Source organism: Mesorhizobium sp. B1-1-1 (assembly GCF_006442955.1).
In the GTDB taxonomy this organism is placed as follows: domain Bacteria; phylum Pseudomonadota; class Alphaproteobacteria; order Rhizobiales; family Rhizobiaceae; genus Mesorhizobium.
The window spans coordinates 113,958-171,628 of sequence record NZ_VFWW01000004.1 but is presented as its reverse complement, the minus strand read 5'-3'; the positions used below and the strand labels follow the sequence as shown (position 1 = coordinate 171,628).

Here is a 57,671-nt window from a genome sequence, read left to right as displayed (position 1 = left end):
AAAAAGAAGCCTCTCGTGGTCATCACGCGAAAACTGCCCGACCCTGTCGAGACCCGCATGCGCGAGCTGTTCGACGCAAGGCTGAACGTCGAGGACAGGCCGATGACGCAGCCGGAACTGGTCGCGGCGGTCAAGGAGGCCGACGTGCTGGTGCCGACGGTCACCGACCGCATCGACGCGGCATTGATCGCCCAGGCCGGCGAAAACCTCAAGCTGATCGCCAATTTCGGCAATGGCGTCGACAAGATCGACGTGGCGGCCGCGGCCAAGAAAGGCATCACCGTCACCAACACGCCCAACGTGCTGACCGAGGACACGGCCGACATGACGATGGCGCTGATGCTGGCGGTGCCGCGCCGGCTGGCGGAGGGCGCCAATGTACTCACCGGCGACAAGAAATGGGCTGGCTGGTCGCCGACATGGATGCTTGGCCGGCGCATCTGGGGCAAACGGCTCGGTATTGTCGGTATGGGGCGTATCGGCACCGCCGTTGCCAGGCGTGCCAAGGCCTTCGGCCTCTCCATCCACTATCACAACCGCCATCGCGTGCTGCAGGCGGTCGAGGACGGGCTGGAGGCGACCTATTGGGAAAGCCTCGATCAGATGCTGGCCCGCATGGACATCATCTCGGTCAACTGCCCCTCGACGCCGGCGACGTTCCATCTGCTTTCGGCGCGGCGGCTGGCGCTGCTTCAGCCCACCGCCTATATCGTCAACACCGCGCGCGGCGACATCATCGACGAGGAGGCGCTGGTCAAGCTGATTCAGGATGGCAGGATCGCCGGCGCCGGACTCGACGTCTACGAGCACGAGCCCGCATTGAACGGAAAACTGCTCAAGCTCGCGACCAAGGGCAAGGTCGTGCTTTTGCCGCATATGGGGTCGGCGACGCTCGAGGGCCGCATCGACATGGGCGAGAAGGTGATCATCAACATCCGCGCCTTCGTCGACGGCCACCGCCCGCCGGATCGCGTGCTGCCGCTCAGGACCTGAGCGGCTTCGCAACATAATGTAAGTGGAAACTTACGAAAAAGTCTTGCGCATGGTGACCGAAGTCGGTCGCGCATAACCTTCATGCGCCGTTCTCACGGTCTCGCGAAAACCGAGCCGGGCAAAGGCTGCCTGGTTCCCAGCCAGCTCGATTCGCGTCTGCAGCTCGATTGCGGCCTTGCCGCGGCTGCGGGCAAAATCCTGGACGGCTTGCATCAACAACCTGCCGATGCCCTGGCCCTGACAGTCCGGCGTGACGGCGAGCTTGCCGACATAGAGGTGGTCGGTTCGTTCCAGGGCGAAGATGCAGCCGACGATCCTGTTGCCGCTGAGCGCCAGCATGCCGGTCTCGCGGCGGGCTTTGTCGCGCAAGGTTTCCGCGGTGAGCAGGTGCGCCGAGGACGGCGGGTCGATGATGCCGTCCATGAAGGCGAATGCGCGCAGGATCAGGGCGAGCACTTCGTTCCAGCGGTCGAAATCGGCCGGAATCCGGGTGATGACGATATCGGCAGTGCGCGTCAACGTCAGTTTCGTCTCTTGTAGCGGATGGTCTCGAAACGCGCGGCTAGCGCGTCATAGAGCAGCAGTCGTCCGATCAGCGGCTCGCCAATGCCGGTGATCAGCTTGATGGCTTCCATCGCCTGCAACGTGCCGATGACCCCAGTCAGCACGCCAAGCACCCCGGCCTCGGCGCAGGACGGCACCAGACCCGGCGGCGGGGCCTCCGGGAAGAGGTCGCGGTAGCCGGGGTTGGAGGTGCCGTCCCTATCGGCTTGGAACGGCATCAGCACGGTCACGGAGCCATCGAAACGGCCCACGGCGGCGTGCACCAGCGGCTTTCCCTCCGCCGCGCAGGCATCGGCCACGACATAGCGCGTCTCGAAATTGTCGGACCCGTCGACGACCACGTCGTAACGGGCGACGAGGGCTTGGGCATTGTCCGCGGTCAGGCGCAATGTGTGGATTTCGACAGCGGTGTTGGGATTGATGCGGGCAATTGCCGCCTTGGCGCTGTGGGTTTTCAGCATGCCGACAGTGTTCGTGCCGTGAATCACCTGCCGCTGCAGGTTGGAGAGCGAAACCGTGTCGTCGTCGATCACGCCGAGCGTACCGACGCCGGCTGCGGCAAGATATTCAAGCACTGGTGCGCCCAATCCGCCGGCGCCGATGACCAGCACCCGCGCTCGCTTCAGGCGCTGCTGGCCGGCGCCGCCAATTTCGGGCAGCACGATGTGGCGGGCATAGCGTTCGAGTTCTTCGTCGGTGAGGGCGGTGGCGATCATGGCTCGATCATATAGCGGGAGAAAAACCTTGTCAGGTGCTCACACAGCCATCGGCGCGACCGTGCCGTGATCCACGATCAGGAACTGCGCCCGGCCCGCCAGGCTGGAAAACAGCGCAGCATCGGTTCCCGTCATGAAAGCCTGGCAGTTCAATTCCTCCAGGATCGAGAACAGCGCCGCACGCCGGCCACCATCGAGATGTGCCGCGATCTCGTCGAGCAGCAGGATTGGCGTCAAGCCGGACATCTCGCCGGTCAATCTGGCATGCGACAGGACAATGCCGACAAGCAACGCTTTCTGTTCGCCGGTCGAACACAGCGCCGCCGGCATCGCCTTGGGTCGGTGCCGGACCACGAGATCGGAGCGGTGCGGGCCCTCGAGCGTGCGCCCGGCGGCGCGGTCGCGGTCGCGGCCCCCGGCGAGCGTGCGGCGGAACCGCTCCTCGACGTCGACAGCCGGCGTGTTGGCGATCTCGGCTTCCAGATCGCCCGACAGGCCGATATCGGCCTGCGGAAACGGGCCGCTGTCGGGCAGCCTGTCGATCATGGCGGCCAGAAGGCGCACCATTTCGGCGCGCGCCGCGGCGATCGCCACGCCTGTCTCGGCCATCTGCGTCTCGATCGCCTCGAACCAGCTCAAATTCCGCGAACCTTCCGTCAGCAGCCGGTTGCGGCCGCGCATCGCCTTTTCATAGTCGAGGGCGCGCTGTCCGTGGCCTGGATCGATCGCCAGCACCAGCCGGTCGAGAAAGCGCCGGCGGTCCGCGGCCGGTCCGGTGAACAGAGCGTCCATGGACGGCGTCAGCCACACGACGCGCAGCCATTCCAGCATGTCCTCGGCCGATCGCGCCGTGGCGCCGTTGATACGCACCCGCCTGCCGCCCTCGCCAAGACTGTCGCCACTCGAAATGCCCGTCCCTATCTCGACTTGGCCGTCAGGTCCGTCGAGCCGTGCGTGCAGCGCAAAGCCGCCGTCACCGCCCTCACGCGCGACGTCCGCGTAAGGCGCGCGGCGCAGGCCGCGGCCCGGCGTCAACAGGGAAATCGCTTCCAGCAGATTGGTTTTGCCAGCGCCATTGTCACCGGAAAACACCACCGCGCCCGGCTCAAGCTCGACCGACAGCGCCGCATAGTTGCGGAAATTGGTAAGTGTAAGCTTACTTATATGGGTTTGTGCCGGCAACCGCTACTGCTCTACACCCGCATCGGCATCAGCACATAAAGCGCGGTTTCATCGGCCATGTCGTGGATCAGCGTTGGCGAACCGGCGTCGGCCAACATGAACCGGGCCTCTGAACCGGTCAATTGTGCGGCAACGTCGAGCAGGTACTTGGCGTTGAAGCCGATCTCGATCGGGTCGGCTGAATAGTCGGCGGCCAACTCCTCGGTGGCGCTGCCCGAATCCGGATTGTTGACCGCAAGCGTCACCTGGCCCTCACTGATCGAAAGCTTCACCGCGCGCCCGCGTTCGGAGGAGATGGTCGAGACGCGGTCGACGGCGGCCGCGAAGCTCTGGCGGTCGATGATCAGCTTCTTGTCGTTGCCGGTGGGAATGACCCGCTGATAATCGGGGAAGGTGCCGTCGATCAGCTTGGAAGTCAGGATGACGCTGCCGATGGTGAAGCGGATCTTGGTGTCCGACAACTCGGTGGTGACCGCCACGTCGGGATCATCGACCAGCTTCTGCAATTCGCTGACCGTCTTGCGCGGTATGATGATGCCCGGCATGCCTTCGGAACCCGCCGGCGCGTCGATCTCGGCGCGCGCCAGGCGATGGCCGTCGGTCGCCACCGAGCGCAGCTTCAGCTTGCCGCCGACCTCATGTGTGTGAAGATAGATGCCGTTGAGATAATAGCGCGTCTCCTCGGTGGAGATGGCGAACTGGGTCTTCTCGATCAGCCCCTTGAGCGCGACCGAGTCGAGCCGGAAGATATGCGAGAAGGATCCGGCCGAAAGCTCGGGGAAGTCCGATTGCGGCAGGCATTGCAGTCGGAAGCTCGAGCGGCCGGAGGTCACCGTCATGGCGTTGCCGTCCTCGTCCGTCTTCAGCATCACCTCGGCACCGTCGGAAAGCTTGCGCACGATGTCGTAGAGCAGATGCGCCGGAACCGTTGTCGCGCCACCCCGCTCGACCTTGGCCGGCGTCGCTTCCGTCACCTCCAGGTCGAGGTCGGTGGCCTTCATTTCCAGGCTGGCGCCTTCGGCGCTGAGCAGCACGTTGGACAGGATCGGTATGGTGTTGCGCCGCTCGACCACGCGGTGGACGTGGTTGAGCGACTTCAGGAGATTTGACCGTTCCAGGATAACACGCATGACGAACCAGGCTCGCTTGAATGAATGAGCGGGTCTCCGGCTGGCGGCGTCCCGCGAAAGGTCTGAACAGGCTTCAGAATCTGCGTAAACTGACAGGAAAAAACCAGCAAACGCAAGCCCGCGCGACCGGTTCGGGCCGGCTACGCGGGCTTTCTGGGGATAAAGGCGGCGAAGCACGCCGCCAGGCGTTTTCGAACGGCTCAGGCCTGGTCGTTGATCAACCGTCTCAACAGTTCCAGTTCCTGCGCCAGCGTGTTGTCGCCGCCGGAAAGATCCTCGATCTTGCGCACTGCGTGCAGCACCGTTGTGTGGTCGCGGCCGCCGAAGCGCCGCCCGATCTCGGGCAGCGAGCGCGGCGTCATCACCTTGGACAGATACATGGCGACCTGCCTCGGCTTGACGATGGTGCGCGTGCGCCTGTTGGACAGCAACTCGGTCTTCGACACATTGTAGTGCCGCGCGACGATGCGCTGAATATCCTCGATACGGACCCGCTTCGGCTCGCCGGTGCGGTAGATATGGCCGAGGATCTCGTCGATGCGATCGATGGTGATCTGCGGCTCGAAAGACTGGCGGAACAGGAGTTGATTGAAGGCGCCTTCCAGTTCGCGGCCGCTGCCGGTCACCGTGCGGGCGACGTGATTGAGGATCTCGTCGGAGATGTCGAGGGAAGCGTCGTCGTGCCTGGCGGTGGCGAGGCGCAGCTTGAGCATGCCCAGGCGCATGGCGAAATCGGGGGCCGACATTTCGAGCGCGACGCCGCCATTGAGGCGCGAGCGGACCCGCGGTTCGAGGGATTCCAGTTCCGACGGGGGCCGGTCGGCGGCGACGACGACCTGCTTGGCGCTGTCGAGCAGCATGTTGATCAGATGGCAGAATTCGTGCTGGATCGACTTGCCCTGCAGGAATTGCATGTCGTCGATGATGAGCAGGTCGATATCGCGAAGCTGTTCCTTGAGCGTCAAGGCATTGTTGTCGCGGATCGCGGTGGCGAAGCGCCACATGAAATATTCCGCCGTCAGGTAGACGACGCGCGATTTCGGGTTCTGCTTCAGCGATTCCGCGGCGATAGCCTGCAACAAATGGGTCTTGCCGAGGCCGACCGTCGCATGAAGGAAGAGCGGGTTGAAGCGCACCGCGCTCGACTGCGATTCCGCCACGGCCTTGGCCGCGGCGAAGGCCACCCGGTTCGACGGCCCTTCGATGAAAGAGGCGAACGTGTAACGCGGATCGAGCGGCGATCCCAGCACATTGTGGCGGAACTCGCTCTCGGCCGGCATGCCCGGGCGCGGCGCCGGAGCCCGCTCCAGCCTGCCGGGGCTTACGGTGCCGGCGGCCAGCGCCGTCTGCGTTTGTCGCGTCATCTTGCGCGCCGGCGCCAATTCCGGTTCGGCATGGCTGCGCCCCTGGCGGGTGGCTGTGCGCACGATGATCTCGATCTTGAGGATCTCGGGATCCTCGTGCTTCCAAAGCTCGCAGATAAGGTCGAGATAATGGCCGTTGATCCACGAGCGCAGGAAGGCAGTAGGCACCGAAATGCGAACGATGCCCTTTGAAGCCTCCGCGACCTTCATGCGCCCGAACCAGCTCGAATAGACTTCGGTTCCCAACCGCGCCTTCAACTGGGCCTTGACCCGGTCGAACTTCTGTTCCGCGTCGCTGGAAGCCGCCATCTCATCAGCTCCGATCAGATTTCCTGAAAATGGGATGTCATTGGTAAGCTCCCTTTCGACGCCGCTCTGCATGATCGAGTTCCTTGTCTCTGTACCTGTTTTTCCGCCGGGGATGCGCCTCCTGCATCCGTGTTCCAGCGACTGCGCTTTGCTACGACGCCCGCTGCCGCCGCCGGCAGATGAACGTCGCCCATTATCCAGGGAACCGGTGCCGGCCCATGGAAGCCAGTCCGTGTTGGGTATGTCAGAACAATGCAACACCGTCCGGCGAAAATCGCCGGCGCTGTCGACCTGCCATGTATAGTTACGCCAGTCCCCTACCGTATCGAAAAAGAGCAAACCAAACCTGTCCGCGGACTTGATCCGCGCCACAAACCCCGCCAATTTAAGCTGGCCCATTCAGGCTGGGTCAGGGCCACCCGGCCCATCCCTTTCGATGGACCGACATTACCGAAATCGCTGTGGATAGGGCAAGGCCACGTCTAACGGATTTTTAAGGAATCTGGTTAGGTCCGGCGCGCCGAAGCGCCATGCGGCAGCACTATAGTTTGACAAAGCCATTGTGATTCAAACCCTTTTCCGGCGAATATGAAAAAGCCGGGCTGGCGCGAAATTTTGTGAAATAAATCGCTTGACAGCCAGTTGTTCTCCTGGCGCTTCGCCGCGCTGTGGACAACGTGTGGATGACTATCTGTAACTAGCTGGGAAATATTGATTATTTCTGCGGAGGGGGAATTTTTTAGCCGACACTTTTCAAGTATCTGGACCATCAGCCGGCGCGCATATGCCGGCAAAGCATTTCGGACCGCAAACTCCGCTTTCGACGCCGTTTCCGAGTATTTTTTTTAAGTGCTTGCCGGCAAACGAAAAAACCCGGCACTATCGGCCGGGTTCTCAGAAGATCAGTCCGGAAAGGGACGTCAGGCCGACAGCACCTTGAGGCGCTGGGCCAGCCGCGAAACCTTGCGGGCCGCGGTGTTCTTGTGGATCACGCCCTTTGTCGCGGCGCGCATCAATTCCGGCTCAGCGGCCTTGAAAGCCGCCTGCGCGGCGGCCTTGTCGCCGGAGGCGAGCGCCTCCTCGACCTGGCGCACATAAGTGCGGACGCGCGAGCGGCGGTTTTTGTTGATCGCCGCGCGGCGGACGATCTTGCGCGTTGCCTTTTTGGCCGAGGATGTATTGGCCATGATGCCTCTCTTCTGATCTGGTCGGCGCATGCGGCATGCCGCAGGGCACAAAAAACAAACGGGCAGCCACAGGGCCGCCTCGGTTGGTGCGGCTTATAGTTCAGCTTTCCCGGCGCGTCAACGCTGGCTGGCGTTCTTTTTGGCTGTCGTCGCGCCGGAGCATTTTTTCAGCCACGCCGAAGCATTTCGCGCCCCGGAGGTGCGCTGTCAGCGATTGGTGAAATTCGGCTTGCGCTTCTCGGCGAAGGCCGCCATGCCTTCCTTCTGGTCGTCGAGCGCAAACAGCGAATGGAACAGTCGACGTTCGAACCGCAGCCCCTCGGCGAGCGTCGTTTCATAGGCTCGGTTGACGGCTTCCTTTGCCATCATCACCGACGGCAGCGAAAAATCGGCGATCTTGGCCGCCGCCTTGACGGCCTCCTCGACAAGCTCGCCGGCAGGCAGGACGCGCGAGACCAGGCCGGAACGCTCGGCCTCCGCGGCATCCATCATCCGCCCGGTCAGGCACATGTCCATCGCCTTCGACTTGCCGACGAACCGGGTCAGGCGTTGTGAGCCGCCCATGCCGGGAATGACGCCGAGCGTGATTTCGGGCTGGCCGAATTTTGCCGTGTCGGCGGCGATGATGAAGTCGCACATCATCGCCAGTTCGCAGCCGCCGCCCAGCGCATAGCCGGCCACCGCCGCGATGATCGGCTTGCGCGTCCGGGTCAACTCTTCCCAGCCGACGAAAAAGTCCTTGATGTAGGCATCGACGTAGGAAATCGACTGCATTTCCTTGATGTCGGCGCCTGCGGCGAAGGCCTTCTCGGAACCGGTGACGACCATCGCGCCGATGCCGTCATCTGCCCCGAACACGTTTACCGCAGCCACCAATTCCGCCATGACCTGGGAATTCAGCGCATTGAGCGCCTTTGGCCGGTTCAAGGTGATCAGCCCGACCTTGCCCCTGGTTTCAACGACGATCGTTTCATAGGCCATGGCTTCGGCTCCTCTTCCAGGCAATTGAAGATCGATCTAGCTCACCGCTGACAGGTCCGGCAATAGAAGGTCGAGCGGGCGCTCTGCGTGATGCGCTCGATACGGCCGCCGCAGCCAGGCTTGGAGCAGGGTTCGCCCTCCCGGTCATACACCGCGAAGGAATGTTGGAAATAGCCCAGCGAACCGTTGATCTGCATGTAGTCGCGCAGCGACGATCCGCCGGCCGCAATGGCATCTGCGATGACCGAGCGGACCGCCACGGCAAGTTCCCGGCTTTGCTCACCCGCTTTCTTGCCGGCTTTGGCTATCGTGCCCGCTTCGCGCAGCGGCGACAGCCCGGCGCGCCATAGCGCCTCCGAGACATAGATGTTGCCGAGCCCGGCTATCAGTCTCTGGTCGAGAAGAGCGGCCTTCAGCGGCGATTTCCGGCCCTTCAGCAGCGAGGCCAGCAGCACTCCGTCAAGCGCATTGCCGGTGGGTTCGACGCCGAGCCCCGCCAGCATCGGATGGGTGTCCGGCGGTCCTTCGCAAAACAGCATGAAGCCGAAGCGACGCGGATCGTTGAAAACCACGCGCGAGCGGGTGCCGTCCCGAGAGGCGACGTCGAAGATGACGTGGTCGTGCGTCGAACTCTTCGACCGCTCGTGATGGAACACGCCGGGCATTTCGGCGGCGTCGGCCGCCTCGATGCGAAACGAGCCCGACATGCCGAGATGGCAGATCAGGGCGGGACCGCCTTCGAGATCCATCGTCAGATATTTGGCCCGGCGTCCGAGCGCCGTGATCGTCTTGCCGGTCAGCCGCTCGGCGAATTTTTCGGGGAATGGAAAACGCAGGTCCGGCCGGCGTGCCTCGGCGCGGATGATGCGGGCGCCTTCCAGAACCGGCTCCAGCCCGCGCCGGACCGTCTCGACCTCGGGCAATTCAGGCATGGCCGCCCATATCCGGGTAAAAGGAAGTGCCGTAGCGGCCGTGCGCCAACCCGAGATGTTCGGCCACGGTTTCACCAATGTCGCAGAATGTCGTTCTCAGCCCGATGTCGCCGCCCGTCAGACCCGGTCCGATGCCGATCACCGGAATGCGTTCGCGTGTGTGGTCGGTGCCGCGCCAGGTCGGATCGTTGCCGTGGTCGGCCGTCAGGATCAGCAGATCGCCCTGTCGCAATCTCGCGAATGCTTCCGGCAGTCGCCGGTCGAAGGCCTCGAGCGCGGCGGCATAACCTGCAACATCGCGGCGATGGCCGAACTCGGTGTCGAAATCGACGAAATTGGCGAAGACGAGATCGCCGTCGCGGGCCGCATCCATTGCATCAAGCGCCTGGTCGAACATGGCCATGTTGCCCGCGGCCTTGCGCACTTCCGAAATCCCCCGATGGGCAAAGATGTCGCCGATCTTGCCGACGGCGATGACGCGGCTGCCACGCGCCGTCAGCCGGTCGAGCAATGTCGGCTCGGGTGGCGGCACGGCGTAGTCGTGTCGGTTGTAGGTCCGCTCGAAAGTGGCTGCCGTCTCGCCGACGAACGGTCGCGCGATCACCCTTCCGATCCGCAGCGGATCAACCAGGCGACGCACCACCTTGCAGAATTCGTAGAGCCGCTCCAGGCCGAAATGGACCTCGTGCGCGGCGACTTGCAGGACTGAGTCCACCGAGGTGTAGCAGATCGGCTTGCCCGTGCGGACGTGCTCCTCGCCGAACCGTTCGATGATCTCGGTGCCAGGCGCGTGGCAGTTGCCGAGAATGCCCGGCACCTTGCCTTCGCGGATGATGGCCTCGGTCAGTTCGGAGGGAAAGGCCGGGATCGTGTCGGGAAAGTAGCCCCAGTCGAAACGTACCGGCAGGCCGGCTATCTCCCAATGGCCGGATGGCGTGTCCTTGCCGCTCGAAACCTCCTGGGCGGCACCGTGGAAGGCATTGGCGACGAGATCCGTCCCGAAAGCGGCAAAGCCCAGCCCCGTCGCGGTCTCGGCAGCCTTGCCAAGTCCGAGCGACGCCATGTTGGGAACAAACAACGGTCCCTGGCGAAGTCCTTCACGATCGGCGCGGCCTTCCGCACAGGCCTCGGTGATATGGGCGAAGGTGTTGGCACCGGCATCTCCGTAGCGTTCGGCGTCGGCGGCGCCGCCTATGCCGAAGGAATCCAGGACGAAGAGGAAAGCACGCGCCATGAGGTCATTGTTGCCGGTTTGAGCACCCAGACATAGGGTTCCACGGCGGCATTGGCAATTCGGAAACCAAACGGCAACCGCTCGGCGCGATAGTCCGGAACCAATTCATTGACGGATCGCAGGACTGGGTCTCCCATGAAAGCTGCCCTGAAGACATGCGCCGCTCTCATGATCGCGCAAGGCGCGGTCTGGTCCGGCTCGGCGCACGCCGACTGGCGTGACGATATCGGCACGTTTCGCATCGGCATCGTCGCCGAACCCGGCGCAGGTAACTCCGTTCCAGGCCTGGCGCGGTTGACCGAGGCCTTTACCAACGCGCTGGGCATGAAGGTGGAGTTCGTCGTTGCCCGTGACTATGCCGCGCTGATCGATGCGCAGGCCAATGCCCGCATCGAATATGCCGTCTACTCGGCGACCGCCTATGCAACGGCGTCAAGACGCTGCGAGTGCGTCGAACCGCTCGTGGCTCCGGTCGATTCCGATGGCGCGGTCGGCATCCGCGCCGTGCTGCTGACGAAGGATGGCAAGGTGCCCAGCCTGGCCGCGATGGAAACCCACCGGATCGCCATGCCGCCGGCGGACAGCATTGGTTCTCTTTTGCCATTGGCCGGACTGGCTGCCGAGCACGTCAAGATCGCAGAGGACGCATCGTTTCTGGTTCACGCCGGTTCCGCCTCGGCCGCGGAAGGAATGCTGGTCGATGGCCAGGCCGATGCCTTGTTCGGCTGGGCGACGGCGGCGGCCGACGGCGAGCCAAGACTATCGGGCACGCAGGCAAGGCTCGAAGCCGCCGGGCTTTCGGCGACCGCCCTTCAAGTCGCATGGACGTCGGGCTTGCTGAGATACGGTCCCCATGCGGTGCGCAGCGATCTCGACCCGGAAGCCAAGCGCCGGTTGGCAGTTTTCCTGACCAATCTCAAATCGACGACGCCCGACATCTACGACCTGCTGGAATCGAGGCATTCCGGCGGTTTCGCCACCGTGGTTCCCAAGGATTACGAGATGGCGCACGCCATCGTGCGTCTGGTGTCGGACGGTGGCGTGCGGCGATAGGGTCGTCAGCAGTCGCCGCAAGGGATCGTCAGGCTTCTGCGCGGACGCAGATAATAGGTCTCGCCCATCGATATGTTGTTGAAGACCGTCGTCAATCCGGCCGTCTGTGAGCTGTCTGCGGACCAGGTGATGATCGGTTTGTAACCAAGTTTGCTTTCGACACGAATGAGAAAGGTGCCTGCGACCCTGAGCGTTGCCGGAACCGTAGTGGTTGCGGGCAGGGCGGTGCCGATACTGTAAGCACCATTGACCACCTTGCGCGACCACACCACGTTCACCCTGGGCGGCGTGTCGGTTGTGACCTGTATTGCCGTGATGGTGATATCCGGCTTCGAGCGATTGTACGGCTGCAAGGTGGAGGTGCCGATCTTCATGATGGCATCCAGATCCGCCTTGACGATGGTCGGCTGCTGCGTGACCAGATCCGCGACCATGCTGCCGATGCGGCTGACCTTCTTGCTGGTCTCGATGGCCTGAGAGGCCTCCATGGTGATGAAATACATGATCAGCAGGATTGGCACGATGAGAGCGAACTCGACCGCCGCGATGCCGCGGCGATCGCGTATGAAACCGACCCACTTCCCCCAGCGTCCTGCAATTCCTGGATGTGCCCCCGCACGCATCATGCCCGTCCCTTTTTCTTGGCTTTGCTTTCGCCGCGAACTCAGTTGTCGAATGGCTCGTTCTGCCAGGTCACCGATGCAAAATGCAGTGTCTTGTTACCGCCCATCGACTGAGCCAGAAGATCGGTCATGACGGGCCATTTGTAGAAGACCCGCAGCATGTTCTTCGATTCTGCCAGGCCCGGCGTGGTCGCGAAGGGCTGCGAGTTGGCGCCTTGCATCAAGATGATCTCGCCATTCTCGATCTTGAAGCTGGCCGTGGCCGCGTCGGCGAACGTGGTATATGCGCGAAGGTCCACGTCCAGCTGATTTGGGCAATCCTGCGAGACGATGATCTTCAGTTTGTCGCAGATCATGGTCTTCAACTTGTCCCCGGCGACGTCGGCCGGTCTCAACTGCCCGGTGCGCAATTTGCGCGCGATGTCGTCGGTGATGTTGGCCATAACTTCCTGGCCGGCAAATGAGATGCAGCTTTCCAGGATGGCGAAGACAAGAACCGCGAACGGCAATGCGAGCAGCGCGAATTCCAGTGCCGTACTGCCGCGGCGGTCGCCGGCGAAGCGTGCGAAAAGCCGTGCCCGTCTTGCCTTGCGGTCGCTTGTCGAGACGAATTCGATGCTCATGCTCTGATCCTGCCCATCCCCAGACGGTCTCGGCAGGTGTACTAGTGCAAACCAGTTGAAGTCCGGTTTGAATGATCGTTAAAGTCGCCGCGGGCGCCTTAACCACCCGCTAACCTGGACCGCGTGCCTACCGGCTGACGCTCATCTCGGCTTCTGAGGATTTTTCGGCTTCGCTCTTGTAGGAGCTTTCGCAATAGGGCGTGCAGGACATGGTCTGAACTTCAGCGCGCCGGTAGATGCGCACCGACGAGGCCGCCTGCCGCACGACGGTGATCTGTTCATCGATGATCGGGCTGCCATCCTGGTCGAGGACGACGAGGTTGGTGACGCCGAAGCCCTTGCCAGTCAGCACGATCGTCGAGGCGTCCTGCACGGACGCGTCGGCGATTGCCGGGTTGCCGACCACGATCGTGTCGGCGGGGCGCGACAGTTTGACGATCTTGGCCTGGTTCATGGTGACCTCGATGCCGGTGTCGGCCCTGGCGGGCATGACAAAGCTCACGGCGGCAAGAAGCACGGCAATCAGGATCGACGATTTCGGCTCGGCCATTGACGCGCTCCAGGCGGGCGGACTGTTCAACGGAACATGAACGAGATTGGTGAACCAACGGTTAAGCAGGCCCGGGCGCCATATGCCGCGATCGTCCTACGCGCCGCGGAGCTGTTTCTTTTGCGGCTGCTTGCCTGGGAATTGCGCCTCGGCCGGCGCTTAGCCCATAGTTAACCACGCAATATGTTCCAACCGGGAAAGGAATCGGTAAGGCTGTTTATTAAGTCGATCGAAAGAGCTTCTCCCTAGATTGGCAGCATCCGATCAACCATCACAGAAGTTGACGGAAGTGCTGTAACACGTGGAGTAGGAGCTCTCGAATGTCTAATCTCATTGCACGTTTCGTAAAGGACGAATCCGGCGCGACCGCTATCGAATATGGTCTGATCGCCGCCCTCATCGCGCTCGCCATCATCGTCGGCGCCGGCGCGCTTGGCAACGCCATCAACGCCAAGTTCGAAGCTATCGGAACGTCCCTGAACAACGTCCCGACGCCCTGAACGACGTCAAGTATATTGAGCGCTCGGATTGCGTTCTGGACAAGGGCCGCCACCTGGCGGCCCTTGTTCTATTCAATGTCTTTTTGCCCTGGGCCTCATCAATCGTTAATCGAACATGCTTAGATTGAGTGCGGCTTAATCCGATAATAGGCATAGCGCCGATGCTTGAAGCCCTGATCTTCGTCGTCTTCCCGTTCTGCATGCTGTTCGCCGCGATCTCCGACATGCTGTCGATGACGATCGCCAATCGCGTGCCGGTGCTGCTCGTCGTCGTCTTCGCGCTGGTTGCGCCGCTGACCGGCATGGAATGGGCGGCCTATGGCTGGCATTTCGCCGCCGGCGCGCTGGTTCTTGCCGCAACGTTCGGCCTCTTTGCAATGGGCGGCATGGGCGGCGGTGATGCCAAGCTGCTGGCCGCGACCGCCGTGTGGATGGGACTCAACATCCAGCTCGTCGAGTATCTCGTGGTCTCGACCTTCATAGGCGGCTTGCTGACGCTTGCCATTCTCGTCTACCGGAAGTCGCCGCTTGCGGTTTTTACCGGCCGCAATCCGTTCCTGCGTCACTTCGCGGACGAGACGACCGGGGTTCCCTACGGCATCGCGCTCGGTTTGGGCGGATTGCTGACCTACCCGGATTCGCCCCTGATGGTCTGGGCGCTGGCCAGGCTGGCGGCCTGACCTTACCGATCATTCCTTGGCTGTGTTGCGGCTGGCTCCGCGGAGCGGGGCTGGCTGTTTGTCCGTGGCTGCGCAATACAGCTAATTTATGTAAACCTTAAATTAATCACGATCGTAAGCATTACATTAACCTTGTTTTGAGGATTGCCGCTGCAAAGTCCGGCCTGGCTAGGTGGTTTGCCAAGGCGAGGGTTCGGACAGATGCCAGCATCCCGATTGATTATTCTGAGCGTGGCGGTCGCCGCGGCGGGTGGTGCTGGCTATGTCGCGAAGAACATGGTCGCCGCGCCGCCACCGCAGATCGTCGAGTCCGGTCCAGCGGCTCCCGCCGTGGCATTGCAGGACGTGCTTGTCCTGTCGGGTGATGTCACCATGGGCAGCCAGCTCGAGAACAACATTGCCTGGCAATCCTGGCCGGCCGACGGCATCAACGCCAATTTCATCACCAAGGCCACTGCTCCCGACGCCCTGGAGAAACTGAAGGGGTCCATAGCCCGTGTGCCGATGTACGCGGGCGAGCCGGTGCGGCGTTCCAAGCTGATCGGCGAGGGGCAAAGCTTCATGTCGTCGATCCTGCCCTCCGGCATGCGGGCGGTCGCCACGACGATATCGGCCGACACCTCTGCCGGCGGCTTCATCCTTCCGAATGATTTCGTCGACGTCATTATGACCCGCCGGGCCGATGCCAACAGCGGCGGCTCCGGCTTCAACACCGAAACCATCCTCAAGAACATCCGCGTCCTGGCGATCGACCAGACCATCCAGGAGGACGAGGAAGGCAAGAAGACCAGGGTGGGCCAGACCGCCACGCTGGAACTGACGCCCAAGCAGGCGGAGATCATCACCGTCGCCCAGCAGATGGCGGATCGCCTGACGCTCGCGCTGCGCGCGATCACGGACACCCAGGAAAAGAATTTGGATGAGGCCGACTATCTCGTTTCCGGCAATGGCCGCAAGGGAACGGTCAGGCTGATCAAGTCGGGCGAAGTTTCCGAAGTGGGGGCAAGGAAATGAGGCTAAGCGGTAAACTGCCGGCGATCATGGCAGCGGCTTTCGGCCTGCTGCTCATTGGGACAAACGTGCAGAGCGTTGTCGAGGCCAAGAGTGCACAGGTTTCGGCTTCGGCGGCCACCCAGCGCGTCAAGCTCGGCCTCAACAAGTCGGTGGTCATCGACCTGCCGAGTGATGCCTACGACATTCTTGTCGCCAATCCGACCGTCGCCGATGCGGTGACCCGCACCGCGAGGCGCATCTACCTGTTCGGCAAGGCGGTTGGCGAGACCAACATCTTTGTGTTCGGGCCGAATGGCGAACAGATCGTCAGCCTCGATCTGGCCGTCGAACGCGACGTCGCAGGCCTGGAGGATTATATCAAGCGCTTCATCCCGACATCGTCCATCAAGGTCGAACTGCTGAACGACAACGTCGTCCTGACGGGAACCGTCGACACGCCGCTGGACGCCAAACGCGCCGTCGACCTGGCGACGATCTTCGTCTCGGGCGGTGAAGCGACGACGGGACAATATTCGCAGACCGCGGCCGGCGGCTCGGCCCAGAGTGGTGTCGACATCAACAATCCGGACCAGGAACGCCGCGTCTCGAAAATCGTCAATCTTTTGCAGATCATCGGCGACGACCAGGTCACGCTCAAGGTGACGGTCGCCGAAGTCAGCCGCTCCGTGATGAAGCAGCTTGGCGTCAACATGGTGGGCAGCGGCGGTAGCAACGGCATCAGCTATGACGCGATGAGCACCCCGGCATACGGGCTTGGGAAACCGCTCTCGCAATTCTCGGGAGCTTCGATCGGCACCTCGGCGCTTCAGGCGTATCTAAACGCAATGGAGCAAGGTGGCGTCATGAAGACGCTGGCGGAGCCGACCCTCACCGCCGTGTCGGGTGAGAAGGCGACATTCAGGGTCGGTGGCGAGTTCAATCTCATCACCAGCCGTACGAACAATGTTTCAGACGAGAACAAGACAGGGCAGGTCACATACACCAACGACAAACTCGAATACGGCATCGGCCTGGAGTTTCAGCCGGTTGTGCTGTCGGCCGGTCGGATCAGCCTCAAGGTCCGGACGTCCGTGTCGGAGCCTACTGCCGAAGGCGCCACCACGCTGGAAGCTGCAGGCAGGTTGCCCGGAACCACGTTGTTGTCTATCCGCAAGAGACTTGCCGACACGACCGTCGAATTGCCGTCAGGTGGTTCGATGATGATCGCCGGCCTCGTCCGCGATGACGTCAGGCAGGCTGTCGCCGGCCTGCCCGGGCTGACAAAGATCCCGGTGCTCGGCACACTGTTCCGAAGCAGAGACTTCGTGCGCAACGAGACCGAACTGGTGATCATCATCACGCCCTATCTGGTGAAACCGGTGGCACGAAACGACCTCGCCAAACCTGACGACAATTTCAACGCCGCCAGCGATGGCGCCGGTATGTTCCTGGGCCGAGTCAATCGTGTCTACGGCACAATGCAGACGGACAAGCCCAGCGGCCGTTATCACGGCGTCGTCGGCTTCATCTACAAGTGAACGGGGAAGCGGACATGTCTCAGTCAGCATTGCAGGCAAGGACCATCGCCATGACCACGCGCTCCGGCCGTTCGCGAATTCTCCGGCGCGCCATTCCTGCCCTGGCGGTGGCGGTGGCGGCATTGCTGGCCGGCTGCGCCCAGCGCGACAGTGTCACCGTCGGCGCCATTCCAGACGACTACCGCACCAACCATCCGATCGTGATCGCCGAGAAGAACCAAAAGATAGATCTACCTGTCGGTGCAGGTGACCGCGGCATGACCGGCTCGCAGCGCGATACGCTCCTGGGTTTCCTCGACGGCTATGACAAGAGTGCTGCCCCGACGCTGACGATCCAGGTTCCGAGCGGCTCGGCCAACGAGATCGCCGCCGCCGCCGCTGCGCGCGATTTCGCCCGGCTCGCGATTGCCGCGGGCGTCAAGCGCAACCGGATCGTGGTCGTCTCCTATCAGGCTGCCTCGAGCGAGACATCCGCCCCGATCCGGGTCGCCTATATCGCCGTGAAGGCCCAGACCGACAAATGCGGACGATGGCCAGATGACCTGCTGGAGACGTCTGAGAACAAACACTATGCCGATTTCGGCTGCTCCTATCAAAACAATCTCGCCGCCCAGATGGCCAATCCGGCCGACCTGATCGGGCCGCGCAAGCAGACCACCATCGACGCGGAAAATCGTGGCGCGGTGATCGATGTCTACCGCAGCAGGGGTATTTCGGACGAGTTCCTCGGCAATTCTGAAGTGACGTACTGAGCCGCGCCCTAAGGAAAAGAGAAGTCACGGAAAGATGACCATGAGCAACCTTGCCTATGACACCCCCGTGGACGGCGGTGAGACCTCGCCGCAGGACATCGCCGCGATGCAGGCGCTGCGGCCGGTTCCCCGCATCTCGATCCAGGCATTCTGCGAGACCGAGGGTGTCGCCAATCCAGTCGAGCGCGCCGGCGAGGACCGCCGCATGACCAAGGCCCATCTCAAGGTCCATATGGGCGGCGTCCCCACGGCCATCGAATTCTACCAGTCGGCGCCGACGCCGAACCTGATCCTGCTGGAGTCGCGCAGCGAACCCAAACAGCTGCTGGAACAGCTCGCGCAGCTCTCGGAATATTGCGACCCGTCTTCCAAAGTGGTCGTGATCGGCCACTACAACGATGTCGGCCTCTATCGCGAGCTCATCCGCTCCGGCATTTCCGAATATGTCATCGCGCCGGTGTCGATGGCCGACATCGTCAGCGTCATATCGTCGATCTTTGTCGATCCGGAAGCCGAGCCGCTCGGCCGCTCGATCGCCTTCGTCGGCGCCAAGGGTGGCGTCGGCTCTTCCACCATCGCCCATAACGTGGCTTGGGCGATGTCCTCCCTGTTCAAATCCGAGGTGGTCGTCGCAGACCTCGACCTCGCTTTCGGCACCGCCAACATCAATTTCGACCAGGATCCCGCGCAAGGCATCGCCGAAGCGGTGTTTTCGCCCGAGCGCATCGATGAAGTCTATCTCGACCGGCTGCTGACCCAGTGCGCCGAACACCTTTCGCTGCTCGCCGCGCCCTCGACGCTCGAACGCGTCTATGATTTCGATCCCGACGCCTTTACGCAGCTTGTCGACACCGCGCAGCGCACCGTGCCGCTCCTGGTGCTCGACGTTCCCCATGTCTGGACGGGTTGGACCAAGAACACCCTGATCAAGGCCGATGAAATCGTCATCACGGCGACGCCGGAACTGGCCAATTTGCGCAATACCAAGAATTTGGTCGACATGCTCAAACGGCTTCGTCCCAACGACTCGCCGCCCAAACTCATCATCAATCAGGCCGGCGTGCCCAAACGTCCGGAGATTTCCCCGTCCGATTTCGCCGAGCCGCTCGGCCTGGCCGCGATGGCGATCATCGGCTTTGACCCGCTGCTGTTCGGCAATGCCGCCAACAACGGACGTATGCTTGGTGAAATGGACGCCAAGAACCCGGTTGTCGCCACGATCAACGAAATTGCCCATGTGCTGACCGGTCGCAGCGAAATCCGGGTGAAGAAAAAAGCGGGTCTCGGAAATCTGCTCGGCAAGCTTTCGCGCAACAAGAAATGATGCTTCTTCAGTGGAATCGGTAGTGGATCATGTTTGGTAAGAGAGGCAGCGACGACGGCAACCGGTTCAAGCCGGAATTCCGCCAGCCGGCACCGGCGCCGACCGCGCCAGCCGTCGCGGATTCGGCCGATACGGCGGTTCTTGCGAGGCCGGCGGCCGCACCTGCGTCGAGCGCTCCTGTTGCACCGCCGGCCCGCCGCGCGGTCGAGGCGCCGCCGATAGCTCCGGAGCCGAAGCGGGCGGCGCGCGAAAAGAGCGAAACCTATTACGACACCAAGAGCCAGGTCTTCGCCGCCCTGATCGACACGATCGACCTGTCGCAACTCGCCAAGCTCGATCCCGAAAGCGCGCGCGAGGAAATCCGCGACATCGTCAACGACATCATCGCGATCAAGAATTTCGCGATGTCGATCGCCGAACAGGAAGAACTGCTCGAGGATATCTGCAACGACGTGCTTGGCTATGGGCCGCTCGAGCCATTGCTCGCCCGCGACGACATCGCCGACATCATGGTCAACGGCTCCAAGAACGTCTACATCGAAGTCAACGGCAAGGTCGAACAGACCGGCATTCGTTTTCGTGACAACCAGCAGCTTCTCAACATCTGCCAGCGCATCGTCAGCCAGGTCGGCCGCCGCGTCGATGAATCCAGCCCGATCTGCGATGCGCGTCTTCCCGACGGCTCCCGCGTCAACGTCATCGCGCCGCCGCTCGCCATCGACGGCACCGCGCTCACCATCCGCAAATTCAAGAAGGACAAGCTGACGCTCGATCAGCTGGTGAAGTTCGGCGCCATCTCGCCGCAAGGAGCCGAGGTTCTCAAGATCATCGGCCGTGTTCGCTGCAACATCGTCATCTCCGGCGGCACCGGCTCGGGCAAGACGACGCTGCTCAACTGCCTGACCAACTACATCGATCGCGAGGAACGCGTCATCACCTGCGAGGACTCGGCCGAACTGCAACTACAGCAGCCGCATGTTGTCCGTCTGGAAACCCGCCCGCCCAACCTCGAAGGCGAAGGCGAGGTGACGATGCGGGATCTGGTCAAGAACTGCCTGCGCATGCGGCCCGAGCGCATCATCGTCGGCGAAGTGCGCGGACCCGAAGTGTTCGACCTTCTGCAGGCGATGAACACCGGCCATGACGGCTCGATGGGAACGATCCACTCGAACAGCCCGCGCGAATGCCTGAATCGTATCGAATCCATGATCGCAATGGGCGGTTTTTCGCTGCCGCAGAAGACCGTGCGCGAAATCGTCGTCGGCTCCATCGACGTGATTATCCAGGCGGCACGCCTGCGCGACGGGTCGCGCCGCATCACTCACATCACCGAGGTGATCGGAATGGAAGGCGACGTCATCATCACGCAGGACATCGTCCTCTACAACATCAAGGGCGAGGACGCGAATGGGCGGCTGCTGGGAGAGCATGTATCGACCGGCATCGGTCGCCCCCATTTCTGGGACCGCGCCCGTTACTATGGCGAGGAGCAGCGCCTCGCAATAGCGCTTGAGGCGATGGAGAAACGCGCTGACTGACGCTGCTGCAGGCGTAAGGGTTCTGGTCGATGTTTGGAATTGACGGCACCGTATTGGCGTTTGTCGTGCTCGCCGGCTTCAGCGCCGGCGCGGTCGCCTATGCATTCCTGTTCACCCGGATCAGCAACGAAAAGCAGGCCGGCAAGCGGCTGGAAACGATCAAGACCGCGGAGACGGATCGCTCCGTCGTCAAGGCCTCGCGCGATCGCGTGGCGGAGGCGGCCAAAAGACGCAAGTCGGTCCAGGATTCCTTGAAGGAACTCGACGAGAAGCAGAAATCCAAGGACAGCGCGGTCAAGAAACCGCCGCTGAAAGCCCAACTGCGCCAAGCCGGCCTGAAGGTTTCCATCGAACGCTTCTACATCTATTCCGCCATTTGCGGCCTAGCCCTGACGATCATCGCCTTTGTGGTGGGGGCGCCGCTTTTTGTTTTGCCTGGCGTGCTGCTGGCCGGTGCGCTCGGCCTGCCGCGCTGGTTCGTCTCATTTCGCCGCGCGCGGCGGGTCAAGGCATTCCTCAACGAATTTCCCAACGCGCTCGACATCATCGTGCGCGCGGTCAAATCCGGCCTGCCGCTGAACGATGCGGTGCGCCTGATCGCCAATGAATCCCCCGAGCCCGTCAAGGCCGAGTTTCGCCGCATCGTCGATTCGCAGCAGATGGGCCTGTCGATCCCGGATGCCACCTTGCGTATGCCCGAGACCATGCCATGCACCGAGGCGAGCTTTTTCGGCATCGTCATTCAGATCCAGTCGCAGGCCGGCGGCAATCTCTCCGAGGCGCTGGGCAATCTTTCGCGCGTGCTTCGCGACCGCAAGAAGATGAAGGCCAAGGTCCAGGCGCTGTCGATGGAAGCCAAGGCGTCCGCCGCCATCATCGGCGCGCTGCCTTTCATCGTCGCATTTCTCGTCTATCTCTCCAGCCCCAACTACCTGATGCCGCTGTTCACCACGAGCATCGGTAACCTGATCCTGGGGGTTTCGGCCGTCTGGATGTCGATCGGCATCTTCGTGATGCGCAAGATGATGAACTTCGAAGTCTAGGGCCGCGGCATGACCGAACAAGTCGTCAAATCACTGACGGATCCCGGCCTCCTGATCGCGCTGCTGGTCGGCATTGCCGTGTTCGCGACGGTCTTCACCTTGCTGCCGGCATTTGGCGGAAACCAGCTCAAGGCGCGCATGAAGTCGGTCGCGCTGGAACGCGACGAATTGCGCGCCAAGCAGCGCGCGCGGCTTGCAAGCGAGGCGGATCGCCGCCGCAAGGGCCTGCGCGAAGAACAGTCGATCGGCATGCGCAACATCGTCGACAGGCTCGACCTGCGGCGCGCCCTCGCCGACGAGGGTACCTTGCAGAAGCTCAAGGTTGCCGGTTTCCGTGGACAGAACCCGCTGACGCGGTTTCTCTTCTTCCGCCTCGTGCTTCCGTTTGTCGGCTTCGCACTGGGCGTGATCTACATATTCGTGCTCGGAGGACTGCCGCAGCAGCCATTGTTCATCCGGCTGTTCGTCTGCGTCCTCGTTGCCTATGGCGGCTTCTACGCACCGGTCGTCTATGTCAACAACCGCGCCACCAAGCGCAAGCAATCGATCCAGATGGCATGGCCGGACGCGCTTGACCTGATGCTGATCTGCGTCGAGTCGGGCATGTCGGTGGAAGCGGCATTGCGCAAGGTCGCCGACGAGATCGGCGCCCAATCCGTGGCCCTTGCGGAAGAATTCATCCTGACGAACGCCGAGCTCTCCTATCTGCAGGAGCGCAAGCAGGCCTATGAGAATCTCGCCAGCCGCACCGGCCTGGAATCCGTCAAGTCGGTGTCGCAGGCACTCGTCCAGGCCGAGCGTTACGGCACCCCTGTGGCGCATGCGTTGCGCGTGCTCGCGGGTGAAAGCCGGGACCAACGCATGAACGCTGCCGAGAAGAAGGCCGCCGCCTTGCCGCCCAAGCTCACCGTGCCGATGATCCTGTTTTTCCTGCCGGTGCTGTTCGCCATCATCCTCGGCCCTGCCGGCATCCAGGTCAGCCAGCGCGGCATCTTCGGCCAGGCGCACGAAACCAGCAGCCAGTAGGTGAATCTGACCGATCCAAAGAAAAACCGCGCGGCTGACGCAGCGCGGTTCTCTTATGCAGGGTTCGGTGGCCGCGTGCCGCTCAGTTGGTTGCGGCTTTCGCCTTGTCCTGGTCCTTGAGCTGGCTCCAGGCATTTTGCTGAGCCAGCATCTGCCTGAGATAAGCGACATTGGCCTGCGCCTGTTCAGGTGACAGCTCCTGCGAGGCGATCTTCTCGGCTTCGTCGAAGCGGCCCTGCAGGCCGACGACCAGCGCCAGGTTCTGGCGCACGCGGCTGTCGGCATTCGGCTGCTCTGCGGCCGAGCGCATATAGGTTTCGGCGGTGCGCAGGTCGCCTCCCAGCACATAGGACATGCCAAGGTTGGAAAGCACCGAAGGTTCGTTCGGCTTGAGCTCCAGCGCCTTGCGGTAGAGCTGGCGCGCGTCGTCCTTCTGGCCGAGCTGGTCGAGAATGGCCGCTTCCGCCGACACCAGCCTCCAGTCGGGATATTCCGGCGTCTGCGCCCGGCGCACGGCATCAAGCGCCGCCTCGAACTGGCCGTTGGCGGCCAGCGCCTTGCCGTAGGCGGCAAGCACGTCGCGATCCTTGGGATAGGCGATCGCCAGCTTGCGCATCACGGCAAGCGACTGGTCGGCATCGCCATCCATCTGCAGCGCCGCAGCGAAGTTGGTCGCTATCCGCTTATCGTTGGGATTCCTGGAATAGGACTGGCCAAGGGCTGCCGTCGCATTGTGCAGTTCTCCCGCCGACATCGTCTCCAGCGGCTTGCCGCTGGTGCGTCCGATCGAGCCTGTGCTGATCTTGTCGGTTCCGCAGCCGGCAACGCCTGCGGAAAGGGCGAGCATGAAGGCCGTGGTGATGAGCCGCTTTCCGCTGGCGTTCATCGTGCGGTTCGTCGACATCGGCACCCTGGGCCTCCATTCGTGCGCGTGGCCATTGCGTGGCCATCTTCCCTCTCGAAGAAATATTCTGTTAACCCTAACGGACAGTTAAGAAGCGCCGAATCGACGGACGTCGGCAGGAGAACATCGAATGTCAGTGGAACTGGTCGAGAACAAGCTGAACAACCCGCTTCCTGTCCATCTAGTGGCTAAGGACGGTCTGGAGACGGCCGGTCTGGCGTCATCAGCCGTGGCGTGGGCCAGGGCCAACGGCTTCTCCGGCGAAGCGGGCAGGACGCTCATCGTGCCTGCGGAAAACGGCGCGCTCGGCGGTGCCTTGTTCGGCATTGGCGACGGCGAGGGCGCGCTGGCCGTCGGCGCGCTGGCGAAAAGCCTGGCGGAGGGCGACTGGCATTTCACCTCCGCGCCGGCCGAGCCGGAGCTGGCGGCGATCGCGCTGGCCCTCGGCGGCTATGTCTTTACCCGCTATGGCAAGAAACCGGGCAAGGCGCTGCGCTTCGAATTGCCGGCCGGCGTAGAGGCAAAACGCGTTCGCCGCATCGTCGAAGGCGTCTTCCTGACGCGCGATCTTGTCAACACGCCGACCAGCGACATGGGGCCGGACGAACTGGAGAAGGCGGTTCGAGCCCTGGCCGAAATTCACAAGGCCGAGGTGTCGGTCATCAAGGGCGACGATCTCATCAAGCAGAATTTCCCGATGATCCATGCCGTCGGCCGGGCTTCGTCCAGCGCACCGCGTCTTATCGGCATGGGCTGGGGGCCAAGGAGCGCGCCGAAAGTGACGCTGGTCGGCAAGGGCGTCTGTTTCGACACTGGCGGCCTCGATATCAAGCCGTCGTCCGGCATGCTGTTGATGAAGAAGGACATGGGGGGCGCCGCCAATGTGCTGGGTCTGGCCTCGATGATCATGGCCTCCGGATTGAACGTGCGGCTGCGCGTGCTGATCCCGGCCGTCGAGAATTCGATCGCCGGCAACGCCTTCAGGCCTGGCGACGTGTTGGCGAGCCGCAAGGGCATGTCAGTCGAGATTGGCAACACCGATGCCGAGGGAAGACTGGTTCTGGGTGATGCGCTGGCGCTGGCCGACGAGGAGGAGCCGCAATTGCTTGTCGACATGGCGACGCTCACCGGGGCTGCTCGTGTCGCGCTAGGTCCGGACCTGCCGCCCTTCTACACCAGCGACGAGGCACTAGCCTCGGAACTGACGACAGCCTCGCTGGCGGTCGAGGATCCGCTGTGGCGCATGCCGCTGTGGCGGCCCTATGACGTGAAGCTGTCGTCGAAGATCGCCGACATCAACAATGTCACCACGGATGGGTTCGCCGGTTCGATCACCGCGGCGCTGTTCCTCAAGCGTTTTGTCGAGAAGACGGCAAGCTGGGCGCATTTCGACATCTTCGCCTGGAACCCCGCCGATCGTCCGCACGGACCTGCCGGCGGCGAGGCGCAAGGCATCCGGGCACTGGAGCACGTCATCTCGAAGCGTTTTGGCTGATGTGGCGGCGACTTTCAGGGCCGGCAGATTGCCGAAACTGAAACGGAACCGAAACAATTTGCCGTCATTCTCGTGCGATGTCGATTTCGATGCGCCCGAGCCAGGCCTTGCGATTGTGGCAGCAAGTGATGCTGTCGCAGGTGCGCGACGACGCGCCCGACCTCACCATGCGCCAGACGGCTATCCTGTTCACCATCTATCTCGATCCGCCGCCGCACACGGTGCGCGGGCTGGCGGCCCGTCTCAACGTCACCAAGCCGGTCATCACCAGGGCGCTCGACACGATGGGCGCGCTCAAACTGGTGTCGCGCCATCGTGACGAGCTCGACAAGCGCAACGTGCTGATCAAGCGCACGGTCGAGGGCGCCCTCTTTGTCGAGCGCTTCGGCGATGGTATCATCGCCAAGGCACAAGAGCTGCCCATCTGACGACCAGCCGCTTCAATGGATGACTGATTTGACCGCCAGGGATGCCCGCCTCCACGCCTTTCGGCCCGATCTTGCCGATGCGAGATTGAAAGGAGAGGTCGCTGCCGACCGCTTTGTCGCCGGCCGGCCGGCGCGGATTTCGATCCCAGTTGCCGATATCCGCAAGGCTCCGCGTCCAGACGCTGGTGTCAACACGCAAGCGCTATTCGGCGATGACGTGCTCGTTTTCGAGGACAGAGAGGGCTGGGCCTGGATCCAGGCCGAACGGGACGGTTATGTCGGCTATGTCGCCGACGCCATGTTGGGCGGGCGGGATCATGCGCTCACCCATATCGTCTCCGTGCCCCGAACTTTCCTCTATCCCGGCCCGGATCTGCGCCTTCGGATCGCGGGACAGCTGTCGATGGGGTCCACCGTCACGGTGACCGGGTCCGCCGAAACGCGCGGCACCCACTATGCCGTCCTGCCCTCCGGTGAGGCAATCATAGCGGGTCACCTGCGGCCGCTCAGTAATGTGGCCGCCGACTATGTTTCGGTGGCCGAGACGTTCCTTGGCACCCCTTATCTCTGGGGCGGTGTCTCCGGCTTCGGCATCGATTGCTCCGGCCTCGTGCAACTGGCGATGCGCATGGCCGGCGCCGATGTCCTGCGCGATTCCGACATGCAGGCGCAGAGCATCGGCGAGCCGCTCGATCCGGGCCCCGATTATTCCGGCCTGCGCCGCGGCGATCTCGTTTTCTGGAAAGGCCATGTCGCCATCATGACCGATGCCGAGACCATGATCCACGCCAACGGCCACACCATGCTGGTATCGCGCGAAGGTCTGAAGGAAGCCGTCGCCCGCATCGGCTATCTCTACGGCGGGCCGACGGAGTTCCGGCGGCCATAGCGCCGATCCTCCCTTCTTCCGGGGGAGAGAAAAACTGCTCGATCACCTTTTGTTCCGATTGTTCTTGGCGTTCGCACGCCGTCGCGCTACCTCTGACGCGTGACAGAGAAGCCGCGCCTTGCCGTCCAGAATGCCGCCGTTGTCCTGCCCGAGCCATTCCTGAGATGGTTTGGCGAGAAAGGCTGGTCGCCGCGCGCCCACCAGATCGAATTGCTGGCGAGGGCTCAAGCAGGGCAGTCGGTGCTGCTGATTGCACCGACCGGCGCCGGCAAGACGCTGGCCGGGTTCCTGCCTTCGCTGACCGAACTGGCCGTCAGGGCCAGGCGAAAACCGGGACAGGCCCGCCGCGGCATCCACACGCTCTACATCTCGCCGCTGAAGGCGCTGGCTGTCGACATCGAGCGCAACCTCGGCAAACCGGTGGAAGAGATCGGGCTCTCCCTCACCATCGAGACCCGCACCGGCGACACGCCGGCGCACAAGCGCCAGCGGCAGAAGCTGGTGCCGCCCGACATCCTGCTCACCACGCCCGAGCAGCTTGCGCTGCTGATCGCGGCACCCGATGCCAGGCGTTTCTTCGAAGACCTGCGCTATGTCGTGCTCGACGAGTTGCATTCGCTGGTGATTTCGAAGCGGGGTCATCTCCTGGCGCTTGGTCTGGCGCGCCTGCGCCAGTTCATGCCCGAGCTTCAGACCATTGGACTGTCCGCCACTGTGGCCGAACCGGACGAATTGCGCCGCTGGCTGGTCGGCCAGAATCCGCCCAAAAATACGGCAAGTCCCGAAATGGCCGAACTGATCGTCGTTACCGGCGGCGCAAAGCCCGAAATATCCATCTTGGATTCGGAGGAGCGCGTGCCCTGGGCCGGACATTCGGCCCGCTACGCGACGCCCGAGATCTACCGCGAGATCAAGCGCCACAAGACGACCCTGCTGTTCGTCAATACGCGCAGCCAGGCGGAGTTGCTGTTCCAGGAATTGTGGCGCGTCAACGAAGATACCTTGCCGATCGCGCTGCATCACGGATCGCTCGATGTCGCGCAGCGGCGGCGGGTCGAGAAGGCGATGGGCGACAATGCGCTGCGCGCCATCGTCGCCACCTCGACGCTCGACCTCGGCATCGACTGGGGCGACGTCGACCTCGTCGTGCATGTCGGCGCACCGAAAGGAGCGAGCCGGCTGGCACAGCGCATCGGCCGCGCCAACCACCGCATGGACGAACCGTCCAAAGCCATCCTCATCCCGGCCAACCGCTTCGAGGTGCTCGAATGCCGGGCAGCGCTGGACGCCAACTATCTCGGCGCGCAGGATACGCCTCCACTGGTCGATGGCGGGCTCGACGTGCTGGCGCAACATGTCCTTGGCTGCGCCTGCGGCGCACCGTTCCGCGCGGATGATCTTTACGAGGAGGTGCGGTCGGCGGCCCCCTATGCCGGCCTCGATCGGCCGACATTCGACCGCGTCGTCGATTTCGTCGCCACGGGTGGCTACGCCTTGAAGAGCTATGAGCGATACGCCCGCATCCGCCTCAACAAGGAGGGATTGTGGCGGGTATCCAATCCGCGCGTGGCCCAGCAATACAGGCTGAACGTCGGCACTATCATCGAGGTGCCGGCGCTCAACGTGCGTTATGTCCAGGCCGGCAGCAAGGGTTCCGTGTCGCGCGGCGGCAGGGTTTTAGGCAAGATCGAGGAGGCTTTCCTCGAGACGCTGACGCATGGCGACACCTTCATGTTCGCCGGCAAAGTTCTTCGCTTCGAAGGCATTCGCGAGAATGAGTGCTTCGTCTCGAACGCGCCCGGCAGCGATGCGAAGGTGCCTTACTATGGCGGCGGCAAGTTCCCGCTTTCGACCTATCTCGCCGAACAGGTCCGCGCCATGCTGGACGATCCGCAGCGGTGGAAGAAACTGCCCGAGCAGGTGGCCGACTGGCTGCGCTTCCAGGTCGACAAATCGGTGCTGCCCAAACGCGATGACCTGCTGATCGAGACCTTTCCGCGCGGCAACCGCCACTATCTGGTCGCCTACCCCTTCGAGGGCAGGCTGGCCCACCAGACGCTCGGCATGCTGCTTACCCGCCGTCTGGACAGGACGGGCGCCAGGCCGCTTGGCTTCGTCGCCACCGACTATGCCTTGGCCATTTGGTCGCTGGGCGACATGGGGGCGATGTTCAAAGCCGGAAAACCCTCGCTCGGCGCGCTTTTCGATGAGGACATGCTTGGCGACGATCTCGAGGCCTGGCTGGCAGACAGCTGGCTTCTCAAGCGCACTTTTCGCAATTGCGCGCTGATTTCAGGGCTGATCGAAAAGCGTCATCCCGGCAAGGAGAAGAGTGGCCGTCAGGTGACTGTCTCGACAGACCTTATTTATGACGTCCTGCGCAGCCATGAGCCGGATCACATATTGCTCCAGGCGACGCGCGCGGACGCGGCGGCGGGCCTGCTCGATGTCAGCAGACTTGCGGACATGCTCTCGCGCATTCAAGGTCGAATCATGCATAAGAACCTCGAACAGATATCGCCGCTCGCCGTGCCGATCATGCTCGAGATCGGCAAGATGCCGGTGCACGGCGAAGCCGATGAAACGCTGCTGATGGATGCGGCCACGCTGGTTGAGGAAGCCATGGGGCCGGAGATGGCTGAGGAATGAATTTTTCGCTGGCGCGTGCATCGTTGATCGCCGACGCCGATCTGGTCGGCATCGCCGGCGAACGTGCGGTCTGCGATCCGCGCGGCGTGCTCTACTTTCCCGAGCTCAAGCTTCTGGCCGTTTCCGATCTGCATCTGGAAAAAGGCTCATCGCTGGCAAGGCGCGGCATGCTGCTCCCGCCCTATGACACCGGCGCGACCTTGCTGCGATTGCAGGCCGTCATCTCAGACTACCAGCCGGCAATCGTCATCAGCCTGGGCGATTCCTTCCATGATGGCGGCGGCGCCGAGCGCATGCATCGAAGTTTCCGCGAACGGCTGGAGGCGCTGATGGCGGGCCGCGACTGGTTCTGGGTGGCCGGCAACCATGACCCGGAGGCGCCGGCCGACCTGCCGGGCGATACGGTGCGCGAACTCGCCATCGGCTCGTTGCTGTTCCGGCACGAGCCGTCGAAGCTGCGCGTCGAGGGCGAGATATCGGGCCATCTCCATCCCTGCGCCCGCATCGTCCAGCAGGGCCGTTCGGTGCGGCGGCGCTGCTTCGCCGGCGATGGCGGCCGCATGATCATGCCCGCCTTCGGCGCCTATACCGGCTCACTCAACGTGCTCGACCGCGCCTATGCCGGCCTGTTCCGCCTGGAATCGCTGATGGCGTATATGCTCGGCACGGACCGCATCTTTGCGATTTCAGGCTCGATGCTGCGACCCGGCTGAAGCCGCTATTTCCCGTAGTAGAGAGTGACCGTGTGCTTCGCTTCGGCGAAGAACAGCCAACGTTCGACCAGCATGCCGACAAACTGTGCGACCGCGGCGAACACCGATGCGAGCGCCGCGAAAGGTGACGGCAAGGCGAAGGCCGTAATCAGCAGCAAGGCGGGCAGCGCGAAACCCAGGAGCTGGGTGATCCGCCGCAGCTTTGCGCTGTGCTTGCGCGCGATGCGAAAACCCATTTCCTTGAGCAAATAATTTTCCTCGGTATGCGGCCATTCCAGCGATCTAACCGTCCCCCCGGCAAGCCCGGTTGCGGTGTTGGCGTTGGTGGGGATTTCCAATTGGTCGTTGTACCGCCAGGTCGCAAGCTTCCAGGCCCAACCGAGCAGGGTCAGCAGTACGCAGGCTGCCAGAAGCATTTTGGAACCGACGGCAAAGCCTTGGCATAGCGCGGCCAGAAGCACACTGCCGCTCATAGCCGAGAAAATGAGATAGCCGGGCAAGGTGTAAGGGCTGTGCCACTGAGCGATGGGTTTCAGCGAGGCATAGATCATGCCGGTCATGCAGACGGTGATGACGGCGCCGATCGTTGCCAGAAGTCCGGCGGCGGCGACCCAGCCATCGGTGCGGCCAAGAATGACCCAGCCAATGCCGAACAGTCCGGCCGGGACGAAGGTGGCGACCGAGGCGACGCCTTCGCGCGACAGCCAGGAACTGCGCCATTGCGAGAACGCACGCCAGGCGCGTTCGGGGCGGCCGAGATGTCCGGTCGAGGACAACAGGCCGGCGGTGATCAGCCCGAGCGCCAGTCCCATGCCGATGAAGCCCAGCCAGAAATCGGGTGCGATGACGCCAAGTGGCGCCAGCACGCCGAGCAGCGCCAGCAGGCCGTAGCCGGCGCCGGCGGCGGTGGTGAAGAAGACGACCGAGAAGGCTGGATGCATGGGGTTTAGTTCGAGAGCATGCGGTCGACCCAGCCGAGGAACCCACCCTCGGCCCTCACCGGCTCCAGGGTTGGCGCAGAAATCTTTGCGGCGCGTTCGGTATGCGCGCGCGGCGGCAGGTATTTGTTGGTCGGGCGGTAGCCGAGTTCCGGCATCAGGTCGACGCCGCCACGCTCCTCAACCAGTTGCGACACCGCCGAGGCGGGGTCGCCGAGATCGCCGAAATGCCGTGCGCTGGTCGGACAGGCCGCGACGCAGGCCGGCACGCGGTCCTCCTCGGCCAGATTGTCATTGTAGATGCGGTCGACGCAGAGCGTGCATTTCTTCATCACGCCGACATCGGTGTCGAATTCGCGCGCGCCATAGGGGCAGGCCCAACTGCATAGCTTGCAGCCGATGCACTTGTCCTCATCGACCAGCACGATGCCGTCCGAGGCTCGTTTGTAGGAGGCGCCGGTCGGACACACAGTGACGCAGGCCGGCGTCTCGCAATGCAGGCACGAGCGCGGGAAGTTCACCGTGCGGCCGCCCATCGCGGTGGTGTGCTCGTAGCTGTGCACGCGATTGAACCAGACGCCGTCGACATGGCCGCCATAGGGGTCGATGTCGGTCAGCGGCGCCATGTGGCCGCCGGTGTTCCATTCCTTGCATGCGGTGACGCAGGCCTGACAACCGACGCAGGTGTCGAGGTCTATGACCAGGCCTAGTTTTTTGCCCGTGTGGGCGGGGACGCAGGTCATTTGGCGGCTTCCCTGTTCATGCGGAATTCGGCGCCAAAGCGAAGTGTGTCCGGCGATGGCTGGAATTGCGGCGGCTGGTGGAAACGCTCGAATTGCGGCTCGGTGAAACCGGCTTCCTCCGCCGCGCATTTGACGATGCGCACCTTGAGATCGAACCATGCCGCCTGGCCGGTCACCGGATCGGAATTCGAATACCGCCTGCCGTTGGTGTCTGCCGTGGTCTGGTCGCCGATGATGTGGTTGAGCAGGAAGCCGCGATTGCTCTCGGCGGCATCGTCCTTCAGCCCCCAGCTGCCGCGCCTTTTGCCGATGGCGTTCCAGGTCCAGACCGTGCTTTCGTTCACGCCCTCGACCAGCTTGATCTGTCCCTTGACCTTGCCATTGATGCTTTCGATCCACACCCAGTCGTCGTCGGCAAGGCCGAGACCTGCGGCGGTCCTCTCATGCACGAACAGCCGGTTTTGGCTGGTGATCTGCCTCAGCCACGCATTCTGCGAACCCCAGGAATGGTACATGTGCATCGGCCGCTGCGTCAGCGCATGCAACGGATATTTCTGCTGGTCGACGGCCGCTTCCTCGAACGGCACGTACCAGAAGGGTAGCGGGTCCATGTAGGTCTCGATGCGCTGGCGTTCGCTCTCGGGCGGCACGGCCCGACCATGGCCGCGCGCGGCAAGACGAAAGCGCTGCAAGGGTTCGGAATAGAGCTGGAAGACGACTGGTTCGGCCTTCGGGATGAAGCCCATCTGCACCGCGAAATCGAGATAGGACCGGTTGGCCATCTTGTAGTAGCGCTGGTCCTCAGCGAAATCGTGGTGCCAGAAGCCGCCATTGTCGATGTAGCGCTGCAACTGGTCCGGGTTTGGCTCGCCCTTGCCGGTCGAATTGCCGTCCTTGCCGCGCCAGCCGGCAAGCGGGCCGATACCGGGCGTGCGCTCGTGATTGACGATGTAGTCGGCATAGTCGGCATATTTGGCCGCCCCGTCTTCTCTGACGAAACCCGGCAGGCCGAGGCGCGCGCCGAGCTCGATCAGCACCGATTGGAACGGGCGCACGTCCCGGTCCGGCTCGACCATGGGATGGCGTATAGCATCGCCCGGTCCGTCGGCATGGCTGATCGGCCGGTCGAGCAGGCTGATGCAGTCGTGCCGTTCGAGATAGGTTGTGTCGGGCAGCACGAGGTCAGCGAACGGCACGGTCTCGGAATAATAGGCGTCGGAATAGATGATGAAAGGGATCTTGTAATTGCCCGCCTCGTCGAGGTCGGTCAGCATACGAATCGTCTCGACGGTGTTCATCGAGGAATTCCAGGCCATGTTCGACATGTACATCATCAGCGTGTCGATCTTGTATGGATCGCCGGCCCAGGCGTTGCGGATGACGGTGTGCATCAAGCCGTGCGCAGCGAGCGGCGCCTCCCAGGAATAGGCCTTGTCTATGCGGATCGGCACGCCTGCCTCATCGACCAGAAGGTCGTCAGGCCCGCAGACGAAGCCGAGCGGCATGCCGTCCAGTGGCGTCATCGGCCGGACGTTCTTGCCGGCAGGCTTCGGTCCTGGCGGCGCGCAACGCGGATAAGGCGGTTTGAAGCGGAAGCCGCCCGGGACGTCCACCGTTCCGAGCAGCACCTGCAGCAGGTGAATGGCGCGGCAAGAATGAAAACCGTTGGAATGGGCTGAGATGCCGCGCATCGCGTGCATCGACACGGGCCGTCCCCTAATCGTCTCGTGGCGGCGGCCGGCCCAGTCGGTCCACGCCACCGGCAGTTCGATCGTCTGCTCAAAGGCGACATGAGCGAGCTCGGCGGCGATCCTGCGGATCGTATCGGCGGCAATGCCGCAGCGCTCCGCGACCGCATCGGGCGAATAGCTCTCATTGAGGTATCGATCGGCGATCAGCTGGAACACCGGAACGCAGCGACGACCGTCGACGGTGAAGCTGCCGGTCAATGCCGGTTTGGCGCTGGCGTCGGTGGCGCGGACAGGCACCTTCGCCACCCTGTCCCAGGCGAGCGGGTTGCCGGCGCTGTCGCGGACAAACAGCCCGTCATCGGCCGCACCCGGATCCTGGATGACGAGCACATGGGCGTTGGTGTAGCGCAGGAGATAATCGAGATCGACGCGGCCTGCCTTCAAGAGCTCGTGGATGAGGGCGAACACGAACAGGCCGTCGGTGCCCGGCCGGATGCCGATCCAGTCGTCGGCGATGGCGTTGTAGCCAGTGCGACATGGGTTGATCGACACCACCTTGGCGCCGCGCGCCTTCAGCTTGCCGAGGCCGATCTTGATCGGGTTGGAATCATGGTCCTCGGCGACGCCGAAAAGCATGAAATACCGGGTATTGTCCCAGTCGGGTTCGCCGAACTCCCAGAACGAGCCGCCGATCGTATAAAGCCCGCCTGCGGCCATGTTCACCGAACAGAAACCGCCATGCGCGGCGAAGTTCGGCGTGCCGAACTGGCTTGCCCACCAGCCGGTCAGGGATTGCGATTGGTCGCGGCCGGTAAAGAAGGCGAGTTTCTTCGGGTCGCTGCGGCGGATGGACGAAAGCCGCTCCGCGGCGATCGTCAGCGCTTCTTCCCACTCGATCTCGCGGAATTCTCCCGAGCCGCGCGAGCCGGTGCGCAGCAGCGGCTTTTTCAGCCGGGCAGGGCTGTAATGCTGCATGATGCCGGAGCTGCCCTTACCGCAGATCACGCCGCGATTGACCGGATGATCCTTGTTGCCGTTGATGTAGCGGACCTTGCCGTCCTTGATGTGCACGTCGATGCCGCAGCGGCAGGCGCACATATAGCATGTGGTCTTGGCGATGCGGTCGGAGATGGCGGGCGAGGTGTCGACGCCATCGTTCTCGTCGGGTGCGTTCGTGTCGGCGAGCGGGCGTTGGGACGGGGCGGAATTCGCGCCGCGCAGAGATCCTTGGGTCATGATCCCCGAGCGCTTCTGCGGTTCGCGGCTTTGGCCCTGGTTTTCGGCCCGGGACCGCGCATGTAATGCTCTTCCGGATGATAGCGATCGCCGGCCAGCCGCCGCCGCAGGCCGCGGGTCCAGTGCGCGAACAGGGACTTGAACCGCCCGATCATTTCATTCTCTGTCAATCGGTAGCGAATTTTTTCTAACTTCGATTGAAAACTTAGAATAAGCCTATCAACCCGTCTAATCAGTTGTTCTTGTAAATTCGATCGATATTGGTTCTTAATGCCTTATGACACTTGACCAGTTGCGGATATTTGTCGCCGTCGCCGAGCGCGGCCACATGACCAAGGCGGCGGAGCTGCTGGGCATCTCCCAATCGGCCGCGTCGGCCGCCATCCGCGCGCTTGAGGAGCAGCACGGCGTCCATCTGTTCAACCGCGTCGGCCGCAACATCGAGCTTGCCCAGACCGGTCACCGGTTCCTGCCAGAAGCCAAGGCCGTACTGGAACGAGCCGCCGCCGCACGCAATGTGCTGGAACATGTCTCGCAGACGGTTGCCGGCAGCCTCTCCATCGCCGCCAGCCTGACGATCGCCAGCTATTGGCTGCCGCGCCGGCTGGCGTCCTTCCACGAAGCCTATCCTGCGGTCAGGCTGAGCGTCAGCATAGGCAACACCAGGCAGGTCGAAGCCAGCGTGCTGGATGGAACCGCCGATCTCGGCTTGGTCGAGGGGCGCACCGAGTCCGACATATTGCGCCGCGCCAAGGTCGATATCGACCGGTTGATGCTGGTGGTTGCCGGTTCTCATCCCGAGATCGCCGAAATCGCGCCGGGCCGCCCCGACATAAAAGGGCTGCGCTGGATCATCCGCGAGGGCGGTTCCGGCACGCGGGAGGTGCTGGAGGATCTGGCGCGCCGCGAAGGGATTTCGCTTGACGACCTGCAGATATTTCTGGTGCTGCCGAGCAACGAGGCGGTTCGCCAGGCGGTCGAGGCCGGTGCCGGCGCCACCATCATTTCGGAGCTCGTCGTCGGACGCGCCGTCGCCGAAGGCAGCCTGCGGTCCGTGCCGCTCGAACTGCCGAAACGCGACTTCGCCATGATTACACATCGCGACCGCCAGGCAAGCTTGGCCCAGATGGCGCTCAAGGCGCATTTGGGGGCCGACGAGAAGGCGTCCGCGCGTTCGTGAATTGTCCGGATATCAGCCGAACTTGCGCTGCGCGTCCAGCGCAAGGCCAAGTCCGACCGAGCCGAACATGTCGCCCTCGATGACCGAAGCCTGAGGCACCAGCGACAGGATTTTTTGTCTCGCCAGCGGGATCGCGGTAGATCCTCCGGTCAGGAACACGGCGGTGATGTCGGACGACTTGACCCCGGCGTCGCCGATGGTCTGGCCGACCGTGGCGGCAACGCGCTCGATGTCCCTGGCGATCGTGGCGTCCAGCGCCTTTCGGGTGATCTCGGCGGCGAACTGGACTTCCGGCAGCCTCACCTCGACATCGGCCGAGACCTTGTCGGTCAGCTCGATCTTGGCCCTTTCGACAAGAGCGGCCAGCGCGTGCCCGTACCGGTGCTCGACGATCTGGATGAAGCGGTCGACGAGATCGGCGCGCTCGGCCTCGTAGCGGATCTGGCGCAGATGCGTCATCGCCTTGGCCGTGTAGACCAGGTTGATGCGTTGCCATGTGGCAAGATCGATGAAGTAGCTGGCCGGCAGGTTGCGCTTGCCGTCCTTGGTCGGGCTGAGGTAGCCGAGTTCCGGCATCACATGCGCGATGCTGAGCAATCGGTCGAAGTCGGTGCCGCCGATATGGATGCCGCGGCTGGCCAGGATATCGTCCTTGCGGTCAAGCGAGCGGGCACGCTGCGGCGAGACCCTTACGATCGAGAAGTCCGACGTGCCGCCACCCATGTCGATGATCAGCGCCAGTTCCTCGCGCGTCACCTTCTGCTCGTAGTCGAGGGCCGCCGCGATCGGTTCGAACTGGAAGGCGATATGCTTGAAGCCCTGGGCGCGGGCGGCTCCTTCGAGCTCGCTTTGTGCCCTGGCATCGGCCTCGGCGTCGTCGTCGACGAACTGCACCGGCCGGCCGAGTACCACGCTCTCGACGGCGCCGCCGGCATCGTCCTCCAGTCTTTTTCGCAGATGGCCGAGGAACAGGCCGACGATCTCCATGAAGCCGATCGATCGCGCCTTGATGCGCGTCTTTTCCTGCGCGAGCGCGCTGCCGAGCACGCTCTTCAGCGAGCGCATCAGCCGACCTTCGACGCTGTCGGTGTAATTGGCGATTGCGTGGCGGCCGAAACAGGTACGGTTGTCCTCGAAGTTGAAGAACACGGCGCTTGGCAGCGTGACCTCGCCGCCTTCCAGCGCGACGAGGTGCGGCTGGCCGCTCCTGACCACGCCCACGGTGGAGTTGGAAGTGCCAAAATCGATGCCGGCGAATGCTGGTCGCATCGCAGCCTCCTGTCATCTCTGCTAAAGCAGCGGTTCGGCGCCGTCTGTGAAGCGTGCGCTCTCTGTCGTCCGGGGTGATCGGACCGCTCTGCCGAATTGAATTGTGCGTGTTGCCCGGTAGACCGGGAGGTGGCGGTCTATAGCATGATCCGGGAAAGGAAAACCCCTTTGTAGCCGCTTTAGTCCTTGCGGAAGATCAACCTTCCGAGCCAGCCCGTCACCATGGCCAGCGATATGGCGAAGACGCCGTAGAGGAAGGAATAGTCGTGGGCGACACGGAAGATCGACTGTTCGAAACCGGATTTGCGGATCTCGAGCTGGGCCGAGCTCTCCTTGATGAACAGGCCGCTCTTGAACAGGAACGCGCGCGCCTTGTGGGTGCCGACCGGAACGTTCGGCGCCAGCCGCACCGTGGCGCGGAACAGGTTCTGTGACAGGAACTGCACGCCGCCGACATTCTCGCTGTAGAGACCGGTCGCGGCCTTGCGTTCGCGCAACGCCGCGGTGAATTCCTCGATCGTGGCCGGGCTGTCGCCGGCATCGGCCGGCTGCATGTAGAGATTGGAGGCGCCGAGCGACAATTGCCTGTAGCTGTTCGGCTCGGTGATGTCCTGCAACGGCCGCGTCGTCGCCACCGAATAGGACACCGGCACGTTTTCGAAGGTCTCGGATTCCAGGTTGACCCAGACGCCGAGCACCCGGTCCTTGCGGCGCACCACCACCGGCTTGGGTGGACCTTCGAGCACGACGATGATGTCGTAGCGGCCTTGGCGCGCCACCAGCGGATCGGGATTTTCCAGCGAGCCGAAAATGGTCAGATCGGCGCCGGAAAAGCCGGCAGTGATCGAGACTTTGTCGGTGGAAAGGCCGATCTGGACGCTTTCAGTCGGCGGCGTCTGCGCCTTCGCGGGTGCGGCGGCGATCAATGACAGAAGAGCCGCGGTTGCGAGCGCTTTCAGGCCATTCATCAGTTGAAGCCCGCGCCGGACAGCGAATAAAGGTTGGGCGGCGTGACGAAGAGGTCGATGGCAAGCCTTATCGCCACCGCCAGCACCAGCATCGCCAGCAGCGCTCTCAACTGCTCGCCGCGCAGCCGCTGGCCGGCCTTGGCGCCATATTGCGCGCCGGCGACACCACCGGCCATCAAAAGAAAGGCCAGCATCACGTCGACCGTCTGGTTGGTGGTGGCGTGGACCAGAGTGGTGTAGGCCGAGGTAAAGATGATCTGGAACAGCGAGGTGCCGATGACGACGTTGGTCGGCACTTTCAGGAGATAGATCAGAGCCGGCACCATGATGAAGCCGCCGCCGACACCCATGATAGACGACAGGAAGCCGATGGCCGCGCCCAGCCCAAGCACTGGGATGACGCTGACAAACAGCTTCGAGGCCCTGAATCGCATCTTCAGCGGCAGGCGGTGGATCCAGTTGTGCTGGCCGGATTTCTTCAGCACCGGTGCCGCGCCGCTGCGCGTGGCGCGCAGCGCGTTGATGCTTTCGACCAGCATCAGCCCGCCGACGGTGCCCAGAAGCACGACATAGAGCAGCGAGATGAACAGGTCGAGCTGTCCCAGCCTGCGCAGGAAAGCGAAGACGTAGATGCCGCCGGTGGAACCGACGATGCCGCCGGCAAGCAGCACCCCGCCGAGCTTGAAGTCGAGCGTGCCGCGCTTCATATGCGACAGCGCGCCGGAGAAGGATGAGGCGATGACCTGGTTGGCGCCGGTCGCCACCGCGATTGCCGGTGGGATGTTGTAGAAGATCAGGAGCGGCGTGATGAGAAAACCGCCGCCGACACCGAACATGCCCGACAGAAAGCCCACCGCAGCGCCCATGGCCAGCAGCACGAAGACGTTGACGGAAATTTCCGCAATCGGGAGATAGATGCCCACCCGTCGGTCTCGATCAGTTTGCCAGTCGGCGAATACCGCCGTTGCGGATAGTATCGCACCGAAAAGCCAATTTTTCCTTGCGCCGAAGCGGCGGCAGGGTCAAACCCCGCCGCCGCGCCGAAACAAAAAACATCTCAAGCAGTTAACAGGCAAATGTGTGGCAGGGGCGTCGCGGATACGACGCTCCTGCCGCTATTTGCGCGCCAGCAACGCCTTGACCAGCTTTTCGTCGACCGCACCGGTCGCGGGCAGCTTGTTGTCGGTCTGGAACGCGACGATCGCATTCTTGGTCTTCGCGCCCATGACGCCGTCGGCGCCGCCGGCGTCGTAGCCGTTCTTGTTGAGGATAAGTTGGATATTCTTGACCGCCTTCTTCATATCGATGCTGGCCGTGGTCTGCGGTGTGCCATCTTGCCAGGATTCGGGAATGTCGGCCGAATTGGCTGCCTGATCGAGCGGCTTGGCCTTCCACAATTCGGTGGCGGCCCGGGCGCGCTCGAGTTGCTCGGGCCGCAGCGCGTTGGCGATCTCGTCGCGCTTGGCGGCCGCGTCCTTGTCGCCGGTCTTGGCGACGAGCGCGAACCATTTGTAGGACTCCTCCAGGTTCTGCTTCATGCCGACGCCCTTGGCGGCGAGGATGCCGAGATTGAACTGGCTGTCCTTCACGCCGAGATCCGCGGCCTCCTGGAACCAGTGCGCGGCCGATTCATTGTCGGTCACGCCGTCAGCGGCCATGGCGAACAGCACGGCCAGATTGTGCATGGCGCTGGCGTTGCCCTGCTCGGCGGCGAGCTGGTACCAGGTCTTCGACTTCTTGATGTCGCGCGGGACGCCGATGCCCTTCTCGTAGAAATTGCCGATGCGATACTCGGCCGGAGCGAAGCCGAGTTCCGCGGACTTTTCATACCATTTGGCCGCGGCCGCCATGTCTTCCTTGACGCCGCGCGCCTCGGAATAGCGCGCGCCGATCTCGAACAGCGCCTTGGCGTCGCCGGTGGCTGCGGCGTCGCGCAGGGCGACCGGGCCTGCATCGGCGGGAATGTCGAATTTGGCCGTGGCCGCGGGAGCGCCGGCGGGCACGACGGCGCCGGTGGTGTCCTTGGCCGTGGCCGGTGCAGCCACTGTCGGTTGGATACCGTTGTCCGCATTCGTCGTTTGCGCCCCGCCGGCGGCAGCGGAAGGTGCCGGAGAAGAAAGAGCCGCAGCAATGGGGCCGGCGAAAATGGGCTCTGCCGAAGCCATCGCGTCGGAGCCTGCCGCACCCGCGCCGGCAGGCACGACGGGAGCCGTCGCCGCGGTAGCCGGTTCCGCCGATGGGCCGGCGTTCGTCGGCCCATCGCCATCCGACGGCATGGCGAGCGCGGTCTGCGCCACCATGTCGTCCTTGACCGCCGGAGCGGAGGGCTCGGCCTGCCTGACCTCACGGGCCGGTTCGCTGTTCGCTGCCGCCAACTGGGTTTCCGGCTTGGGCGGGCTCGCGGCGTCGACGGATGCGGTTTGCAGCGGCTGCGAGGCAACAGCCGGCGCGTCATTGCTTGCCACCTGGGCGGGATCAGCGAGGAACGCCTTGCCAAGCTGCAGGCCGGCAAGCGCCAGCATGATCGCGGCGGCCGCCATCAGAATCGGCTTGCGCCGCGCCTTGAGCAGGTCGCCGATCCTGAGCGCCTTCACCGGTCCCTTCATCGTCGACTGGCGCTTCAAGGCGTCGGCCTCAGCGGCGGCGGCCTGCGCCGCGCGGCGGGCCGCCGCGATGAAGTCCGATTTTGCGGCATCGCTGTCGCTGAGCTTTGCCGGTTGCCCGCGCTCGTCGCGCACGCGCTTCATGATGGCGTTGAGGTCGGGCGCGCCGGAGCCGGGCTCCAGTGGCCGGTTGGCCATTTTCGGGTCAAGCGGCTCGTCGAGATGGACGCTCGGGATTTCCGGGCCCGGCACCGAGCCCGCCAGCGGCGGAACGTCTGCTTCCTTCTTGCCCTTGAAGGCGCGCGCCAGGCCGCCCAACATCGATTTGCGGCGGCCTGCCGGCTCGCCCTTCCCGGTGATCGGATCGGAACCAAGCGCGGCCATGGCGGCGGCGGCCGCCGCCTCCGCGGGCGAGCGCGCACCCGGCCCGCGTGGCGAAGCGGGCTGGCTGCGCATGATCGCGGCGGCGCGGCCGTCGAGATCGGCCATGTCCCCTGTCAGCGGCATGGGCTCGTCGATATCCATCGACGGAGCGTCCACGGCCATCTTGCCGGCTCGCGCACGGCGCTTGCCGATCGCTTCATCGGGGCGTGCATCCAGGAGCTCGCTCATCGCCTCGGACGGTTCGCCTGGCTCCAGCGAACCCAGCCTGTCGACGATCTTGAGCAGCGTGTCGTGGATGGCCTCGAACGTTCTCGAGTTACGCTCGTCGGAACGGCGTGTCAGCGTCTCGAGTGTCTTCAGGTCCTGGGCAAGGCCGGAAACCGCCGACGTGTCAGCGCCCGAGCCGGCCAGCGAGCGCACCGCGTTCTCGGCCGCCTCGCGCGCCGCGCCAAGGATGGAGTCGCGCGTTCCCGCCAGCGCCTTCTCGATTTCATTGAGGCGTGGGCTGATGTCCTCGAACTCCGGCAGCGGTGCGCTGGGCCTGGACAGGTGGGCGGACAGGCTGGCGACTTGCGCCTCCAGGCTGCGGATCAGCGCCGGATCGATGCCGGCGACTTGCGCGGCGGACGAGTCCAGGCGGCTCGAAATGTCTTCGAGCCGGCTTTCCAGGCCACGGATCGCGGCTTCGCCGGCGGGGTCGGGAATGCGTGTTTCCATGCGCTTGGCGAGCGCCGTGAAGCGGGCATCGATGGCTTCCATGATGCCGGCGCCGTCGACTTGCGGCATGCGCCGGTCGAGCCGGTCGGCAACCTCGTCCAGTCGGCGCTCAAGGTCGCGGAACAGCATGTTGCCCTGTTCGATGGCGTCGCCCTGGCGCCGTTCCATCATCGACGACAGCACGTCGAAGCGTTGCTCAAGCCCGTGGAAGATATAGTCGGCGTCGGGCATGACCGGCGCCTGGTCGATCTTGTCGGCGATGAGCGCGATCTGCTTGGCCAGCCGTTCCATCGCCTGCTCGGGCAGGGCGGCGCGGCCGGCGAGTTCGTCGACCCGGCTCGACAGCGTGTTCAGCCGGTCGACGACGGCGTTGCCGGGGTGGTCCTGCGCCACTTCCTCGATCTGCCGGGCGAGCGAATCGATCCGTTTCTCGATGCGCTCGAAGGCTTCATGGTCGAGCGTATTGGCCTGTGCCGCGACGGTCGAGGCGACGATGGCGCGGGAGATCTCGTCCAGCCGCTCGTCGATCATGGCCAGCGTGCTGCCGCCGCGATTGTCCTGCTGGCTGGCGAAATGATCCACGGCGCTGGCCAGCGTGCGGACCTTTTCCTCCAGCGAGCGCAGGGATAGCGATTCCGGCAGGTTGTTGACGGCGTTGCTGATCTGCTCCAGCCGATCGGTCAGGCCCGAAATGGCGGGGTCCGGTGAGCGGTTGCGCTGGTCGGCGTCGACGCGGTCCTCGAAGGCTGTCCAGCGACGATCGAAATCGTCCCAGCGGCGGTCGACCTTCTGCACGCTCTCCTCGCGCGCCAGCGTGTCGAGCGCGGCTTTGACCTGTTCGAGTTCGAGCCGCAGCATGTTGACGCTTCTGTCGTCGCTTTTTTCCGACAGCGTGTTGATGGCGCCGGAAAGCCGCTCGAATTCGAGGCCAAGTTCGGCGCTGCCCTTGCCCGAAGCGCCTGACTTGGCGTTTGCCAGCAGTGCGCGGTCGATGTCCTTGCGCAGCGCCTCGAATTCGCTCTGCAGCCCGGCAGTCATCTGGTGGCGCAATTCCTCGCGCATGCCGCGCAGCTCGCCGGCTATCTTGCCGACCATGGCAACGCTGTCTTCCTGGCCGCGGATGCGGTCGATATCGCGGGCAAGGTTCTGGTAGTTCTGGCCGACGGCCGGCGCCGGCATCGGGGCCTGCGGATGCGCTGCGGGCTGCGGATCCTGGTACCAGCGCGGCTGAGCCGAAGGCTGTGCGGCGGGATAGCGCGGTTCGGCGCCATATTGGCGGGGATCGGGACGTCCAATCGTGTCCTCGCGCGTTCTCTCCAGGCGCTGTTCCAGCGTCTCCAGCGAGCGGTTCAACTGCTCGAGCGTGGTCTGAGGCCTGCGCTGCCTGCCGGCGTTGAGTGTGTCGAGGTAGGACCGCTTGCTGTTCATCGGTGCGTCCGTCTTTCAGATTGGCCGGTTTGCGACCAGCTCCCCAAATCCTCGCCGGAACGAAGGCGACCGCACCACGGTGGAAGACAAGCTTCCCGGGGTTCACCCGCGCTCCGAAAAACCGTGAAAAAATCGATACAGGATAAACACGGGTAGCCGACATGCGCACAATTCGCCCAACGTGGTAAACAACGCGTTAACCAAGCTTAAGAAGTTGCGACGAAGTTCACGGTGAACCGGCCGCTGCGGCATAAAGCGCCGCCCGCACAACGCCCTTGCGTCATGAGAGGGCTATCGGTATAGAATTGACGTAAACGTAAAAGGCGCATCAAGCGTGCTGTTTGCGATTTGTTTGTCGAAACCACGGCTGGAAGCACGCCCCCGCTTTCAGTCAGGCATCGCTTGGTCCAGGACCGCGACGCCACAGACGGGGAAAGCCAGTGACCATGAAGCTTATCTCGGCCGGCGAGACCGCGGCCAATACCAACACTATATCCGTTGACTCGGGCGAGGACCTCGTCCGCATCGGCGAAATGGCCAAGAAATATGGCGTGACGCTGCGCACGCTGCGTTTCTACGAAGACAAGGGCCTGCTCAACCCGCAGCGCGACGGTTCAACCCGCCTCTACACGCGCCGCGACAGGGTTCGGCTGAAACTGATCCTGCTCGGCCGCAAGGTCGGGTTCTCGTTGCGCGACGTCAAGCAGATGATGGATCTCTATGATCCCACCGGCTCCAACACCAAGCAGTTGCGGCTGGCATTGGACAAGTCGGAGAAGCAGCTTGCCCGGCTCCAGAAGCAGCGCACGCTCATCGATGACGCCATCAGCGAATTGAGCACCTCCATGGCTGCCGTCCGGCAGATGCTGGTCGAGCGCTCGGCGCCGCAGGCGAGCGTCGCCGGCTGATTTGCCCCGCCGCCTTGCGGCGCAACGTCCATGATCGAAAAAAGCCGTGTGGCGAGCGCCACGCGGCTCCTTTCATTGGGGGTTCCACCACATGCACTGCATCGCGTCCGGTTTGCTGCGGTGCAGGAGAAATTTTGTCGCATCGGCTGAATTGACGTTTACGCAAACGTCAATTTTTGTTATCTCCCGCTGCAACACGGGTCCGCATGCCGCCCTGACATGAATTCGGGGGTTTCGGATCAGGTCCGCAGGGTGGAGGAAGAGCATGCCGATCTACAGGGCGCCCGTTCAGGATACGCTGTTCGTGCTCAACGAGGTGCTGGGCTACCAGCGCCATTCCAATCTCCCCGGCTTTTCCGATGCAACGCCCGACGTGCTCGAGGCGATCCTCGCCGAGGCCGCCAAGCTCGCGGAAAACGTCATGCATCCGCTCAACCGTGTCGGCGACATGGAAGGCTGTGTGCGCCATGACGACGGCTCGGTGACGACGCCCAAGGGCTTCAAGGAAGCCTTCGACCAGTATCGCGAAGGCGGCTGGATGGGGCTGGCGGCGCCTGTCGAGTTCGGCGGCCAGGGCCTGCCCTATGCCGTGCATACCGCCGTGGCTGAGTATATGGTGTCGGCCAATATGTCGCTGATGATGTATCCGGGCCTGACGCAGGGCGCGATCGCGGCGATCATCACCCATGGCACCGACGAGCAGAAAGCCAAATGGCTGCCGAAGATGGTCGAGGGCGCCTGGACCGGCACCATGAACCTGACTGAGCCGCATTGCGGCACCGATCTGGGCCTGCTGCGCACCAGGGCCGTGCCGAATGGCGACGGCACTTACAAGATCTCGGGCCAGAAGATATTCATCTCGGCCGGCGAGCACGACATGGCGGACAACATCGTCCACCTAGTGCTGGCCCGCATCGAGGGGGCGCCCGAAGGGGTGAAGGGCATCTCGCTGTTCATCGTGCCGAAGCTCAAGCTCGATGCTTCTGGCAATCCCGATGAGAGGAACACCGTCTCCTGCGGTTCCATCGAGGAAAAGATGGGCATCCACGGCAATTCGACCTGCGTCATGAATTATGACGAGGCGCAAGGCACGCTGCTGGGGGAGGCCAATGGCGGTCTCAAGGCGATGTTCACGATGATGAACGAGGCGCGGCTCGGCGTCGGCCTGCAGGGGCTGTCGCTGTCGGAGATTGCCTACCAGAACGCCGTCGCTTACGCCAAGGACCGCTTGCAGGGCCGCTCGCTGTCGGGGCCGAAGGCGCCGGACAAGAAGGCCGATCCCATCATCGTCCATCCCGACATCCGCCGCAGCCTGATGACCATGAGGGCCTTCAACGAGGCCGGCCGCGCGCTGGCGCTGTGGACGGCGATCAAGTCGGACATCGCCCATCGCTCCGCCGACGACAAGGACCGCCAGGCGGCCGACGACTACACCGGGCTGATGACGCCGGTGGTCAAGGGCGTGCTCACCGACAAGGGCTTCGATCACGCCGTGATGGCGCAGCAGGTGTTCGGCGGCCATGGCTACATCGAAGAGCACGGCATGAGCCAGTTCGTGCGCGATGCCCGCATCGCCATGATCTATGAAGGCGCCAACGGCATCCAGGCGCTCGATCTCGTCGGCCGCAAGCTGGGTCTGAACGGCGGCCGCGCGGTGCAGGCGTTCTTCAAGGAAGTCGGCGAGTTCTGTGAAGAGAACCGCGCCGACGAGAAGATGGCCCCCTTCACCAAGGCATTGAAGAAGAGCCTCAACGATCTTCAGGCGGCGACCATGTGGCTGCTGCAGAACGGCATGGCCAAGCCCGACAATGCCGGCGCCGCCTCGACCGACTACATGCATCTCTTCGGCCTCGTGGCGCTCGGCTATATGTGGGCGCGGATGGCCAGGGCCGCCCAAGGCAAGCCGGGCGCCAACGGCGCGTCGTCCTTCTACGACAACAAGCTGGTGACGGCGCGCTTCTTCATGGAGCGGATCATGCCGGAAACCGCGACGCGTCTCGCCCGCATCTCCAGTGGCGCCGATACGTTGATGGCACTGCCGGCGGAAGCGTTCTAGAAATAATCCCTCTCCCTTTGAGGGGAGGGCGGTCCAGAGGGGCCGGGAGGGGGCGCCGCGACAGTGCGCGGATCTCAATTTCGATGGCAGACCTTGGGAGGAAGATCATCGCATGACCAACCCAGCCGAAATCCTTGGCCTGCCGAAGCCCGCCTGGGCGGCGGACGAGGTCGGCATGCTCTACGACATGGCGCACCGCTTCATGTCCGAAGAGATCGCGCCGCGTTACGACGAGTTTGAGAAGAACGAAATGGTCGACCGCGAGAGCTGGCTGAAGGCCGGTGCCGCCGGCCTGCTCTGCGCCTCCATGCCGGAGGAATATGGCGGATCGGGCGGCACCTTCGCCCATGAGAGCGCCATCATCGAAGCCATCGGCCATGTCGGCGTCGATGGCTTCGGCATCGGCCTGCACAATTCCATCGTCGCCCCCTACATCCTCCACTACGGCTCGGAGGAGCAAAAGAAGAAATGGCTGCCGAAGCTCGCCACCGGCGAACTGATCGGCGCCATCGCCATGACGGAGCCCGGCGCCGGCTCCGACCTGCAAGGCGTCAAGACGCGGGCCGAGAGGGACGGCAACCAATACAAGATCAATGGCTCCAAGACCTTCATCACCAATGGCCAGCTTGCCAATTTCATCATCGTCGTCACCAAGACCGATCCGGACAAGGGTGCCAAGGGCACTTCGCTGATCGTCGTCGAGACCGACGAGGTCGATGGCTTCGAGCGCGGCCGCAACCTCGACAAGATCGGCCTGAAAGCCAATGACACATCGGAGCTGTTCTTCAACGATGCGCGTGTGCCGACCTCCAACCTGCTCGGCCACGAGGAGGGACAAGGCTTCATCCAGCTCATGCAGCAATTGCCGCAGGAGCGTTTGCAGATCGGCACCGGCGCGATTGCCATGGTCGAGCGCGCGCTGGCGCTGACCATCGAATACGTCAAGGAGCGCAAGGCGTTCGGCAAGGCGGTCATCGATTTCCAGAACACCCAGTTCAAGCTGGCCGAACTGAAGACCGAGGCCACGATCGGCCGCGTCTTCTACAATGATTGCGTGGCGCGCCACATCGATGGCGGTCTCGATCCGGTGACGGCGTCGATGGCCAAGTACTGGCTTTCCGACCTGCAGGGCAAAGTCGTCGACGAATGCCTTCAATTGCATGGCGGCTATGGCTACATGAATGAATATCCGATCGCCCGCATGTTCCGCGACGCCCGCGTCCAGCGCATCTATGGCGGCACCAACGAGATCATGAAATTGCTGATCGGCCGCTCGCTCTGAGCATCGATCGGCAAACCCAAGGAGCAGGAAAATGGCCGAAGCTTACGTCTATGACGCCGTTCGCACGCCGCGCGGCAGGGGCAAGAAGGATGGCTCGCTGCACGAAGTGCCGGCAGTGCGGCTCGCCGCCAGGACGCTGGAGGCGCTGCGCGACCGCAACGGGCTCGACACTGCAACTGTCGACGACATCATCTTCGGTTGTGTCGACCCGGTCGGCGAGGCGGGGTCGGTCATTCCGCGCGCCGCGGCCTTCGAGGCCGGCTACGCGACCTCGGCGCCCGGCATGCAGATCTCGCGCTTCTGCGCCTCCGGCCTCGACGCCATCAATTTCGGCGCCGCCAAGATAGCCCAGGGCGCCGATGAGATCGTCATTGCCGGCGGTGTCGAATCGATGTCGCGCGTCGGCATGGGCGCCTCGGGTGGCGCCTGGTTCATGGACCCTTCGGTCGGCCTGCCCGGCTGGTTCGTGCCGCAAGGTATTTCGGCCGACCTGATCGCCACAAAATACGGCTTCAGCCGGGATGATGTCGACGCCTACGCCGTCGAGAGCCAGAAGCGCGCGGCAAAATCCTGGGCCGATGGCCGCTTCAGGAATTCGGTGATCCCGATCAAGGACCAGAATGGTCTCACCATCCTCGACCATGACGAGCATATGCGCCCATCGACCGACATGCAGTCGCTGGCCTCGCTCAATCCCTCCTTCGTCATGCCCGGCGAAATGGGCGGCTTCGACGCCGTGGCGGTGCAGAAGCATCCGGAAGTGGAGGAGGTCAATCACGTCCACCATGCCGGCAATTCGTCGGGCATCGTCGACGGCGCGGCGGCCGTGCTGCTGGGCTCGAAGCGGGCCGGCAAGGCCATGGGCCTGAAACCGCGCGCCCGCATCCGCGCCTTCGCCAACATCGGCTCCGAGCCGGTGCTGATGTTGACCGGCCCCGTTGACGTCACCGAGAAGCTGTTGAAGCGCGCCAAGATGAAGCTGTCGGACATCGATCTGTTCGAGCTCAACGAGGCCTTCGCCTCCGTGGTGCTGCGCTACATGCAGGCCTTCGATATCGAGCACGACAGGATTAACGTCAATGGCGGCGCCATCGCCATGGGCCATCCGCTGGGCGCCACCGGCGCGATGATCTTCGGCACCGTGCTGGACGAGCTCGAGCGCCGCGATTTGAACACCGCGCTGGTGACGCTGTGCATCGGCGCCGGCATGGGCACCGCAACCATCATCGAACGCGTCTGACGGGGAGAGAAACGATGAGCTACACCAATTTCACTCTCGACATCGACGCCGATGGCATTGCGCTGGTCACCTGGAACATGCCGGACCGCTCGATGAACGTCTTCACCGAGGAGGTGATGCGCGAGCTGAACGCCATTGTCGACAAGGTGGCGGGCGACGCCGCCATCAAGGGCGCGGTCATCACCTCCGGCAAGGATACCTTCTCAGGCGGCGCCGACATCACCATGCTCCAGAAGATGCTGACGACCTTCGCGGCTGAAAAGGGCAAGGATCTCGAAAAGGCCACCAGGGCGCTATTCGAAAACGCCGGCACCATGACCGGCCTGTTCCGGAAGCTGGAAACATCGGGCAAGCCGTGGGTTTCAGCAATCAACGGCACCTGCATGGGCGGTGCATTCGAAATGTCGCTGGCCTGCCATGGCCGCGTCGCCGCCGATTCCGACAAGGTGAAGATGGCGCTCCCCGAGGTGAAGATCGGTATTTTCCCGGGCGCCGGCGGCACCCAGCGGGTGCCGCGTCTCACCGACCAGCAGCAGGCGCTGCAAATGCTGACCTCCGGCCAGAACCTGTCGCCGCAGAAGGCGAAGTCGATGGGCCTGATCCACCAGATCGCCGAGCCGGCCAAGCTGGTCGAGACTGCGAAGACCATGATCAGGAACGGCCTCAAGCCGGTAGCGCCGTGGGACGAGAACGGATTCAAGTTGCCCGGCGGTCCGGTCTATTCGGCGGCGGGCGCCAATCTGTGGCCCCCGGCCATCGCCATCCTGCGCCGCGAGACCTATGGCAATTATCCGGCCGCCGCGGCGATCCTGAAATGCGTCTATGAGGGCCTGTTGGTGCCGTTCGACACCGCGCTCAGGATCGAACAGCGCTATTTCACGGAGATCATGCAGACCAAGGAAGCACCGGCGATGATCCGCTCGCTGTTCGTGTCGCTGCAGGAATTGAACAAGGGCGCGCGCCGCCCGGCTGGCGTGCCGGAAACTAGGTTCAAGAAGATCGGTATTCTCGGCGCGGGCTTCATGGGCGCCGGTATCGCCTATGTCACGGCCAAAGCCGGCATCCCGGTGGTGCTGCTCGACCGCGACATGGAGTCCGCCGAGAAGGGCAAGGCCCATTCGGATGGTCTGATCTCGGATCAGGTGAAGAAGGGGCGTGCCAAGCCTGAGGACAAGGACAGGCTCCTGTCGCTGATCACGCCGACATCGGACTATGCCGACCTTGCCGGCTGCGATCTCGTGGTCGAGGCGGTGTTCGAGGATTCCGCGGTGAAGAAAAGCGCTATCGAACAGGCGGAAGCGGCGCTGAAGTCGTCGGCGGTCTTCGCGTCGAACACCTCGACCATTCCGATCACCGCCCTGGCCAAGAATTCGGCGCGGCCGAAGAATTTCATCGGCATCCATTTCTTCTCGCCCGTCGACAGGATGATGCTGGTCGAAATCATCCTTGGCAAGAAGACCGGTGACAAGGCGCTGGCCACCGCGATCGACTTCGTGCGCGCCATCAAGAAAACGCCGATCGTCGTCAACGATACGCGCGGTTTCTACGTCAACCGCTGCGTCCTGCGCTATATGTCGGAAGCCTACAAGATGTTGATCGAGGGCGTTCCGGCGCCGATGATCGAGAACGCCGCCAAGGCCGCCGGCATGCCGGTCGGCCCGCTGGCGCTGACCGACGAGACGGCCATCGACCTCGCCCAGAAGATCATGAAGCAGACCATCAGGGATCTCGGCGAGAAGGCGGTCGACCCGAAGCAGATGGCGCTGATCAACACCATGGTCGACGACCACGGCCGCTTCGGCCGCAAGAACGGCAAGGGCTTCTACGACTATCCGGCCAAGCCGGCCAAGAAGAAGCTGTGGCCGGGCCTTAAGGAGTTCTATCCGCAGCTCAAGCCGGAGAAGGTCGACTATGCGGAATTGCAGCAGCGCCTGCTGGTCACCATCGCGTTGGAAGCGGCCCGGGTGATGGAGGAGGGCATCGTCACCGATCCGCGCGAGGCCGATGTCGGCTCGATCCTGGCCTTCGGCTTCGCGCCCTATACGGGCGGCGCGCTGTCCTACATCGACGGCATCGGCGCCGGGCAGTTCGTCAAGATCGCAAAGGGCTTGCAGAAGAAATACGGCGCCGAGTTCAAGGTGCCCAGGCTGCTGCTCGACATGGCCGAAAAGGGCGAGACTTTTTACCAGCGCTTCGACCCCTACGCGAAGGGCGACGTGAAGCAGGCGGCCTGAGCGTGGTCGGAATCAAAGGTGCCGCGGCGTCCCTTGCGCGTCCGAAAAGACGCGCCGCGCCGTAATGTATGTCTGGGGGCGCCTTGCGCGTATGATGGCCACGGCGGGCAGCCGTGGCTGCTACCAGATGGGTGATGAAAGCCGATTGGCCTTTCGCTGCCTGCCGACGGACATCGATTTTAACCGCCATCTCAACAATGCCCGCTATATGATGCTGGCGGACCTTGGCCGCATCGATATCTTCATCCGCGCCGGCCTCATCACTCTGGCGAGAACGAATGGCTGGGCGCCGATGATCGGCGGGCTGCAATCGGCCTATGTGCGTGAGATCAAACTGTGGCGGCGTTTCGAAGTGGTGTCTTCGATCGAGACCTGGGAAGGCAGCCAGGTCATCGGCAAGCACCGTTTCGTCCTCGACAATGGCGAGACCGCCGCATTGATCATGACGACAGCCGGCGTCTACGACCGCGCCGCCCGGCGCTTTCTCGATATTGACGAGGTCGTCGCCGCGCTTGGCCGCTCCGCCCAGCCGCGTCCGCCCAGCGAAGCCGAGCGGGCGTTCATGGCCTCGCACCGGAACCTGCGCGAGCAGGCCAAGCGGATCGGTTGACCCGGAAACCGGAATTGGCGCGGCCAGCAGGAAGATGTAGTGCCATGGCACAGCCGGTGGACAAACCTTCATTCGAAGACTAGAAAGGAAAGGCATTTTTTCCTTTTTGCAAGGAGAGCGGAATTGCTCTCGCATGACCGTGTTTGGGCCGCCATCGACGCTCTGGCCGAGCGGTATTCGCTCTCGGCTTCCGGCTTGGCGAAGCGGGCCGGCCTTGATTCGACTGCCTTCAACAAGTCGAAGCGACTGTCGTCGGACGGCAGGCCACGCTGGCCCTCGACCGAATCGCTGGCCAAGATCATCGAGGCGACGGGCGCTTCGCTCGACGAATTCACCGAGCTGATTGAAGGTCGGGCCGGCCACGGCGCGATGCCCGCCCGCGGGCGTGCCGTTCCGCTGCTCGGCTTTGCCCAGGCCGGCGCCGGCGGGTTTTTCGACGATGCCGGCTTCCCGGCCGGTCAAGGCTGGGATCTGGTGGAACTGCCGGCGCAATCGACCGAGAGTTCCTATGCGCTTCAGGTGCAAGGCGATTCAATGCTGCCGCTCTACCGCAATGGCGACGTGCTCATCGTCGAGCCGGCAGCCCTCATCCGCAAGGGCGATCGCGTCGTCGTCAAGACGACGGGCGGCGAGGTGATGGCCAAGGTGCTCGATCGCCAGACCGCCAGGTCGATCGCACTGGTTTCGCTCAATCCCGATCATCCGGACCGCGACATTCCCATGCGCGAGGTTGAATGGGTGGCGCGGATCGTCTGGGCAAGCCAATAGGGTGCGGGCTGGTGCGGCTTCCTCATCTTGTCCTTGCGGTTCTGATGGTCCCTGGAATGGCCGCGCTGGTAGTCGCCGGCGGCCGCGCGCTGAAGAGCGGCGAAGCTGCCGTCGCGGTGGAACAGATCGATCCGAGCGCCGATACGGTCTCTCAGCCAGGCACCGACGGTGTGCCGGAGGAGCCGGCCACATCGGCCATTGCCGCTCCGCCGCCCCTCGCCGCTAGCCCGCACTCGCGTGCGATCGATCCCCAAGTCGTGGCGCCGCCGGAGCTTCCCAGCAAGGAGCTGGAGCGGGTGGAGCCGCGCGCGCCGTTGAGCAAGCTGGCGCTGGCCATGCCGCCCAAGCCGAAAATGCCGGACGACTGGAAAGGGACGAAGCTGTTCCAGCCGGTCGCGCCCGCCGCCGGACTGATCGAGGCGAAGGGCTATTCTGTCGCGGTTTCCGGCGTCGACATTGTCGGGCAGGACGAGACCTGCACCTCGGACGGTAAATCCTGGCCCTGCGGCGTCCGCGCGCGCACGGCGTTCCGCGCCTTCCTGCGCGGCCGGGCGGTGGTCTGCGCCGTGCCGCCGGAAGGCGGCCGCGACCTGATCGCCGCCGACTGCCGGATCGGCAAGCAGGATGTCGGCCGATGGCTGGTCGAGAACGGCTGGGCGCGCGCCGCCAAAGGCGGCCCTTACGTCGAAGTCGGGGAAAAAGCGCGCAGCGAAAGGAAAGGCATTTTCGGATCGGCGCCAAGCCTTTCAGGCGTGCCTTCGATGCCGGCCGCGCGCGCCCCGGCGCCGCAAGCGCCGGGCTCGATCTTGGAAGAGGTCGGCGGCATTCTCAAGCCAGCTGACCAGCCAACGCCTTCTGAATGAGCCCGCGCGTCTCGGCGATGCCGTAGAGTGCCGCGAACGAGCCGAAGCGCGGTCCGCGCTCCTGCCCGATCAGCACCTGGTAGATCATCTGGAAGAAGGCGCCCGAAACGCCCGGACCACCTTCGGGGCTCTTCTTGGAATGATCCTGATAGCGTTCCACCTTGCGGGCGACGTTGAGCGCGGCGTTCTGGATCGCCTCGCCGTCCGAGCCCGCCGGCAGGGCGCCGAGCGCCTGATCCAACGCTTCCAGCGCCTCCCGCTCGACGTCGTCGGGCGCGCGGAAGGTCTTCGTCGGTTTCACGAAATCGTCGAAATAGCGGATCGCATAACCCGTCAGCCTGTCGAGCTCAGGGTGGGTCGCCGGCGTCACGCCCCGCACATGGCGCGAGATGAAGCCCCACAGCACGTCCTTATTCTGCGCATTGGAGGCGCTGACCAGGTTGAGCAGCAGCGAGAACGGCACGGGCATGTCGATGGCGGGCGGATTGCCGTCGTGCATGTGCCAGACCGGGTTGCCCAGCCGTTCCTTCCAGTCCTGCCTCCGATAGGCTGCAAGGAAGGTGTAATATTCGTCCACGGCCCGCGGGATGACGTCGAAATAGAGCTTCTTGGCCTGTCGCGGCCGCTGGTACATATAGAGTCCCAGGCTCTCCGTCGGCGCGTAAGTCAGCCATTCGTCGATGGTCAGCCCATTGCCCTTGGATTTGGAGATCTTCTGGCCGTTCTCGTCCAGGAACAGCTCGTAGACGAAATGCTCCGGCGCGTGCCCGCCAAGGATGTTGCAGATGCGGTCGTAGACCACTGCATTGGTCTGATGGTCCTTGCCGAACATCTCGAAATCGACCCCGAGGGCCGCCCAGCGCATGCCGAAATCGGGCTTCCACTGAAGCTTAACCTTGCCGCCGGTAACTGGCAGCGTGGTCTCGGTACCGTCATCGTCGAAGGTGATGGTGCCCGCCCTGGCATCGACATGCTTCATGGGAACGTAGAGCACGCGGCCGCTCTTCGGCGAGATCGGCAGGAACGGACTGTAGGTCGCCTGCCGCTCCTCGCCCAGCGTCGGCAGCATCACCGCCATGATCTGGTCGTAGCGTTCGGCCGCGCGCAACAGCATCGCGTCGAAGCGGCCGGTCTTGTAGTACTGCGTCGCGCTGGCGAACTCGTAGTCGAAGCCGAACGTGTCGAGGAAGCGGCAGAGCATCGCGTTGTTGTGGTCGGCGAAACTCGCATAATCCCCGCCGAAAGGGTTGGGTACCGAAGACAGCGGCTTGTGCAGGTGCGGCTCCAGCGCCGCGCGATCCGGCACGCTGTCGGGTATCTTGCGCATCCCGTCCATGTCGTCGGAAAAGCACAGCAGCTTGGTGGCGACCTTGTCCTGCGTGATGACGCGGAAGGCATGCCGCACCATCGACGTGCGCGCCACCTCGCCGAACGTGCCGATATGCGGCAGGCCGGACGGGCCATATCCGGTTTCGAACAGCACCGTTTGCGGGAGTTCGCGGCCCTTGTAGCGCTCAATGATCTTGCGAGCTTCCTCGAACGGCCACGCCTTGCTTTCGGCCGCCGCCGTCAGCACTTCGGGATTGAGATCGATGATGTTTGATCCCGCCATGTCACTGTTTTCCAAATTAGACGCCGGCAAAGCCGCAAGTGAGGATTTTCAACCGGTCTCTATGCGCGCCTGACCGGAGCGTCAACGAGCGCGGCGCTTTTTCCTTGCAGCGCAGGGAACGCGTTCCTACCTTCGCAGCCCGTATCGAGGAGTTGTTGAATGCCGACCCCGCATGAAGCGCTGATCTACCTGATGGTCATCACCTCCGCCTCCGACCGCGACATGACGGATGTCGAGCTGGCGCGGATCGGCGAGGTCGTCCGCTCATGGCCGGTGTTCGAGGATTTCGACCACGACCGCCTGGTTGGCGTCGCCCAGGCCTGCCAGAAGAAGCTGCATGAAAAGGGCGGGCTGGAGGGTGTCCTGGCAAGCGTGGCCGAGGCCCTGCCGGAGCGCCTGCGCGACACCGCCTATGCGGCCGCCTTCGAGGTCGCGGCCGTCGATCTCGAAATGCGGATGGAGGAGGTGCGGGTGCTCCAACTCATTCGCCTCAAGCTCGATCTCGACACGCTGACCGTCGCGGCGATCGCCCGTGCGGCCAAGGCGCGCCTGCGCACGCTGACCTGAGCGGCGACACTCAACCCGACCGGAAGAAACTGACCGGGACCGGATCAGAAAAAGCTGACCGGACCGGATCAGAAGAAACTGACCGGGAAATAGCGCAGGTAGAACTCGGCGAACGTGCCTTTCAGCGAAATCTCCTGCAGCGCGTAGTCGAGAGCGGCGGCCAGCGCCGGGTCATCGGATCGGGCGGCGATGGCCATGCCCGAACCCAGATATTCCGGCGCCAGATAAGGTCCGCCGGCAAAGCGGCAGCAGCCGGCCGCATCCGAACCGCCCAGCCAAAAGGCGAAACGCATGCCATCGCCGAAGGCGGCATCGATCTTGCCGGCCTTGAGGTTGGCGTAGAGGTCTTCCGGCCTGTCGAAGGTGACGACCTGAACGGTGTTGAAATAATCGCGCAGCATGCGCTCATGCGCCGAGCCTGATATCACGCCGACACGCTTGCCGCGCAGCTTGGCGAACAGCGGCTCGGTCAGCGCCTCGCCCTTCGGCATGATGAAGCGCGCCGGAAATTGCAGGTAGGAGCGCGAGAAGGCGTATGTCTGGCGTGACTGCGGCGTCGCGGCGATGCCGGCAATGATCGCTTCGCCTTCGCCTTTCTCAAGCGCTCCTTCGAGCTCGGTCCAGGGCAATGCCTGGATCTGACATTTGTCGACGATGCCGAGCTCGGCGCAGATGGCGCGCGCCAGGTCGATGTGGAAACCGGACAGCTTTCCCGCGGCGTCCAGGAAGTTGAAGGGCGGGAAATCGGTTGTGGTCAGGAACCGCAGCCGCGGCAGTGCGGAGAGCTCCGGTTTCGGTAGCCGCTCCTTGGCATCCCACAGCACCGGCACCTGCGGCTCGGCCGCGCGCGCGCGCTCACCCAACGCCAGCGACGCGATCAGCATCGACGCAAGGACGAGAGACCTCCGCTGGAACGCCATGATAAACTTCCACCGCACCTGTGTTCGCATCGGTTCTGGTACGAAAATAGTACAGGCACAATGCTTTTTGATTTCAACGCGTCGATTTCAGGATATGCTTTAGCAGGTTTGCAAACAGCGGTGGCTGCCCGGGTGGGGACCAGGGTCGAGAACCACAACCACAAGGCAACGCTTTGCAATCCCTGGTCGGTGGCGAAGTGCCAACAAGGCACGGATCATCGATTTCAACGAGGCAACATGGGGTTTGATGTTGCGATGGGTCAGTTCGATCGCACGCTGGAATACATAGATCACCTGCAGCAAGCCGGAACGGCGGCTGCGGTTTGCGAGAGGCTGTTGGGCATAACGTCGGATTTTGGCCTGACCGCTCTGATGGCGGGCACCGTACCGCAACCGGGCACGCCGACCGGCCAGCAAAAGCAGCATGTGCTGCTTTGCGACTGGCCTGTCGAATGGTTGGAGCGCTACGTGGCGCGCAACTATGTCGATCACGACCCGATCGTCAGCCACATGAAACAGTTGCAGGCGCCGTTCCAGTGGCGGGAAGCGGCCCAGGGCGTTAGCATCGACAGAAGCAGCGGCGAAGTGATGGGCGACGCCGTCGTGTTCAAGCTGCGCGACGGGCTGGCATTCCCGCTGATCACGCTCGACGGCCAGATCGTCATGGTGTCACTGGGCGGCGAGGCCGTGGAACTGTCCGCCGCCGAGTTCGGCCTGGTGTCGCTGGTGTCGACCTATGCGGTGGGTCGCGCCATGCAGCTTCACACGAAGGCCAGCAAGACCATCGATAATGTCGAGCTGACGCCGCGCGAACGCGAATGCCTGCAATGGGCCGCCGTCGGCAAGTCCGAATGGGAGATTTCGCAAATCCTCGGCATCTCCGAACACACGTCGGAGAAACACCTCCTTAACGCCAAAAGCAAACTCGGTGCCGTCAACCGCGTACAGGCAGTCGCTGAAGCGATAAGGCGCGGCTATATTAGTTAGGTCGGCCGGGTCGGCCTAGAAATTCCTGCCTACGTGATCGCGTAATTTTCTTGCGAGGGCACGGCCGTATCTTCCTCTTGAACAGGAGACGGCAAAATGATTTTTTCCCTTACAACAAAAGAACTGATGGAACATCCCGATCTGTGGGAGGCCGTGCATCGGCTGCGCTACAGGATTTTCGTCGAGGAAATGGGGTGGGAGGACCTGCGGCGCCCCGATGGCTTCGAGATCGACCAGTTCGATCATGACGAAGCGGTGCATCAGATCGTCATCAGAGGCAACGAGGTCGCGGGCTATCAGAGGATGTTGCCGACCACGCGGCCACATCTCTTGACCGAGGTGCTGGCCGATCTTTCCGTGGGAACGCCGCCGTCGGGTCCGAACATCTGGGAACTGACCCGCTATGCAGTGGCACCCGGCTTTCGCGACGGCCGCCGAGGCGTTTCGACCGTCGGTACCGAGCTCATTGCCGGCTTCGTCGAGTGGGGGCTGAAGCGCGGCGTCGACAAGGTGATCATCGAGTTCGAGCCGATGTGGGTGCTGCGCGCGCTGCA

At 63.4% G+C, this 57,671-nt stretch carries 50 protein-coding genes (2 of these 50 cut by a window edge); 28 read left to right on the top strand and 22 right to left on the bottom strand.

Annotated features, from left to right (window positions below; genetic code table 11):
- Positions 1–993, top strand: partial view of a D-glycerate dehydrogenase gene (locus tag FJ986_RS09120; protein ID WP_140496760.1) — the 3' portion only. It extends 9 nt beyond the left edge of the window; 993 of the gene's 1,002 nt are visible here — the last part of the coding sequence; its start codon lies beyond the left edge, outside the window; its stop codon occupies positions 991–993.
- A 30-nt stretch (positions 994–1,023) separates the two neighbouring features.
- On the opposite strand, the gene FJ986_RS09115 is transcribed toward FJ986_RS09120, so the two are convergent.
- From FJ986_RS09115 to FJ986_RS09075, 9 genes are all read right to left on the bottom strand, one after another.
- Complete coding sequence (locus FJ986_RS09115) at positions 1,024–1,512, bottom strand: GNAT family N-acetyltransferase (protein WP_140674046.1); 489 nt, start codon at positions 1,510–1,512, stop codon at positions 1,024–1,026.
- A 2-nt stretch (positions 1,513–1,514) separates the two neighbouring features.
- Positions 1,515–2,273 carry a molybdopterin-synthase adenylyltransferase MoeB gene (locus tag FJ986_RS09110; RefSeq protein WP_140496755.1) on the bottom strand — a complete coding sequence of 253 codons (759 nt, stop codon included), beginning with the start codon at positions 2,271–2,273 and terminating at the stop codon, positions 1,515–1,517.
- A gap of 39 nt (positions 2,274–2,312) precedes the next feature.
- Complete coding sequence (recF, locus tag FJ986_RS09105) at positions 2,313–3,455, bottom strand: DNA replication/repair protein RecF (RefSeq protein WP_140624821.1); 1,143 nt, start codon at positions 3,453–3,455, stop codon at positions 2,313–2,315.
- Between the two features lie 11 nt (positions 3,456–3,466).
- The gene (gene dnaN / locus FJ986_RS09100; RefSeq protein WP_140496751.1) at positions 3,467–4,585 is read right to left on the bottom strand and encodes a DNA polymerase III subunit beta; all 1,119 of its coding nucleotides are present in this window, start codon (positions 4,583–4,585) and stop codon (positions 3,467–3,469) included.
- Positions 4,586–4,785: 200 nt separating this feature from the next.
- Positions 4,786–6,330 (bottom strand): chromosomal replication initiator protein DnaA, encoded by a 1,545-nt coding sequence (dnaA, locus tag FJ986_RS09095; RefSeq protein ID WP_140496749.1) that lies wholly within the window; start codon positions 6,328–6,330, stop codon positions 4,786–4,788.
- Between the two features lie 848 nt (positions 6,331–7,178).
- A complete protein-coding gene (gene rpsT / locus FJ986_RS09090) occupies positions 7,179–7,445 on the bottom strand; it encodes a 30S ribosomal protein S20 (protein ID WP_140496747.1) in 267 nt (88 codons plus the stop codon).
- Between the two features lie 207 nt (positions 7,446–7,652).
- The gene (locus FJ986_RS09085) at positions 7,653–8,426 is read right to left on the bottom strand and encodes an enoyl-CoA hydratase (RefSeq protein WP_140674044.1); all 774 of its coding nucleotides are present in this window, start codon (positions 8,424–8,426) and stop codon (positions 7,653–7,655) included.
- A 41-nt stretch (positions 8,427–8,467) separates the two neighbouring features.
- Positions 8,468–9,358 carry a bifunctional DNA-formamidopyrimidine glycosylase/DNA-(apurinic or apyrimidinic site) lyase gene (gene mutM, locus FJ986_RS09080; RefSeq protein ID WP_140674042.1) on the bottom strand — a complete coding sequence of 297 codons (891 nt, stop codon included), beginning with the start codon at positions 9,356–9,358 and terminating at the stop codon, positions 8,468–8,470.
- Positions 9,351–10,592, bottom strand: coding sequence for a phosphopentomutase (locus FJ986_RS09075; RefSeq protein ID WP_140674040.1), 1,242 nt, complete (start codon positions 10,590–10,592; stop codon positions 9,351–9,353). Before FJ986_RS09075 ends, mutM begins: the two co-directional genes overlap by 8 nt.
- Positions 10,593–10,727: 135 nt before the next feature.
- Between FJ986_RS09075 and FJ986_RS09070 the strand changes: the two genes are divergently transcribed.
- On the top strand, positions 10,728–11,645 hold the full coding sequence (locus FJ986_RS09070) for a PhnD/SsuA/transferrin family substrate-binding protein (RefSeq protein WP_140674038.1): 918 nt from the start codon (positions 10,728–10,730) through the stop codon (positions 11,643–11,645).
- A 5-nt stretch (positions 11,646–11,650) separates the two neighbouring features.
- Here FJ986_RS09070 and FJ986_RS09065 read toward each other — a convergent pair whose 3' ends face one another.
- From FJ986_RS09065 to FJ986_RS09055, 3 genes are all read right to left on the bottom strand, one after another.
- Positions 11,651–12,271, bottom strand: coding sequence for a TadE/TadG family type IV pilus assembly protein (locus tag FJ986_RS09065; protein ID WP_140496736.1), 621 nt, complete (start codon positions 12,269–12,271; stop codon positions 11,651–11,653).
- Positions 12,272–12,309: 38 nt separating this feature from the next.
- Positions 12,310–12,891: a TadE/TadG family type IV pilus assembly protein gene (locus FJ986_RS09060; protein WP_140513202.1), complete on the bottom strand. Its 582-nt coding sequence runs from the start codon at positions 12,889–12,891 to the stop codon at positions 12,310–12,312.
- Positions 12,892–13,018: 127 nt separating this feature from the next.
- Complete coding sequence (locus tag FJ986_RS09055) at positions 13,019–13,441, bottom strand: pilus assembly protein N-terminal domain-containing protein (protein ID WP_140496732.1); 423 nt, start codon at positions 13,439–13,441, stop codon at positions 13,019–13,021.
- 320 nt (positions 13,442–13,761) lie between these two features.
- On the opposite strand from FJ986_RS09055, the gene FJ986_RS09050 reads away from it, so the two are divergent.
- The 9 genes from FJ986_RS09050 to FJ986_RS09010 all read left to right on the top strand — a co-directional run bounded on the left by FJ986_RS09050 (position 13,762) and on the right by FJ986_RS09010 (position 22,835).
- Complete coding sequence (locus FJ986_RS09050) at positions 13,762–13,941, top strand: Flp family type IVb pilin (RefSeq protein ID WP_140496730.1); 180 nt, start codon at positions 13,762–13,764, stop codon at positions 13,939–13,941.
- Positions 13,942–14,102: 161 nt separating this feature from the next.
- Positions 14,103–14,621, top strand: a complete 519-nt coding sequence (locus tag FJ986_RS09045; RefSeq protein ID WP_140513204.1) for a prepilin peptidase — start codon at positions 14,103–14,105, stop codon at positions 14,619–14,621.
- A 201-nt stretch (positions 14,622–14,822) separates the two neighbouring features.
- Entirely contained in the window at positions 14,823–15,635 is an 813-nt protein-coding gene (gene cpaB / locus FJ986_RS09040; protein WP_140513206.1) for a Flp pilus assembly protein CpaB, read from the top strand.
- Positions 15,632–17,152: a type II and III secretion system protein family protein gene (locus FJ986_RS09035; RefSeq protein WP_140513208.1), complete on the top strand. Its 1,521-nt coding sequence runs from the start codon at positions 15,632–15,634 to the stop codon at positions 17,150–17,152. Before cpaB ends, FJ986_RS09035 begins: the two co-directional genes overlap by 4 nt.
- A gap of 14 nt (positions 17,153–17,166) precedes the next feature.
- Positions 17,167–17,904 (top strand): CpaD family pilus assembly protein, encoded by a 738-nt coding sequence (locus FJ986_RS09030; protein ID WP_140674036.1) that lies wholly within the window; start codon positions 17,167–17,169, stop codon positions 17,902–17,904.
- A 34-nt stretch (positions 17,905–17,938) separates the two neighbouring features.
- On the top strand, positions 17,939–19,228 hold the full coding sequence (locus FJ986_RS09025) for a CpaE family protein (RefSeq protein WP_140513212.1): 1,290 nt from the start codon (positions 17,939–17,941) through the stop codon (positions 19,226–19,228).
- A gap of 29 nt (positions 19,229–19,257) precedes the next feature.
- Positions 19,258–20,766, top strand: coding sequence for a CpaF family protein (locus FJ986_RS09020; protein WP_140496710.1), 1,509 nt, complete (start codon positions 19,258–19,260; stop codon positions 20,764–20,766).
- A gap of 29 nt (positions 20,767–20,795) precedes the next feature.
- A complete protein-coding gene (locus FJ986_RS09015; RefSeq protein WP_140496708.1) occupies positions 20,796–21,809 on the top strand; it encodes a type II secretion system F family protein in 1,014 nt (337 codons plus the stop codon).
- Between the two features lie 9 nt (positions 21,810–21,818).
- Entirely contained in the window at positions 21,819–22,835 is a 1,017-nt protein-coding gene (locus FJ986_RS09010) for a type II secretion system F family protein (RefSeq protein WP_140496706.1), read from the top strand.
- 82 nt (positions 22,836–22,917) lie between these two features.
- Here FJ986_RS09010 and FJ986_RS09005 read toward each other — a convergent pair whose 3' ends face one another.
- Complete coding sequence (locus tag FJ986_RS09005; protein ID WP_140560881.1) at positions 22,918–23,739, bottom strand: tetratricopeptide repeat protein; 822 nt, start codon at positions 23,737–23,739, stop codon at positions 22,918–22,920.
- Between the two features lie 130 nt (positions 23,740–23,869).
- Between FJ986_RS09005 and FJ986_RS09000 the strand changes: the two genes are divergently transcribed.
- From FJ986_RS09000 to pdeM, 5 genes are all read left to right on the top strand, one after another.
- Positions 23,870–25,234, top strand: coding sequence for a leucyl aminopeptidase family protein (locus tag FJ986_RS09000; RefSeq protein WP_140674034.1), 1,365 nt, complete (start codon positions 23,870–23,872; stop codon positions 25,232–25,234).
- A 77-nt stretch (positions 25,235–25,311) separates the two neighbouring features.
- Positions 25,312–25,662, top strand: a complete 351-nt coding sequence (locus FJ986_RS08995) for a MarR family winged helix-turn-helix transcriptional regulator (RefSeq protein ID WP_140513216.1) — start codon at positions 25,312–25,314, stop codon at positions 25,660–25,662.
- A gap of 19 nt (positions 25,663–25,681) precedes the next feature.
- Entirely contained in the window at positions 25,682–26,551 is an 870-nt protein-coding gene (locus tag FJ986_RS08990; protein WP_140674032.1) for an NlpC/P60 family protein, read from the top strand.
- A 99-nt stretch (positions 26,552–26,650) separates the two neighbouring features.
- Positions 26,651–29,200 (top strand): ligase-associated DNA damage response DEXH box helicase, encoded by a 2,550-nt coding sequence (locus FJ986_RS08985; RefSeq protein WP_140674030.1) that lies wholly within the window; start codon positions 26,651–26,653, stop codon positions 29,198–29,200.
- A complete protein-coding gene (gene pdeM, locus FJ986_RS08980) occupies positions 29,197–29,913 on the top strand; it encodes a ligase-associated DNA damage response endonuclease PdeM (protein ID WP_140496693.1) in 717 nt (238 codons plus the stop codon). Before FJ986_RS08985 ends, pdeM begins: the two co-directional genes overlap by 4 nt.
- Positions 29,914–29,918: 5 nt before the next feature.
- Here the strand turns inward: pdeM and FJ986_RS08975 are convergent, their stop codons facing one another.
- From FJ986_RS08975 to FJ986_RS08965, 3 genes are read right to left on the bottom strand one after another with little or no spacing between them, the layout of a single operon-like run.
- Positions 29,919–30,854 (bottom strand): DmsC/YnfH family molybdoenzyme membrane anchor subunit, encoded by a 936-nt coding sequence (locus tag FJ986_RS08975; protein ID WP_140523919.1) that lies wholly within the window; start codon positions 30,852–30,854, stop codon positions 29,919–29,921.
- Positions 30,855–30,859: 5 nt separating this feature from the next.
- Positions 30,860–31,594: a 4Fe-4S dicluster domain-containing protein gene (locus FJ986_RS08970; RefSeq protein ID WP_140496689.1), complete on the bottom strand. Its 735-nt coding sequence runs from the start codon at positions 31,592–31,594 to the stop codon at positions 30,860–30,862.
- A complete protein-coding gene (locus FJ986_RS08965) occupies positions 31,591–34,521 on the bottom strand; it encodes a molybdopterin oxidoreductase family protein (RefSeq protein WP_140629762.1) in 2,931 nt (976 codons plus the stop codon). Before FJ986_RS08965 ends, FJ986_RS08970 begins: the two co-directional genes overlap by 4 nt.
- A 277-nt stretch (positions 34,522–34,798) precedes the next feature.
- Here FJ986_RS08965 and FJ986_RS08960 point away from each other — a divergent pair, with 277 nt between their 5' ends.
- Positions 34,799–35,701, top strand: a complete 903-nt coding sequence (locus tag FJ986_RS08960) for a LysR family transcriptional regulator (protein WP_140496685.1) — start codon at positions 34,799–34,801, stop codon at positions 35,699–35,701.
- Positions 35,702–35,713: 12 nt separating this feature from the next.
- Here the strand turns inward: FJ986_RS08960 and FJ986_RS08955 are convergent, their stop codons facing one another.
- The 4 genes from FJ986_RS08955 to FJ986_RS08940 all read right to left on the bottom strand — a co-directional run bounded on the left by FJ986_RS08955 (position 35,714) and on the right by FJ986_RS08940 (position 43,070).
- On the bottom strand, positions 35,714–36,970 hold the full coding sequence (locus tag FJ986_RS08955) for an Hsp70 family protein (protein ID WP_140523925.1): 1,257 nt from the start codon (positions 36,968–36,970) through the stop codon (positions 35,714–35,716).
- A 179-nt stretch (positions 36,971–37,149) separates the two neighbouring features.
- Positions 37,150–37,938, bottom strand: a complete 789-nt coding sequence (locus tag FJ986_RS08950; RefSeq protein ID WP_140523928.1) for a TIGR02186 family protein — start codon at positions 37,936–37,938, stop codon at positions 37,150–37,152.
- Positions 37,938–38,861, bottom strand: coding sequence for a sulfite exporter TauE/SafE family protein (locus FJ986_RS08945; protein ID WP_140496679.1), 924 nt, complete (start codon positions 38,859–38,861; stop codon positions 37,938–37,940). The genes FJ986_RS08950 and FJ986_RS08945 overlap by 1 nt, the downstream gene beginning before the upstream one ends.
- 192 nt (positions 38,862–39,053) lie before the next feature.
- Positions 39,054–43,070 (bottom strand): peptidoglycan-binding protein, encoded by a 4,017-nt coding sequence (locus FJ986_RS08940; protein ID WP_140674028.1) that lies wholly within the window; start codon positions 43,068–43,070, stop codon positions 39,054–39,056.
- A gap of 446 nt (positions 43,071–43,516) precedes the next feature.
- On the opposite strand from FJ986_RS08940, the gene FJ986_RS08935 reads away from it, so the two are divergent.
- The 8 genes from FJ986_RS08935 to FJ986_RS08900 all read left to right on the top strand — a co-directional run bounded on the left by FJ986_RS08935 (position 43,517) and on the right by FJ986_RS08900 (position 53,031).
- On the top strand, positions 43,517–43,978 hold the full coding sequence (locus FJ986_RS08935) for a MerR family DNA-binding transcriptional regulator (protein ID WP_140497287.1): 462 nt from the start codon (positions 43,517–43,519) through the stop codon (positions 43,976–43,978).
- Between the two features lie 265 nt (positions 43,979–44,243).
- Complete coding sequence (locus FJ986_RS08930) at positions 44,244–46,034, top strand: acyl-CoA dehydrogenase (protein WP_140674027.1); 1,791 nt, start codon at positions 44,244–44,246, stop codon at positions 46,032–46,034.
- Positions 46,035–46,146: 112 nt separating this feature from the next.
- Positions 46,147–47,316 carry an acyl-CoA dehydrogenase family protein gene (locus FJ986_RS08925; protein ID WP_140496673.1) on the top strand — a complete coding sequence of 390 codons (1,170 nt, stop codon included), beginning with the start codon at positions 46,147–46,149 and terminating at the stop codon, positions 47,314–47,316.
- A 31-nt stretch (positions 47,317–47,347) separates the two neighbouring features.
- Positions 47,348–48,556 (top strand): acetyl-CoA C-acetyltransferase, encoded by a 1,209-nt coding sequence (locus tag FJ986_RS08920; RefSeq protein WP_140557624.1) that lies wholly within the window; start codon positions 47,348–47,350, stop codon positions 48,554–48,556.
- A gap of 14 nt (positions 48,557–48,570) precedes the next feature.
- Entirely contained in the window at positions 48,571–50,790 is a 2,220-nt protein-coding gene (locus FJ986_RS08915; protein ID WP_140674025.1) for a 3-hydroxyacyl-CoA dehydrogenase NAD-binding domain-containing protein, read from the top strand.
- A 64-nt stretch (positions 50,791–50,854) separates the two neighbouring features.
- Positions 50,855–51,400: a thioesterase family protein gene (locus tag FJ986_RS08910; RefSeq protein ID WP_140674023.1), complete on the top strand. Its 546-nt coding sequence runs from the start codon at positions 50,855–50,857 to the stop codon at positions 51,398–51,400.
- A gap of 123 nt (positions 51,401–51,523) precedes the next feature.
- Positions 51,524–52,168, top strand: coding sequence for a helix-turn-helix transcriptional regulator (locus FJ986_RS08905; RefSeq protein ID WP_140674021.1), 645 nt, complete (start codon positions 51,524–51,526; stop codon positions 52,166–52,168).
- An 11-nt stretch (positions 52,169–52,179) separates the two neighbouring features.
- Complete coding sequence (locus tag FJ986_RS08900; protein WP_348640444.1) at positions 52,180–53,031, top strand: thermonuclease family protein; 852 nt, start codon at positions 52,180–52,182, stop codon at positions 53,029–53,031.
- On the opposite strand, the gene FJ986_RS08895 is transcribed toward FJ986_RS08900, so the two are convergent.
- Positions 52,997–54,643: a lysine--tRNA ligase gene (locus FJ986_RS08895; protein WP_140523947.1), complete on the bottom strand. Its 1,647-nt coding sequence runs from the start codon at positions 54,641–54,643 to the stop codon at positions 52,997–52,999. The genes FJ986_RS08900 and FJ986_RS08895 overlap by 35 nt on opposite strands.
- A gap of 159 nt (positions 54,644–54,802) precedes the next feature.
- On the opposite strand from FJ986_RS08895, the gene FJ986_RS08890 reads away from it, so the two are divergent.
- On the top strand, positions 54,803–55,210 hold the full coding sequence (locus tag FJ986_RS08890) for a tellurite resistance TerB family protein (RefSeq protein WP_140496659.1): 408 nt from the start codon (positions 54,803–54,805) through the stop codon (positions 55,208–55,210).
- A 68-nt stretch (positions 55,211–55,278) separates the two neighbouring features.
- Here FJ986_RS08890 and FJ986_RS08885 read toward each other — a convergent pair whose 3' ends face one another.
- A complete protein-coding gene (locus FJ986_RS08885; protein WP_140560868.1) occupies positions 55,279–56,130 on the bottom strand; it encodes a transporter substrate-binding domain-containing protein in 852 nt (283 codons plus the stop codon).
- 60 nt (positions 56,131–56,190) lie between these two features.
- On the opposite strand from FJ986_RS08885, the gene FJ986_RS08880 reads away from it, so the two are divergent.
- Together FJ986_RS08880 and FJ986_RS08875 are read left to right on the top strand one after the other, a co-directional pair.
- Positions 56,191–57,117, top strand: a complete 927-nt coding sequence (locus tag FJ986_RS08880; RefSeq protein ID WP_224647240.1) for a LuxR family transcriptional regulator — start codon at positions 56,191–56,193, stop codon at positions 57,115–57,117.
- A gap of 96 nt (positions 57,118–57,213) precedes the next feature.
- On the top strand, positions 57,214–57,671 hold the 5' portion of the coding sequence (locus tag FJ986_RS08875) for an acyl-homoserine-lactone synthase (RefSeq protein ID WP_140496654.1). It continues 181 nt past the right edge of the window; the window shows 458 of its 639 coding nt (coding positions 1–458); it begins with the start codon at positions 57,214–57,216; the stop codon falls past the right edge of the window.

Bases quoted from the DNA above. Each gene is read 5' to 3' on its own strand.
- FJ986_RS09110 (WP_140496755.1), bottom strand. From the start codon at position 2,273: ATGATCGCCACCGCCCTCACCGACGAAGAACTCGAACGCTATGCCCGC.
- dnaN (WP_140496751.1), bottom strand. From the start codon at position 4,585: ATGCGTGTTATCCTGGAACGGTCAAATCTCCTGAAGTCGCTCAACCAC.
- dnaA (WP_140496749.1), bottom strand. From the start codon at position 6,330: ATGCAGAGCGGCGTCGAAAGGGAGCTTACCAATGACATCCCATTTTCA.
- rpsT (WP_140496747.1), bottom strand. From the start codon at position 7,445: ATGGCCAATACATCCTCGGCCAAAAAGGCAACGCGCAAGATCGTCCGC.
- FJ986_RS09085 (WP_140674044.1), bottom strand. From the start codon at position 8,426: ATGGCCTATGAAACGATCGTCGTTGAAACCAGGGGCAAGGTCGGGCTG.
- mutM (WP_140674042.1), bottom strand. From the start codon at position 9,358: ATGCCTGAATTGCCCGAGGTCGAGACGGTCCGGCGCGGGCTGGAGCCG.
- FJ986_RS09075 (WP_140674040.1), bottom strand. From the start codon at position 10,592: ATGGCGCGTGCTTTCCTCTTCGTCCTGGATTCCTTCGGCATAGGCGGC.
- FJ986_RS09070 (WP_140674038.1), top strand. From the start codon at position 10,728: ATGAAAGCTGCCCTGAAGACATGCGCCGCTCTCATGATCGCGCAAGGC.
- FJ986_RS09065 (WP_140496736.1), bottom strand. From the start codon at position 12,271: ATGATGCGTGCGGGGGCACATCCAGGAATTGCAGGACGCTGGGGGAAG.
- FJ986_RS09060 (WP_140513202.1), bottom strand. From the start codon at position 12,891: ATGAGCATCGAATTCGTCTCGACAAGCGACCGCAAGGCAAGACGGGCA.
- FJ986_RS09055 (WP_140496732.1), bottom strand. From the start codon at position 13,441: ATGGCCGAGCCGAAATCGTCGATCCTGATTGCCGTGCTTCTTGCCGCC.
- FJ986_RS09050 (WP_140496730.1), top strand. From the start codon at position 13,762: ATGTCTAATCTCATTGCACGTTTCGTAAAGGACGAATCCGGCGCGACC.
- FJ986_RS09045 (WP_140513204.1), top strand. From the start codon at position 14,103: ATGCTTGAAGCCCTGATCTTCGTCGTCTTCCCGTTCTGCATGCTGTTC.
- cpaB (WP_140513206.1), top strand. From the start codon at position 14,823: ATGCCAGCATCCCGATTGATTATTCTGAGCGTGGCGGTCGCCGCGGCG.
- FJ986_RS09035 (WP_140513208.1), top strand. From the start codon at position 15,632: ATGAGGCTAAGCGGTAAACTGCCGGCGATCATGGCAGCGGCTTTCGGC.
- FJ986_RS09030 (WP_140674036.1), top strand. From the start codon at position 17,167: ATGTCTCAGTCAGCATTGCAGGCAAGGACCATCGCCATGACCACGCGC.
- FJ986_RS09025 (WP_140513212.1), top strand. From the start codon at position 17,939: ATGACCATGAGCAACCTTGCCTATGACACCCCCGTGGACGGCGGTGAG.
- FJ986_RS09020 (WP_140496710.1), top strand. From the start codon at position 19,258: ATGTTTGGTAAGAGAGGCAGCGACGACGGCAACCGGTTCAAGCCGGAA.
- FJ986_RS09015 (WP_140496708.1), top strand. From the start codon at position 20,796: ATGTTTGGAATTGACGGCACCGTATTGGCGTTTGTCGTGCTCGCCGGC.
- FJ986_RS09010 (WP_140496706.1), top strand. From the start codon at position 21,819: ATGACCGAACAAGTCGTCAAATCACTGACGGATCCCGGCCTCCTGATC.
- FJ986_RS09005 (WP_140560881.1), bottom strand. From the start codon at position 23,739: ATGTCGACGAACCGCACGATGAACGCCAGCGGAAAGCGGCTCATCACC.
- FJ986_RS09000 (WP_140674034.1), top strand. From the start codon at position 23,870: ATGTCAGTGGAACTGGTCGAGAACAAGCTGAACAACCCGCTTCCTGTC.
- FJ986_RS08995 (WP_140513216.1), top strand. From the start codon at position 25,312: ATGTCGATTTCGATGCGCCCGAGCCAGGCCTTGCGATTGTGGCAGCAA.
- FJ986_RS08990 (WP_140674032.1), top strand. From the start codon at position 25,682: ATGACTGATTTGACCGCCAGGGATGCCCGCCTCCACGCCTTTCGGCCC.
- pdeM (WP_140496693.1), top strand. From the start codon at position 29,197: ATGAATTTTTCGCTGGCGCGTGCATCGTTGATCGCCGACGCCGATCTG.
- FJ986_RS08975 (WP_140523919.1), bottom strand. From the start codon at position 30,854: ATGCATCCAGCCTTCTCGGTCGTCTTCTTCACCACCGCCGCCGGCGCC.
- FJ986_RS08970 (WP_140496689.1), bottom strand. From the start codon at position 31,594: ATGACCTGCGTCCCCGCCCACACGGGCAAAAAACTAGGCCTGGTCATA.
- FJ986_RS08965 (WP_140629762.1), bottom strand. From the start codon at position 34,521: ATGACCCAAGGATCTCTGCGCGGCGCGAATTCCGCCCCGTCCCAACGC.
- FJ986_RS08960 (WP_140496685.1), top strand. From the start codon at position 34,799: ATGACACTTGACCAGTTGCGGATATTTGTCGCCGTCGCCGAGCGCGGC.
- FJ986_RS08955 (WP_140523925.1), bottom strand. From the start codon at position 36,970: ATGCGACCAGCATTCGCCGGCATCGATTTTGGCACTTCCAACTCCACC.
- FJ986_RS08950 (WP_140523928.1), bottom strand. From the start codon at position 37,938: ATGAATGGCCTGAAAGCGCTCGCAACCGCGGCTCTTCTGTCATTGATC.
- FJ986_RS08940 (WP_140674028.1), bottom strand. From the start codon at position 43,070: ATGAACAGCAAGCGGTCCTACCTCGACACACTCAACGCCGGCAGGCAG.
- FJ986_RS08935 (WP_140497287.1), top strand. From the start codon at position 43,517: ATGAAGCTTATCTCGGCCGGCGAGACCGCGGCCAATACCAACACTATA.
- FJ986_RS08930 (WP_140674027.1), top strand. From the start codon at position 44,244: ATGCCGATCTACAGGGCGCCCGTTCAGGATACGCTGTTCGTGCTCAAC.
- FJ986_RS08925 (WP_140496673.1), top strand. From the start codon at position 46,147: ATGACCAACCCAGCCGAAATCCTTGGCCTGCCGAAGCCCGCCTGGGCG.
- FJ986_RS08920 (WP_140557624.1), top strand. From the start codon at position 47,348: ATGGCCGAAGCTTACGTCTATGACGCCGTTCGCACGCCGCGCGGCAGG.
- FJ986_RS08915 (WP_140674025.1), top strand. From the start codon at position 48,571: ATGAGCTACACCAATTTCACTCTCGACATCGACGCCGATGGCATTGCG.
- FJ986_RS08910 (WP_140674023.1), top strand. From the start codon at position 50,855: ATGTATGTCTGGGGGCGCCTTGCGCGTATGATGGCCACGGCGGGCAGC.
- FJ986_RS08895 (WP_140523947.1), bottom strand. From the start codon at position 54,643: ATGGCGGGATCAAACATCATCGATCTCAATCCCGAAGTGCTGACGGCG.
- FJ986_RS08890 (WP_140496659.1), top strand. From the start codon at position 54,803: ATGCCGACCCCGCATGAAGCGCTGATCTACCTGATGGTCATCACCTCC.
- FJ986_RS08885 (WP_140560868.1), bottom strand. From the start codon at position 56,130: ATGGCGTTCCAGCGGAGGTCTCTCGTCCTTGCGTCGATGCTGATCGCG.
- FJ986_RS08880 (WP_224647240.1), top strand. From the start codon at position 56,191: ATGCTTTTTGATTTCAACGCGTCGATTTCAGGATATGCTTTAGCAGGT.